Origin of the sequence: Vibrio sp. 10N.261.55.F4 (assembly GCF_041470465.1) — a bacterium.
Lineage (GTDB): Bacteria > Pseudomonadota > Gammaproteobacteria > Enterobacterales > Vibrionaceae > Vibrio > Vibrio crassostreae_C.
This window is the reverse complement of sequence record NZ_JBFRMM010000025.1, coordinates 1-57671: the sequence shown is the minus strand read 5'-3', so window position 1 is coordinate 57671 and position 57671 is coordinate 1. Positions and strand designations below refer to the sequence as shown.

The 57671-nt window shown below is 44.1% G+C and carries 47 protein-coding genes, 1 pseudogene and 1 riboswitch; of the genes and pseudogenes, 25 read left to right on the top strand and 23 right to left on the bottom strand.

The annotated features are described in order from the left end of the window. Nucleotides 1-324: 324 nt before the first annotated feature. Entirely contained in the window at nt 325-603 is a 279-nt protein-coding gene (locus tag AB4249_RS14225) for a hypothetical protein (protein ID WP_017063787.1), read from the top strand. A 529-nt stretch (nt 604-1132) separates the two neighbouring features. On the opposite strand, the gene AB4249_RS14220 is transcribed toward AB4249_RS14225, so the two are convergent. Further along, complete coding sequence (locus tag AB4249_RS14220; RefSeq protein WP_229648235.1) at nt 1133-2044, bottom strand: LysR family transcriptional regulator; 912 nt, start codon at nt 2042-2044, stop codon at nt 1133-1135. 330 nt (nt 2045-2374) lie between these two features. Next, a complete protein-coding gene (locus AB4249_RS14215) occupies nt 2375-3847 on the bottom strand; it encodes a carboxypeptidase M32 (protein ID WP_017066275.1) in 1473 nt (490 codons plus the stop codon). A gap of 296 nt (nt 3848-4143) precedes the next feature. Between AB4249_RS14215 and AB4249_RS14210 the strand changes: the two genes are divergently transcribed. Continuing rightward, complete coding sequence (locus tag AB4249_RS14210) at nt 4144-4779, top strand: LysE family translocator (protein WP_017058961.1); 636 nt, start codon at nt 4144-4146, stop codon at nt 4777-4779. A gap of 106 nt (nt 4780-4885) precedes the next feature. Here AB4249_RS14210 and AB4249_RS14205 read toward each other — a convergent pair whose 3' ends face one another. The 4 genes from AB4249_RS14205 to AB4249_RS14190 form a co-directional block, all read right to left on the bottom strand. Beyond that, a complete protein-coding gene (locus AB4249_RS14205; RefSeq protein ID WP_017063796.1) occupies nt 4886-6361 on the bottom strand; it encodes an aerolysin family beta-barrel pore-forming toxin in 1476 nt (491 codons plus the stop codon). Between the two features lie 560 nt (nt 6362-6921). Further along, nucleotides 6922-7383: a hypothetical protein gene (locus AB4249_RS14200; RefSeq protein ID WP_017059728.1), complete on the bottom strand. Its 462-nt coding sequence runs from the start codon at nt 7381-7383 to the stop codon at nt 6922-6924. After that, nucleotides 7380-8192, bottom strand: coding sequence for a transcriptional regulator (locus AB4249_RS14195; RefSeq protein WP_372103685.1), 813 nt, complete (start codon nt 8190-8192; stop codon nt 7380-7382). The genes AB4249_RS14200 and AB4249_RS14195 overlap by 4 nt, the downstream gene beginning before the upstream one ends. Nucleotides 8193-8576: 384 nt before the next feature. Further along, nucleotides 8577-9947, bottom strand: coding sequence for a sodium:alanine symporter family protein (locus AB4249_RS14190; RefSeq protein ID WP_017059726.1), 1371 nt, complete (start codon nt 9945-9947; stop codon nt 8577-8579). Between the two features lie 128 nt (nt 9948-10075). Then, nucleotides 10076-10210, bottom strand: a riboswitch (glycine riboswitch). A gap of 301 nt (nt 10211-10511) precedes the next feature. Here AB4249_RS14190 and AB4249_RS14185 point away from each other — a divergent pair. The 3 genes from AB4249_RS14185 to AB4249_RS14175 all read left to right on the top strand — a co-directional run bounded on the left by AB4249_RS14185 (nt 10512) and on the right by AB4249_RS14175 (nt 12104). Continuing rightward, a complete protein-coding gene (locus AB4249_RS14185; protein ID WP_004733573.1) occupies nt 10512-10670 on the top strand; it encodes a hypothetical protein in 159 nt (52 codons plus the stop codon). Nucleotides 10671-10819: 149 nt separating this feature from the next. After that, on the top strand, nt 10820-11554 hold the full coding sequence (locus AB4249_RS14180; protein ID WP_372103682.1) for a chromosome partitioning protein ParA: 735 nt from the start codon (nt 10820-10822) through the stop codon (nt 11552-11554). A gap of 322 nt (nt 11555-11876) precedes the next feature. Next, nucleotides 11877-12104 (top strand): hypothetical protein, encoded by a 228-nt coding sequence (locus AB4249_RS14175; RefSeq protein WP_065584878.1) that lies wholly within the window; start codon nt 11877-11879, stop codon nt 12102-12104. A gap of 143 nt (nt 12105-12247) precedes the next feature. Here AB4249_RS14175 and AB4249_RS14170 read toward each other — a convergent pair whose 3' ends face one another. The 6 genes from AB4249_RS14170 to AB4249_RS14145 all read right to left on the bottom strand — a co-directional run bounded on the left by AB4249_RS14170 (nt 12248) and on the right by AB4249_RS14145 (nt 19696). After that, the gene (locus AB4249_RS14170; protein ID WP_372103680.1) at nt 12248-13789 is read right to left on the bottom strand and encodes an alanine/glycine:cation symporter family protein; all 1542 of its coding nucleotides are present in this window, start codon (nt 13787-13789) and stop codon (nt 12248-12250) included. Nucleotides 13790-14357: 568 nt separating this feature from the next. Further along, nucleotides 14358-15530, bottom strand: coding sequence for an ABC transporter permease (locus tag AB4249_RS14165; protein ID WP_372057962.1), 1173 nt, complete (start codon nt 15528-15530; stop codon nt 14358-14360). Next, nucleotides 15527-16828 carry an ABC transporter permease gene (locus tag AB4249_RS14160; RefSeq protein WP_065583586.1) on the bottom strand — a complete coding sequence of 434 codons (1302 nt, stop codon included), beginning with the start codon at nt 16826-16828 and terminating at the stop codon, nt 15527-15529. The genes AB4249_RS14165 and AB4249_RS14160 overlap by 4 nt, the downstream gene beginning before the upstream one ends. 7 nt (nt 16829-16835) lie before the next feature. Continuing rightward, complete coding sequence (locus tag AB4249_RS14155; RefSeq protein ID WP_102333372.1) at nt 16836-17810, bottom strand: HlyD family secretion protein; 975 nt, start codon at nt 17808-17810, stop codon at nt 16836-16838. Between the two features lie 3 nt (nt 17811-17813). After that, on the bottom strand, nt 17814-19253 hold the full coding sequence (locus tag AB4249_RS14150; protein WP_372103677.1) for a TolC family protein: 1440 nt from the start codon (nt 19251-19253) through the stop codon (nt 17814-17816). 215 nt (nt 19254-19468) lie between these two features. After that, on the bottom strand, nt 19469-19696 hold the full coding sequence (locus AB4249_RS14145) for a hypothetical protein (RefSeq protein WP_009846577.1): 228 nt from the start codon (nt 19694-19696) through the stop codon (nt 19469-19471). Nucleotides 19697-20320: 624 nt separating this feature from the next. Here AB4249_RS14145 and AB4249_RS14140 point away from each other — a divergent pair. The 5 genes from AB4249_RS14140 to gnd all read left to right on the top strand — a co-directional run bounded on the left by AB4249_RS14140 (nt 20321) and on the right by gnd (nt 26856). Next, entirely contained in the window at nt 20321-21973 is a 1653-nt protein-coding gene (locus AB4249_RS14140) for a sensor histidine kinase (protein WP_032545674.1), read from the top strand. A 66-nt stretch (nt 21974-22039) separates the two neighbouring features. Continuing rightward, on the top strand, nt 22040-22735 hold the full coding sequence (locus AB4249_RS14135; RefSeq protein WP_017059715.1) for a response regulator: 696 nt from the start codon (nt 22040-22042) through the stop codon (nt 22733-22735). Nucleotides 22736-23145: 410 nt separating this feature from the next. Beyond that, complete coding sequence (gene zwf / locus AB4249_RS14130) at nt 23146-24648, top strand: glucose-6-phosphate dehydrogenase (protein WP_017059714.1); 1503 nt, start codon at nt 23146-23148, stop codon at nt 24646-24648. Then, nucleotides 24645-25379 carry a 6-phosphogluconolactonase gene (gene pgl / locus AB4249_RS14125; protein WP_017066266.1) on the top strand — a complete coding sequence of 245 codons (735 nt, stop codon included), beginning with the start codon at nt 24645-24647 and terminating at the stop codon, nt 25377-25379. The genes zwf and pgl overlap by 4 nt, the downstream gene beginning before the upstream one ends. Before the next feature lie 28 nt (nt 25380-25407). Next, entirely contained in the window at nt 25408-26856 is a 1449-nt protein-coding gene (gene gnd, locus AB4249_RS14120; protein WP_017059712.1) for a decarboxylating NADP(+)-dependent phosphogluconate dehydrogenase, read from the top strand. A 138-nt stretch (nt 26857-26994) separates the two neighbouring features. Here gnd and AB4249_RS14115 read toward each other — a convergent pair. Beyond that, a pseudogene (locus tag AB4249_RS14115) lies at nt 26995-27201 on the bottom strand (metal-dependent phosphohydrolase); the annotation flags it as partial. Between the two features lie 239 nt (nt 27202-27440). On the opposite strand from AB4249_RS14115, the gene AB4249_RS14110 reads away from it, so the two are divergent. Next, nucleotides 27441-27854, top strand: a complete 414-nt coding sequence (locus AB4249_RS14110; RefSeq protein WP_010438513.1) for a VF530 family DNA-binding protein — start codon at nt 27441-27443, stop codon at nt 27852-27854. Between the two features lie 132 nt (nt 27855-27986). Here AB4249_RS14110 and AB4249_RS14105 read toward each other — a convergent pair whose 3' ends face one another. The 5 genes from AB4249_RS14105 to AB4249_RS14085 all read right to left on the bottom strand — a co-directional run bounded on the left by AB4249_RS14105 (nt 27987) and on the right by AB4249_RS14085 (nt 32603). Next, nucleotides 27987-28178 (bottom strand): hypothetical protein, encoded by a 192-nt coding sequence (locus AB4249_RS14105; RefSeq protein ID WP_102333370.1) that lies wholly within the window; start codon nt 28176-28178, stop codon nt 27987-27989. 226 nt (nt 28179-28404) lie between these two features. Then, a complete protein-coding gene (locus tag AB4249_RS14100) occupies nt 28405-29163 on the bottom strand; it encodes a sulfite exporter TauE/SafE family protein (protein WP_102333369.1) in 759 nt (252 codons plus the stop codon). 192 nt (nt 29164-29355) lie between these two features. Beyond that, the gene (locus AB4249_RS14095) at nt 29356-30876 is read right to left on the bottom strand and encodes a tripartite tricarboxylate transporter permease (protein ID WP_012603793.1); all 1521 of its coding nucleotides are present in this window, start codon (nt 30874-30876) and stop codon (nt 29356-29358) included. Nucleotides 30877-30886: 10 nt separating this feature from the next. After that, entirely contained in the window at nt 30887-31387 is a 501-nt protein-coding gene (locus tag AB4249_RS14090; RefSeq protein WP_004733594.1) for a tripartite tricarboxylate transporter TctB family protein, read from the bottom strand. Nucleotides 31388-31631: 244 nt separating this feature from the next. Then, entirely contained in the window at nt 31632-32603 is a 972-nt protein-coding gene (locus tag AB4249_RS14085) for a tripartite tricarboxylate transporter substrate binding protein (protein ID WP_017055247.1), read from the bottom strand. Nucleotides 32604-33100: 497 nt separating this feature from the next. On the opposite strand from AB4249_RS14085, the gene AB4249_RS14080 reads away from it, so the two are divergent. The 11 genes from AB4249_RS14080 to AB4249_RS14030 all read left to right on the top strand — a co-directional run bounded on the left by AB4249_RS14080 (nt 33101) and on the right by AB4249_RS14030 (nt 49070). Further along, on the top strand, nt 33101-36274 hold the full coding sequence (locus tag AB4249_RS14080) for an HD domain-containing phosphohydrolase (RefSeq protein ID WP_102333368.1): 3174 nt from the start codon (nt 33101-33103) through the stop codon (nt 36272-36274). A 391-nt stretch (nt 36275-36665) separates the two neighbouring features. Continuing rightward, a complete protein-coding gene (locus AB4249_RS14075) occupies nt 36666-37385 on the top strand; it encodes a GntR family transcriptional regulator (protein ID WP_017065771.1) in 720 nt (239 codons plus the stop codon). Nucleotides 37386-37481: 96 nt separating this feature from the next. Continuing rightward, nucleotides 37482-38378: a methylisocitrate lyase gene (gene prpB / locus AB4249_RS14070; protein ID WP_102344103.1), complete on the top strand. Its 897-nt coding sequence runs from the start codon at nt 37482-37484 to the stop codon at nt 38376-38378. Nucleotides 38379-38525: 147 nt separating this feature from the next. Next, on the top strand, nt 38526-39725 hold the full coding sequence (gene prpC, locus AB4249_RS14065) for a 2-methylcitrate synthase (RefSeq protein ID WP_372103674.1): 1200 nt from the start codon (nt 38526-38528) through the stop codon (nt 39723-39725). Nucleotides 39726-39826: 101 nt separating this feature from the next. Then, a complete protein-coding gene (gene acnD, locus AB4249_RS14060) occupies nt 39827-42463 on the top strand; it encodes a Fe/S-dependent 2-methylisocitrate dehydratase AcnD (protein ID WP_372103671.1) in 2637 nt (878 codons plus the stop codon). A gap of 9 nt (nt 42464-42472) precedes the next feature. Next, nucleotides 42473-43645, top strand: a complete 1173-nt coding sequence (gene prpF / locus AB4249_RS14055) for a 2-methylaconitate cis-trans isomerase PrpF (RefSeq protein WP_372103669.1) — start codon at nt 42473-42475, stop codon at nt 43643-43645. Nucleotides 43646-43763: 118 nt separating this feature from the next. Next, nucleotides 43764-45668, top strand: a complete 1905-nt coding sequence (locus AB4249_RS14050) for a propionyl-CoA synthetase (RefSeq protein ID WP_372103666.1) — start codon at nt 43764-43766, stop codon at nt 45666-45668. A gap of 147 nt (nt 45669-45815) precedes the next feature. Continuing rightward, nucleotides 45816-46262: a hypothetical protein gene (locus AB4249_RS14045; RefSeq protein WP_009846621.1), complete on the top strand. Its 447-nt coding sequence runs from the start codon at nt 45816-45818 to the stop codon at nt 46260-46262. A gap of 238 nt (nt 46263-46500) precedes the next feature. After that, the gene (locus AB4249_RS14040) at nt 46501-46902 is read left to right on the top strand and encodes a glycine zipper domain-containing protein (RefSeq protein WP_004733606.1); all 402 of its coding nucleotides are present in this window, start codon (nt 46501-46503) and stop codon (nt 46900-46902) included. Nucleotides 46903-47105: 203 nt separating this feature from the next. After that, a complete protein-coding gene (locus AB4249_RS14035; RefSeq protein ID WP_372103663.1) occupies nt 47106-47585 on the top strand; it encodes an N-acetyltransferase family protein in 480 nt (159 codons plus the stop codon). 72 nt (nt 47586-47657) lie between these two features. Next, nucleotides 47658-49070 (top strand): NUDIX domain-containing protein, encoded by a 1413-nt coding sequence (locus AB4249_RS14030; protein WP_372103660.1) that lies wholly within the window; start codon nt 47658-47660, stop codon nt 49068-49070. Nucleotides 49071-49170: 100 nt separating this feature from the next. On the opposite strand, the gene AB4249_RS14025 is transcribed toward AB4249_RS14030, so the two are convergent. Continuing rightward, entirely contained in the window at nt 49171-49980 is an 810-nt protein-coding gene (locus AB4249_RS14025; RefSeq protein WP_017062301.1) for a Cof-type HAD-IIB family hydrolase, read from the bottom strand. A 184-nt stretch (nt 49981-50164) separates the two neighbouring features. On the opposite strand from AB4249_RS14025, the gene queE reads away from it, so the two are divergent. Both queE and queC read left to right on the top strand, forming a co-directional pair. Then, complete coding sequence (queE, locus tag AB4249_RS14020) at nt 50165-50833, top strand: 7-carboxy-7-deazaguanine synthase QueE (protein ID WP_372103657.1); 669 nt, start codon at nt 50165-50167, stop codon at nt 50831-50833. Between the two features lie 58 nt (nt 50834-50891). Continuing rightward, on the top strand, nt 50892-51587 hold the full coding sequence (gene queC / locus AB4249_RS14015) for a 7-cyano-7-deazaguanine synthase QueC (protein WP_372103655.1): 696 nt from the start codon (nt 50892-50894) through the stop codon (nt 51585-51587). Nucleotides 51588-51594: 7 nt separating this feature from the next. On the opposite strand, the gene AB4249_RS14010 is transcribed toward queC, so the two are convergent. From AB4249_RS14010 to AB4249_RS13995, 4 genes are all read right to left on the bottom strand, one after another. Further along, a complete protein-coding gene (locus tag AB4249_RS14010) occupies nt 51595-53574 on the bottom strand; it encodes a diguanylate cyclase (RefSeq protein ID WP_372103652.1) in 1980 nt (659 codons plus the stop codon). 162 nt (nt 53575-53736) lie between these two features. Next, the gene (locus AB4249_RS14005; RefSeq protein WP_017062305.1) at nt 53737-54087 is read right to left on the bottom strand and encodes a DUF2750 domain-containing protein; all 351 of its coding nucleotides are present in this window, start codon (nt 54085-54087) and stop codon (nt 53737-53739) included. A 136-nt stretch (nt 54088-54223) separates the two neighbouring features. Beyond that, nucleotides 54224-54841, bottom strand: a complete 618-nt coding sequence (locus AB4249_RS14000) for an OmpA family protein (RefSeq protein WP_372103649.1) — start codon at nt 54839-54841, stop codon at nt 54224-54226. Continuing rightward, nucleotides 54841-56148: a TolC family outer membrane protein gene (locus AB4249_RS13995; protein ID WP_017062307.1), complete on the bottom strand. Its 1308-nt coding sequence runs from the start codon at nt 56146-56148 to the stop codon at nt 54841-54843. Before AB4249_RS13995 ends, AB4249_RS14000 begins: the two co-directional genes overlap by 1 nt. A 402-nt stretch (nt 56149-56550) precedes the next feature. On the opposite strand from AB4249_RS13995, the gene AB4249_RS13990 reads away from it, so the two are divergent. Further along, a partial coding sequence (locus tag AB4249_RS13990; RefSeq protein ID WP_372103646.1) for an Ig-like domain-containing protein occupies nt 56551-57671 on the top strand: 1121 nt, incomplete at its 3' end.

Genomic DNA, 57671 nt, shown 5'->3' with positions numbered 1-57671 from the left:
AAAGTACGAAAAGTGGGGGCAGAGTACAGTTCTTGACTCAAACGAATTCGCTAGTTTTTGCTCTGTAAATCGCACTGAAAGAGTCACACACATACAAGGTAGTATGAGCATAGCCTTGAACAAGCCCAAAATCCTCGCTGAGAGCGTTTGAGGCGGTCTGAGGGTTGTTTTTGGTAGCTAATTTACCCATTTACCATAATAAGAATGATGAACTCCGACTTTAATTGCATGAAACGAGAGCTATCTATTTAGTTTCACTGCTGCGACAATCTTAATTTCTTACTAAACTGGAATTAGTATTGAACTAATAAAAAAGGAATAGTTATGCGAATTGTTTTTTTTGTTTTTGCTCTTTTTTTTTCTTCCCTTTCATTTGGAGGTTTTAAACCAATTCACGATAAAGCCTTAGAAGAAAAAGCACTCGATGCATTAGAAGTTCACTTAGTAGCTGAAGGTTTGATAAGAGATGATGCTGAGCTAGCTCTCGCGTATGAGGAGGGAGGGAAGAGTATTTTTTTCTTTCGAGTAAGAGAGCATGAAGGTGGGGATGAGTTATATAGGGTTTTTTGCTCAAAGGCTAGGTGCCGTTTTAGTTATAACTGACAATTGAAGTTGTAGTGGTCTAATGATCCCTGACAATCACGTAAGCGACTTTTTCTATCCTTTTAATTCATGCTTTGCTTAATTGGCAATCTTGCTAAAACGGAAATGTCCAGAGGCTTCATAAGCCTGAAGTTTTACTCGTGGCGCTTTTCTTGCAAAGTGCCTGCTAGCTCAGATCTGCCCCAAAATCACTTAGATTGAATACTCTACATCGTTTAGGATGCGAACATTTTCCCTACTAAAAGTCATCCATCCTTATGAACTTTAGTTGTGAACAATTGCTATGTATCACATCAACCATTTAGTCACTTTATCTTCACGGGCTGGGGGTAAAATCACAACAAACTGTATGATATCTTTTATATTATTTAAAGGTACAGGGAAAGTGACATGACTGAAGAGATAGTCAGCTTGATACCTCACACTCCTATATAAAGGGTGTAATCCATTAAAACTCGAACTTAAAGTTAACTGAAACGAAAACAAGGCTCTAATTGAACCTTGTTAAAAAATTGGATGAGTCTATGAGTTAACGACGGAGACCATCTTCAAATCGCTTGCGATAATTGTTTATCACGGTGATTAACGACTTTTTAATATCAACAATTTGTTTGGAATGTGGACACCAAAGCGCGAAGCCAAACTTGAAGCCCTCTAGCATCTCATCGGCTTCAACTGGCTCAATGGCATGATTGGCAAACTCAGTATTAGCGAAGGTTTTAGGCAGTAACGCCCAACCCAACCCCGCTTCGACCATCTTTATCACTAGGGCAAGTTGATCGATTGCTTCATTGTCTGAGCTGTAAATAATCTTCTCTGACATACCTTCTTCAATAAAAGATCGTAAGACAAATTGTTTGCTGTTTTTCAGAGCTACCAAGACTGCACTTTTCTCCAACCTAGATAGATCTCCACCTTTTTGAACAAAAGGGATAAATTCGAAATGCCCAAGGAAAGTAGCATCAAAGCTATACATCGCCTGACGGTCATGCACATTGACGATACCAAAATGGTATTCGCCACTATCTATGCCTCTTTTGATGTCCTGTTTATTCCTAACAAAAAAGTTCACGCGCATTAGCGGAAAATCGCGAAGAAATTGCTGGCGGATTTCAACCAAAGCGCGATGAGGAATCACACTAGAATAAGCGATGTTGACGCTTTCTAATCCACCATAAGAGAGGCTTAGCGCCAATTTATCGAAAGTACGCGCTTGCTCGATGGTTAATTTAGCATTGTGATAAAGAAGGTGACCATCTTCAGTTGGCTCTACCGAACGCCCCACTCGTTCAAACAAACTGACCGCTAGTTGGTCTTCAAGGTTGGTAATCACCTGCCCTATCGTAGTTCGGTGCTTATTGAGTTTGACCGCGGCTTTGCTAAACGAGAGTTGTTCATAAACGGTCACGAACGCGAGAAGTTGTTCAAAACTAAAATTCATAGGTTTCGCTTCCTTTCTAGAGTGATTTACTTAAAATATGATAACTGATCTGCACCAGTGATACTGGACACTCGACTAAGCGAGTTGCCCTAATTCTGTTAATTCATGACTTACTAAATTAGATAAAACGCAACTCGGAAATGTCCAGAACCTTCACAGATGGCACTTCGTAACTCAGAAGTGCCCCTTTTCTAGTTAGAACCAAAGCTACCCTTCAGCCATAATTGTGACTTTTGACTTACAATACTTGTACTATGCTTTTTTCAGCTTGGTTCTACTTACACAGCAAGCTTTGCAAGTAGAAACCTTTAATGTAGTTGGGCGTTTTATCTACAGATAACGACTTCTCAAATGGTCTTTGAAGTATTGCGCATTCAAGGTTTCGCCCGTTGCACCTTTCACCAAGTCATCAGTGGTCAGCAGGCTGCCTTTGCTCCAAATGTTTGATTCTAACCAAGTGAAGATAGGGGATAGGTCACCGCTTTCAATCACAGAGTTTATATCTACCGTTTTCTTCATTGAAGCCATGAACTGCGCCGCGTACATCGCACCTAATGTGTACGATGGGAAGTAACCAAATGCGCCGTCTGTCCAGTGGATGTCTTGCATACAGCCGTTAGTGAAGTTGCCTTGAGTGCTTAAACCAAGGTAAGACTGCATCTTGGTATTCCATAACTCTGGCACGTCAGTGTGTTTGATCTTGCCGTTGATCAAGTCACGCTCAATCTCGTAACGCAGGATAACGTGTGCAGGGTAGGTCAGTTCATCGGCATCAACACGGATGAAGTCTTTCTTCACGCGCGTGTAGATCTTCTGGAAGTTTTCTTTCTCAAATTCTGAGCCTGAGAATTGCTGACCAGCCAAGTTCGCTAAGTGTCCAATGAACGGGTCGCTGCGGCCGACTTGCATCTCGAAGAATAAAGATTGAGATTCATGAATGCCCATAGAACGAGCTTCCCCCGCTGGTTGTCCTGCTAGGTGTTTTGGTAAGCCTTGTTCGTAACGTGCGTGGCCTGTTTCATGCACAATACCCATTAAGCTTTGAACGAATTCCGCTTCGTCATAGCGTGTTGTGATACGCACGTCTGAAGGCACGCCGCCACAGAATGGGTGAACACTTTCATCCAATCGGCCGTGTTCAAAATCGAACTGAAGCAGCTTCATGACTTCTAAACCCAGTGCTTTCTGTTTCTCGGTCGAATAGATACCTGATGGTGCGTTAAATTGCTCGCTCGATTGTTTTTCGATCACTTCATCAATTAAACCTGGAAGCCAAGTTTTAACGTCTGCAAATAGGGTATCAAGTGAAGTAGAGCTGGTGCCCGGTTCATAAATATCCAGCATCGCATCATAAGGCGTTAGATTGGCTGCGTCTGCGCGAATCTGCGCTTCTTCACGAGAAAGCTCAACCACTTCACGCCAGTTCTTTTCGAATCCAACCCAGTCGTTGTTACCGCGTTGGCTACGCCACGCATGTTCACATTTTGAACCCGATAGAGATTTCGCTTCAACCAGTTTTTCTGGAAGTAGGTTTGCTTGTTGCCACTGGCGTTTTATTTCACGAAGTGACGATTGTTGCTCAGTGTTCAGCGCTTCATTTTCAGCGTCTGCAATCCAATCGCCAAGCTGTGGTTGAGTCATTAAGCCGTGAATATGAACAGAAAGCTCGGCCATCGCTTCACTACGAGCTTGGTTACCACCTGCTGGCATCATTGAAGCTTGGTCCCAACCACAAATAGAAGCTAGGTGTTGAAAGCGTGAACATTTTTGAGAGTGTTCGACTAGTTTTTTGAATGCGCTCATTTGACTACTCTTAATTTGGTTTCTTTAAATGATCCTTAGGGCTGCGTCAGCGTTAAGGTTCATCTCGTGTACTTTGATTATGGCTTTGCTTTTTAATGACGCCGACCTTCGCAGTCGAAGATATAGCGAGAAAAGCATGAGGCGGTACGATGCCTTGAATTTACTATTTCTTAACAAATCAAACTGTTCTATTGTGCACAAAATCAGTGAGTTGTATAGCTGGTGGCAATTGTTGCTTGCGAATTGTTCAGATACACGGTATTGATGATAGATCGCTGAACAAAAATGACAATGATATGGATATTTTGAACTTTGAGGCATTTCTAATTGCCATCACTATTTTAACGCTAACGCCGGGCTTAGATACGGCTTTGGTGATTCGCAATACTAGCCGCTCTGGCTTAGCTGACGGTTGTATGACGAGCTTTGGTATTTGTAGCGGCTTGTATGTACACGCGTTTTTCTCTGCTGTGGGTATATCTGCAATCCTCGCCCAATCCGCTGAACTCTTTCAAGCCGTTAAGATGGTAGGTGCGGTTTACCTCATCTGGCTTGGCTTAAGCAGTTTGCGAGCGTTGATGAAAAACGGTGGCGGTTTGAAGGTCGGAGAACAAGCTCAGCAGGCTTACAGTGCAAAGCGTTCTTTGCGTGAAGGCTTTCTGTCTAACGTTCTTAACCCAAAAACAGCCGTTTTCTATCTGGCCTTTTTACCTCAATTTGTAAACCCTGAAGGTTCGCCTTTATTGCAATCTATGTTGATGGCTTCGGTACACTTTATGATTGCGATGGTATGGCAATGTGGTTTGGCTGGCGCGCTTAACTCGGCTAAAAATTTGCTCAAAAACGCGAGTTTTATGAAGTGGATGGAAGGCGTGACGGGCATGGTGCTGGTTGGGCTGGGTGTTAAGCTTCTGATGGAAGAGCCTGTGTAGTTCACCGTTTTCAGTTGAACATGAATATATGAAAGCCCACGATGTGTCGTGGGCTTTGTGCTTTATTACTGGTAGATCTTTGTACCGATCTTATTCTACAGCGCAGTTATTCAACGACGCTAATGTTCATCTCAGCACCTTCGAAACCTAAGTCACTCAACTCATCGGCGTTAAAGTTGGTGGTAACTTCGATGTCGCCAATGCGCTCAGTAGATTCGTTGACGGAATCAGTACTTCTTTTGCTGCGTAGATTGTTAGTAATTGGTGTTGCTTGTCCAATTTCGATAGTACCTGCAAATTGAGATTCAGCGTAGAAATCTCCAGACACGTAAGAGTGGAAGGGGCGTAAGCTTCCGCCAGTCGCGTATTGCATGCTTGATAAGCCAGCTTCTTTAATCGCCCAGCCCCAATCCCACCATTTAGTTTCACCTGGGATGTAACGGTGATCCCATTGGTAGCGAATGTCGGCAGATTCACTGCTGCCACGGCCCATGGTGAAGGTATGAGCCTTGTACGGGCGGTTATCTGGATGAGAGTGCCACGCGTTGCCACCCCAACGAAGGAAGCCGTTGAATTCAACATCGTAGCTAATATCGGCGTTGAATCGGTACGGGTAAGAGATGCTTGAACGATACAGCTCAACTCGAATCGGTAGCTCCGAATTCGCAGGAACCATAGGACGAGCTTGAAGTGTTACTTGTTCGCTAGTGGAGTTGCCATTTGTTTCAGCGAAGCTTTGGTTAGCCTCGAACTTAACGGTGAGCTTAGTTTCGCCAACCAAAGGCCACTTGAAGGTGTTCTCTGTTTGAACGCTCTGTGAGAATCCGTAGCTGTTCGTTTTCGACCAGTTTGTTGATTCGTCTACTTTTAGGTCTACCACCACTTGTTGCGCGATGTTGCTGTTGTTTCTTGCCGTCGCGTAAACCGTTTTCACTAGTTCACGATCCGACTCGACAACATCACCATGCCAAAAGTTGTCGTCGTTAACGGTGTAGGCAAAATTGTCGACGGTGATTTTGGTTTTTTCATCACAGCGATAGCCGCTACAAGAGCCATTGTTATTTCCTTGTATTACCCAACTGTTGCCAGAGCGCTTTATCGTCATGTCTTCGCCCACGTACTGACTGTTATTACCGCCAACCCAAGCGTAACCTAGGTTGTGGGCTAAGTAGCTTAATGGGCGTACAAAGTCGTTACGGTTGTTCACTAATTCATACTGAACATCGATTTCGCTGCCTTCCTGAACCGATTTGGCGGAATAGTTAGGGATTTCAGATTGGTCGTTGTTTGGGTAACAGAACGTTGACCCACTGCTTGATTGCTTAATTTCGCCATGATAACCCGGCCCCATGATTACCCAGTTTCCTTTTAACCCGGTGATCTGCCAAGTGCCCATGCGAGCGACCAAAGTACTCTTCTGCTCTTCTGCTTCATAACGGTCTATAGGACGATAACCAGAGCGACAGACATCTTCACCAAGTTGGTCAAACACTATTTGGTCTGGGTAAATCTTCGCATTTACACCGGTTGATAGAACAGACAACACTGCGGTTGCTAGGAGACTTCTGTTTACTGTGATCATTAACAATTCCCTCATTTGTAATTTTTCTATTTTGATAATGTTTTGTGTGCCGTGCAGTTAACAAGACAAGTTCACTTTTTCATGTTGATAAATAGATAGATACTGAAAAGGGTTGAATTAAATTACCCAGTTAATTCAATGGCTTGTATTGTCATTAGTGTTTTTACGGTGAAAGAGTATGCAACTGAACGTAAATTGTTTGATGGGGCTCAAACCGTTTTTAGAAAAATGAAGGCCCATTATTCGGGCTTAGACGTCAAAATTATTTGACGTTATTTTTGGCGTTTGTATGAATGGTTAATTAGAAGAACAGGTATAACCATTCACAATACTCGTAGTTTTAAGGTGGGCAGGTAGTGAGTGACAAAGAGTAAAAATCTAACTTGAATATTTTGCTTTGCTATCGGTTTTAAAATGCAAACACTTAAAGTAAGGAAGACTGTAATAATTGTATTACTAATAAAATAATGAAAATAACCATCCGTTTTTTATGTGTAATATCGGAAAAGCTTGCTACTTGATAATAGGGCACTTTTTGCTAGTGGTTAAACTATCTCTAATTATCGTTTGGCCAGAAGTTGCGTTCGGCCTGTATTACACGTTTTAATGATGGCAAATAAATCATTCGAACTTAAGATATCAATCTTTACCGTTAATGGGTCATTGTTGATTAACAGGTAAGGCGCCAATCGGCTGTCATTCATTGTTTTATTTATTTTTTGCACAGAGACTAAGTCAATGGTGCCAGAAATAGAAAAGAAAAGTGATTGAGAAGGACGGGCTGTTCCTCTGAATCGCAGAACAAGTGGGTCGGGCATGTTGTCGTCTTGAACGGACATCAGGTGCAGCACCTTGTTGTTACTTATTTTCGTTAATCCGTCGGTACGTAATACATTGTCATTCACTATCAGGTCCACCACGCTATGTTGGTAGCGATGCTCTTCTTTTGGTTGGGGCGAAGGGATACTCCATATGCCAACCAATAAAACGAATGCAGAAATGAGCGCAACGATTGGCATCATAATTGACCTCTTTCTAGGAATAGGGCCAGTTCGGTACTGGCTTGATCTAGTTGGGTTGACGTGTAAAAGATGTTGACGGACTGGCGTGTGGCTTTGTTCAGAATAGAGAGCTCAGAATATTCCGCTTCTTCGCTAATGTACGCCACGCAATCACATTGATACTGATAGAGAATGCTTTCTAGCTCTGGCGTCATCGCCATTTCAGGGGCTTGGAAAACTTGTATTTGACCTATCCATTGCTCGCTGAGCCGGTTAACGGGGTTGATATCGCTGAGGTTTCTCTCATTAACCTTAGCAAAAGCCAATAACGCTGATGCCAACAGTAAGCAGCCAGTGGTGAAGTAGCACAACTTGTTTCGGTTTTCAGCAGTGGGAAAGTAAGCCGACGAACTTTGTTTAGGGTTAGGCTTAGGTTCGACTGCAACAGCTGCACCGATAGCAATACCGTTATTGCCGACGGGTATCAGGTTGCTCGCATCAGCAAGGGGAGTTGTGGCTGCATTATTGATGGGGGAGTCGATTACCACGCACTCATCGATAAGGCGATAGCCCACCTTAGGAACGGTGACGATTGGGGTTTCTTTGATGCCTAATCTAACGAACCCTTGGCGCAGTAAACTTATACTTTTCGCTAGTGACGTATCCCCTATGAACTCGTTTCCCCAAGCGAAGCTAATAATATCTTGTTTGTTAACAATATCGGGTGAGTTTTTATGTAATAACTCCAGGACCCGAGTTTCACGGTATCCTACTTTAATAGAACGTTCATCGTTATAAATACGGTTTTTAATCGGGTCGAATCTGATCATATAGCCAACGTTTTATTTTTATTATAATTCTCTCTACAATGTAGATGACTATAAACTGACTAATATATGAATTAAAGTCACATGTTTTATTCTTCTGGTTTTTTGTGTCGTTGAAACGAAAAGAAATTTAATATGTTTGTTACAAAATGCCTGACACCTACGCACAATCTGTTAAATATAAGTAATATCTAATTAAGTGTTGGTTTTATTAGTGTTCTTTTTAGTAGTCTTCTATCTTCTTTATTAAATCGCATAGTGGTCGATTTAATATTCTTGTTATTTATAAGGGCATATGTGCTGCATAATAATTTAAGACGTTTCGCTATGTGATGAAAATAAAAAAGCCCGCAGTTGAATGCGGGCTTGGTATTCAATCACTTCAGTTTACGCTTTAACTGCTTCACAATCATTTGAAGACGTCAACGGTTTGAAGAATAGCTTGGTTTCTTCGATAACAACGTGGCGCAGCAAGATAAGCCCGATTAGGTTCGGAATTGCCATTAGGCCGTTCACGATATCAGCCATTATCCAGATCATGTCGAGCTTTAAGAATGCACCAGAAGCCACCAACGCAATGAAGATGATCTTGTAAGGCAATACAGCTTTGGTACCTAGCAAGAACACAACACAGCGCTCACCGTAGTAGTTCCAACCTAAAATTGTTGTAAACGCAAAGAAGATTAAGCCAACAGAAACCAACATAGGGCCAAGGGTATCTGCATTCAGACCAACAGCGAATGCGTGAGTGGTCATCGCAGCGCCTGAAAGATCAGTCTGCCAAGCACCCGTTAAGATAAGCGCCAAACCTGTCATCGTACAGATGATGATGGTGTCGAAGAAGGTACCTGTCATAGAGACAAGTCCTTGTTTCACACATGAGTCTGTTTTAGCCGCTGCTGCAGCCATTGGTGCGCTACCTAGGCCAGATTCGTTCGAGAACACACCACGAGCGATACCTGATTGGATAGCAAGCATGATGCTCGCGCCAAAGAAACCACCGGTTGCTGCTGTGTTGGTAAACGCAGAAGTCACAACAAGGGTAATGGCATTCAGTAGTTGGTCGGCATTTGAAATCAGAACGCTTAAACACGCGACGACGTACATAACCGCCATAGTAGGAACAACTTTCCCTGCCACTTTAGCGATAGATTGGATACCACCAAGGGTAACCACTGCCACTAATATCGTAAGAACGACAGCAGACATCTCACGCGAAGCGCCAAATGAGATTTGAGTTGCGTCCAAGATAGCGTTGACTTGTGGGAAGGTACCGATACCGAAGCAAGCAACGCCGAGCGCGAAGACAGCGAACATTACCGCTAAGATTCGTGAGCCGACACCGTATTGCAGGTAGTACATTGGGCCGCCAACCATTTCGCCATTGCTATCGGTTCTGCGGTATTTAACGGCGAGTAGACATTCTGCGTACTTGGTCGCCATACCAAATACAGCGGCAAGCCACATCCAGAATAGGGCACCAGGGCCACCAATCTTGATTGCGGTCGCTACACCAACGATGTTACCTGTACCAATGGTTGCTGAAAGTGCAGTACACAAAGCCGCGAAACTCGATACGTCACCCGTACCAGATTTGTCTTTGCTGAACACCATTTTCAGTGCAGTTGGGAGGTGTCTAAACTGGAGTAAGCCTAAGCGAAAAGTAAAGTAGATACCTGTACCCACTAGCAGAATAAGCAGTGGTGGTCCCCAAACGAATTGGTTGATGGTTTGTAGTGTAGCTTGTAGGTGGTTCATAGATTCCCCTTAATAAATTAAAAATTTAAGGAGAAGAGGGAAGGCAGTACAGATCTCAGGGATCGGGCGCACTACTTAATACATACGGATTTCTAGATAGAATTCTTGTGTTAATTAAGGCTGTTGCTTTCCACTCCTCTGTCCTTTTGCCTGAGAGTTTCACTTAGCGAATCACTTATAGATAAGTAACGGGCACTAAGCTTGCTCCTTCGGCGACCGCTTGCTACAAAAAAAGTAGTACGGTTCTCTCCAGAGGTTCCTCCAACGACAGTCCTCACTTTTCTGGATTTCTCCAGCACAAAGCGCCTGAAAGATTTACTTCTTCGGCGGGTTTATCTAACTAAATGTTAATATTTAGTTAAAAACCACTCTCCTGCAGTCTTCATCGGAACAATTACCTAAATAATTAGGTAATCTGTAGGCGTATCCTAGATCATATAAAATGTGATGTCAGCTACAAAATATCTGTTTGCTCAAATGTTGTTCAACTAAATGATCAAACAACGAGTCTCTGACGTAACTTGCTTATTTAAATGGTATAAAATAGAGAAACAAGGAGGAGTTATGACTCGATTAATAGCGATTGTTTTTTTATTGGCTTTGGCATTTGTGCTGTTTCGTTACCGGACAAACGAAAAACTGCAAAAATGGGTAGTGATTGTTATCGTTAGCAGCTTCCTTTTGTATACTGCCAGCTTGATGATTTCGGAGTTAACTCGTTAAGCCTGCCTGTAAACAGGTGGGATGAATGTGTTAGTAAAGCTTAAGTGCTTCTGGCTTGAGCGATAGGTTTAACTGAGCCTTCACAATCAGTATTGGCATTCGTGTCAGTGACCGCGTAACGTTAAATAAATTTTTGGGAGTACCCGCTAGTGAACCAGCAATCTGGACAAAGCGAACAAGATGAAGTGGTTGTTATTGAAGAACGCGATAAGCGCAGTCAGCTTTATATCGGCATTGCTGTGGTTATAGGTTTGGCGTTAGGTGGCTTGATCGGTTCTACAATCACGGCTTCGAAGTGGGAGTCCACTTATCAGGTACTCGAAACTCGTTATCAAGAACTGCATGACAGCAAAACACAGTTGATGACATCCGTTGAAACTAAAGTGGCAAAAGTTGATACCGAAATCGATGCGAAAGTAGAAGCCGCTCTAGTGAAACAAACGGAAGAGCATCAAAAAGAGCTCCAGGAATTAGCGAAGCAGTCTTCGGTTTTAGAGAAGGCGAACTACTCGTTAGAGCAACAGCTAAATGAACAGAAGCAAACGTTAGAGCAAACTCAGCAAGACAACCAGAAACTTAATCGTCAGGCTGACATGCAATCGACTTTGTTTGAGCGTGCGCGTGAAGTTTTCCGAAAAGAATTACAGATTTCTCAAGAACTTGAAAAACTTGAGAAAGAAAGAGATCAACTCGAGCAGAATCTTGGTTCTCTTAAGAAAGCGTGTGATGTTTACTTAGATGGCACATCATGGGATGCGAAATCTGACGCGTGTGAGAAGCAAGATAACGCTAACTCTCGACTGAGCGATATCAGACAAATGATTGAAGTCCACACCATGGATCTCAAGCAGATCAAAACGCTCACTGAAGAGATGGGTTTATAAGCCGAAGGCTTTACCAACCTAACGTTAGTTTTGCATTAAATATTGAAACGCCCACATCACACACGTGATGTGGGCGTTTTGCGTTTGTCGAGAGCATAGATCCGGTGCGTTCTCATTATTGATTATTTAAGTGTTTTCATTGTTTGCTTAGATATTTGTGAATAGTTACGTATATCCACAATGATATGTTACTTGTTGTCTATTAAATGACTTTGCATACATATTTTCAGCTCAGAGTCGCTGCATAATAGTGTTGTTCAGGATGAACACGCAGTCGATTGCTAGCTCGCATTTGGCTGCTTTGACGACAAGGGATGGAGTGATGCCAGAGTATCTTTGTGAGAACTGCACCATAGCTTATTGTTTCGATGATTGTCGCTCGCCATTAGCGCAAAAAGAGATGATCAAAGTAGAAGAGTTGGTTCGTCGTGTCGATGTTGAACACGATGATGAACAGAGTGAAAAGGGTGAAAAGAGTGAGCAGGGCATTGAAGGTAGTTATTCGCCTAATCGTTCAGACATAAAAAATCCCCACAAGCCAAGCTGGTAGGGATTTTGGATAAGTTGCAGTCCTGTTCTCGCTTTCTCAAGCAAAGGGTCTTACAAAAATTTTTAGAACAGTTTCGTTTTTAGAGCTGTGTCGTTTCTTAGAATGCAGTTAGCTACTAGAGCAAAACCTCATTCCACTAAACGTTATTTCTCATACGTTTTGATTTCGCCTGATTTCACACGAGCAACAAACGATTGCAGTTCTTTCTTCACAACTGGCATCAAGAAGTACAGACCAAGAATGTTGAAGATAGACATCGCAAAGATAGCCGCATCAGAGAAGTCGATTACCGCACCAAATTGAATCGTGGCACCAATAACAACAAACACACAGAACATCACTTTGAAAATCAGCTCCGTTGTTTTGCCTTCACCAAATAGGTAAGTCCAAGCTTTTAGACCGTAGTACGACCAAGAAATCATCGTCGAGAACGCAAACATGATTACTGCGAGAGCGAGTGTGTATTTGAATACTTCTGCCGTTTCAGTAAACGATGCAGCAGTCAGCGTTACACCCGTTAAACCAGAGCCATCGAATGGACCTACGTTTAAACCAGCGATAGTGATAACCAATGCGGTCATTGTACAAATGATTACCGTATCAACGAACGGTTCTAATAGTGATACTAGACCTTCGGTGATTGGTTCTTTTGTTTTAACCGCTGAGTGAGCGATAGCTGCTGAACCTACACCTGCTTCGTTCGAGAATGTTGCACGTTTCAAGCCTTGAATTAGCGCACCAATAAATCCACCAACAACACCTTCACCAGTAAATGCACCTGTAAAGATTGCGCTGAACGCAGGGCCAACTTGATCAAGGTTAGAACCGATGACAATCAGAGCCATACCGATATACAGAGCAGCCATCCAAGGAACAACTTTTTCTGTTACCGATGCGATAGAAGGCATACCACCAACAATCACAGAGAAAACTAAAGAGGCAAGTACAAGGCCAGTGATCACACCGTATTCACTTGGTACATCAAATGCGTAAGTTAACATGGCGTGTGCTTGGTTAGCTTGGAACATGTTACCGCCGCCTAATGCGCCTAAAATACACATTAATGCGAAACCAATAGCGAGCGCTTTACCTAGTCCGCCTAAACCTCTTTCACCCAGACCTTGGCTTAGGTAGTACATTGGACCACCCGAAACAACACCTGAAGGTAGGATAGTTCGGTATTTCACACCTAAGGTACACTCACAGAACTTAGAAGCCATACCCAGAAGGCCACACAAGATCATCCAGAATGTCGCGCCAGGGCCACCAATCGCAAGTGCAGCACCTACACCGGCAATGTTACCAAGCCCGACGGTTCCAGAAAGGGCAGTAGCTAAAGCTTGAAAATGGGAAACTTCGCCGTCTTCTATTGAGTTAGGGTCTGTGTACTTGCCTCTAATGATATCTACAGCCATACCGACTCGCTTAAATTGAACGAAGCCAAAGTAAACAGTAAAGATCAACGCAGCGAGTAATAACCAGCCAACAATAATAGGGAAGTTGGCTTCGCCAACCGGTACACTTTTAAATATGAGTCCAACGAACCATCCTGTGTAGTCGTTGAAAAACCCATCAACACTTTGACTTAAGTTGCTGATAGCTTGGTTAAATGATCCTTCTTCTGCAAATGCACTGGAACTAAACAATAATATAAACCCAAAAAATAATTCACGTATGTTTTTCATGGTTTTCCCTGTCTTTTTAATAAATTATGTTTGTTGCTGTTGTGTTTGTTTTCTATTTGATTTGTATATCTCAGTGGTTTATCTACTTCATTCGACGGCAACATAAACGGCTGTAGCTAGGTCGAAAAACGAAATAAATATAAGTACTGATCTTGCTTTGTATGGATATCCTTTTGGTATGTGCACCAATAAGACTATGGTATTCGGGCTACCAAGTCCTACTGATAATCCTATACATAAAAATAATGCCAACAAAGAAATTTTTACAATAAATTTACAATTGTTCGGGTTTTGTCATCATTTGGGAATAAGTCGGTGCTTTGTAGGCTGAGAAAAGTATATGCAGTAGTTGTTTTAGGGACGGGTGAAGGAGAATTCAGAGTGATGGGCTGTAGGGGCATAGGGGGGACATAGAGGGAACGTAGGAGAGTTCGAGTATTCGATATGTTTTCGAGGTGTTTAAACATACGAAGGCTAAAGGTGTGTTCGGATCTGAGGATATTAAAAGCCCTTTATCAGAGCTTTTTGATGAGCGGGAAGCATGAATACTTTCCGCTAGCACATAAAACTAAACGGTTCGATGACTATTGCTATTGCCAACTGTGCTTTTGCTGGATTTGTGGTAGAGCTTAAGTGCCAATAACGAACCCCACAATAAAACCTGTCCCCATAGTAATGTCCATTGAGACGCCACTTCTTGCCAAGATGCACCCATCTGATTAAGTGCTAAGAAACCTTGGATAGCCGGTGTGCTTGGGAATAGCTGTGATAACAGAACTAACCATTCAGGCATCATTTCAACTGGCCAGATAAAACCTGAAGAGAAGATCAGTGGCATTGAACTGATTAACACTACAACCGTGACTAGCTCTCTTCGTGGCACTAACTCACCAATAAAAATCCCGATCAAACAACTGGCCAGTAAGAAGGGCAGAAGTAAGGTTAAGATCTGTGTTGTTGAGGCGAGCTGGTTTATCCCATACATCGAAAAGCTAGCGCCGAAATAGTACATCGACAACAGGTAATAAATGCCGACTAAGGTACAACAGCGGGCAAGCATCAGTTTCGCTGGAGAGGTCTTACTCCAGTAGCCAAATGTCGATTGAGCGTTTTGGGTTGCACCCACTAAACCAGAAGCCATGGCTAAGGTTTGTTGCAGGATCAACACAAAGACGGCTGGAACTACGTAATCGATGTATCCCATGCGACTATTAAACGTTGGTTTCAGGTTCAAGCTGAATGCACTGTAGCCTTTGGCTGCCGATTCTAAAGGCACACCTTCGACTAACAAATGGCTGACCTTAACTTGCGCAGCTAACGTACCACCGGCCTTGGCAAGCCCTTCAACAATGGTTCCGTAGACCAAAAAGTAAGAAGCATCACCAGCGTAAGAAAGTGTCGGGCTCTTACCGAGCAACAAGTCTTTATAGAAATCTTCTGGAATGACAAGGAATCCGCCAATCTCTTGGTTAAGCACGGCTTGTTTCGCATCGGCGATGGTGGAGTCTCGACGGACCAATTCGATCTGAGAGGTGGCATCCACCATACGCTCTAATTGATAGCTGCTTTGACTCTTATCCAAGTTCACAACCGAAGCTTTCAGTTGTTGAGGAACTTGGTTCGCGTAAGGCAATGGATACAAGAAGGAATAGAAGACCACACCACCAAATACCGTAAGAAGCACGACAGGGTTGCGCAATACCGCTAAGAGTTCTTGCTTGAGCAGTTGAGTAAAGCTCATCGTTTTACTCCTTGTTGTGCTGATGCTTCTGGCTGTGTTGACGGCGTTGTTTTTGCAGATATAGCTGCTTTTGTAGATGGATCTGCTTGTGCAGTTAGAGTTGATTGCGCCAAGTGTTTCTTAATTAGCAACATTACCACGAAAGCAGGAACTGCATACCACAACATAGAAGAGAGGCTGATCAAAGACTGTGCTGCGCTCACACCATAACTAGACTGCGCCGTTTGTACTTCGATGTAATGACTCACGGGCAATAAGCTTCTCCAAATTTGAGCAGCTGTATTCATGTCTGTTACTGGAAAGGTAATACCCATGAACGCAAAGCTTGGTGCCGTAAATGCGCCAGCGAAACTCATCGCCCTTGCTGGATCAAGTGTTAAGAAGAAAAACAAACAACCCATAATGATACAACTGATCACGGTTAGCAGTTGGGCAATAGTCAATGCCACAAAGCTGCCGTTAAATGGCCAGTCTAAGAGCACATAGAACCAAAAACTAAACGCGATACCAAACATCAAAAACAAGACAAGGTAGGGCGTTAATGTTGATGCGAGTGACTTCATAGGGGCGTTGGATAACCAAGCGTGAAGCCCACGAGCTCTAACGTTCGCTGTCAAAACCAATATCGTGCCCACCACAATCATGATCTGCCACAGTGCAGGAATAACCGCAGACACCAAGAACTGTGCATAACTGGTGTTCTTGTTGAACAGCGGCGTGATCTGGCTTTGTACCGTTACTGCTTGGCCTAATGCGGATTGCACCGTGGTATCACCGTGTGACAGCTGTTTCACGACTTCAAGTTGCGCGTTAAAAGTCCCTTGAGCCTGCAGCAAGGCAGAGTTCACCAGCTTACCGATTAAGATAAATTGGCTGTTATAGAATACAGACACTTGCGGATTCAAGCCGAGCAGAAGGTCTCGGTCGAAGTGCCTTGGTATCACAACATAACCATAGATATCACGTTCGATCATCGCTTTCGCCGCATCACTCGCAGAGCTGTATTTCTGAGTGACTTGCAGCGTTGGTGACGCATCAACAAGGCGTGTGAACTGTTGCGAGATTTGACTGTGCTCAAGGTCGACAACTGCGACCGGTAAGTCACGAGCGATCCCTTGTGAAAAAATCAGCCAGATACTGGCAGCAAGCAGCAAAGGAATCCAAGTTAGGCAAGACAACAACCATTTGTCTTTGCGGACAATCGCCCACTGCCGAAGCAAGGTATTCTTCGCTCTATGATGCTCAGTTGATTGCGAGCCTCTAGATTGCGATCCAGTATATTGAGAGTTAGCAGACATAAGTCACCTAAAGCTCAACCACTAGGCTCATGCCCATACGCAGTGTTTCGCTCGTATCGACAGGGTGTGCTTCTACTTCAAAAGTACGTAAATCGAAGCCTTGTGCTGCGTCTGTTGAGCGCCAAGTTGCGAAATCACCCATTACGGCGATGTGAGTTACTTGGAAAGTTAATGATTTATCCAGAGCCGGTAGGTACGCCTCAAACTGGCTGCCTTTCTCGAAATGCTTAAGCATGTCTTCACGAACATTGAGCACAGCCCAAGCATCCTTGGTGTCGATAACAGTCACAACAGGGAAGCCTTGTGGTGCAAGTTCTCCACTGCTCAATAGAACCTGAGAGACTTCGCCATTAAACCAGCTGTGGATCTGTGTGTCTTTTGCGTAAGCTTCAACTTCCGCTACCGCACCCGCTGCCATTAACGCTTTTTGAGTGGCGGCCACTTTGGTTTCGTCACGCGCACCTTCTTGCGCTAATTGATACATTTGGAATGCAGCGCTTTCGGTGTACTTCGCCGCTTGCCACTGTGTTTTGGCTTCATCACGCTTCTGCTCGGCAACCACACCATCGTTGTAAAGGTTGTTTACACGTTGGTAGGTTTTGTCCATCAGATCGGCAGCTGCTTTGGCTTTCAACCATTGGTCTTTAGCCGCTTGGATCTGTTGAGTACGCGCGCCATTCTCTGCTTCTTGTGCTAATGCACCAGCGGCTTTCTGACCAGCTTTTGCTTGCTCTAGCTTCGCATCAATCTCAGGGCTTAGTAGAGAGAAGATCAATTCGCCTTTTTCAACCGAATCGCCTTTGCGCACGAATATTTCATCAATTCTGCCAGGTACTTTCGATGAGATGCTGTATTGCTGCGCATCGATTTGACCTTGAAGCTTAACCGGCTGAGGTTGATAAGCTTGATAGAAACTGTATCCGACCCAGCCAATAACGCCGATACCAACTAAAGATAGAAGAAGGGGCTTAATAGGTTTCATGAATTATCCTTTTGACTGGCTAACGGTGTCTGTTTTTGAGTCGAAATCAGACGGAACAGAGGAGGTTAAGTAACTGGAGTAAGCATTCATTTCGCTGGTTAGCGCTAACAGCTTGTTGAGAGAGATTAGGTATTTGAAGCGAGCAGCAGATTGCTGGGTTTTAATGCTCGCAAGATAAAGCTCGGCATCAACCACTTCTAATGAGTTAGATAACCCTTGTGTGAAGGCTTTTTTACGAAGTAATAGGTTTTCCTGAGCTAAAGACAAGCTCGAGTTTAGGCCTTGAACCTCTTCAATGGCTTGGTTTGCTTCAAGGTAAGTCTTTTGTACCAACACGGTTAAGTCTTGCTTAGCTTGTGACTTAAGGAATTGAACCTGTGATACGGCACTGTGAGCCGCAGCGACTTTGTCGGAACGGCCAGAGGTATCAAGCAGTGGCACATTCACACCAATGCCAACCAACCAATCGGGTTTCATTTCACTGGCTAGAGAGTCATCTTCATACAGGCTGTAATCACCATAAAGGTAAACCTCTGGGTAGTATTTACCTTTCTCGGCTTTAATTAAGCTGCTTGCTTGTTTCTCTTTTGCATCAAGAATCTTAAGGCCGGGGTAGGTCATGAGTGTCTGGTCAATGAACACGTCCATATGAGGCAGGTTCTTATTGATAAACAGTTGTTCAGAGGGTTCTACACTTTCATTTTGACCAAGGATTTGGGTCAACGCCAATTGCGCAATTTTAAGATCGTTCTGAGCTTTCGTGCGCTCTACAATCGCTTTATCTAAAGAAGCATCGGCTTGTAGGCGTTCTACTCGGGCGATTTGTCCTTGCTGTTCAAGCTTGATGGCGAAATCACGATGCTGAGTTAAGCCTGCTTCAACGGCTTGACGCGTTCTCACCACGTCTTCCGCTAAGATCACCGAGAAGTAATACTTACTTAAGTCTTCGTAGCGAGCTTGTTTCTCCATCAACAGTTGGCTTTGCGCTTCTTCGCTTTTACCTTCAGCCGCATTTTGCGCAGCGGTTATTCGACCACCAGTGAAGATAGGCCACACAGCACGAATGGAAGAGCTAAAGATGTCTTGTTCGGTAATCGTTGAGGTAACGCCACCAACTAGAGGGCGCAAAATCGCGGATATAGCAGGGTTTACTCCACTCAAGCTATCTGAAAACTGTTCACCATTAATCGTCACATCACTATCAAGGTGCGTGTAGTTAGCCCCTAAGCTAATAGAAGGAAGATTGAGGCTACTTGTTGAGTTCTGAAGGTGTTGATAACGTTCAACGTTGGCTTGTTGAGCCGCAAGAGAGTTGTTGTTCTCTTGGAGAATTTGCCACGCTTCAGAAAAAGTGAGCGGGGCTGCATAGCCTGGCGAAGCCATAGTGCCGAGAAGCATACTGGCGATCGCAAGGTATCGGAATTTTGGTTTGGTCATCTGCATTAAATACCAATTAGAGTATTAACTCTAATGTTAACAGGGCGATAGTCATTTGTCTTGAATAGATTGTCTCATATGAATAGAAATTCTCATAACTCGTTAATCAAGTGTAAATAAGATTGAGTGACGTGAATATCAAAGATAAATGAAACTTAAAAAGCACGCATAAGCATGCTCTTTAAGTTCAGTATAGAAGTGTTTTTACAAAATGAAGTGGCTTATTTAAAGCTAGGACAATGGTGATCGGCGCGCCATACCAATTGTCTTGAACCTTGCATTGTTTGTAATAAATCTCTACCTGACATTTGCGGGAATGCTAACAATACCTTGAGATCGAGTGGGGAGGTGCCATCTTTCTCATAGGCTCTTACGTGAGTAAAAGTCGATTGTAAGTGTTTGAACAGCATAGTCTTAGTAAGACAAATTCCAAAGTTATCGCGTTTCATTGCCTTGTTTCCTTTTCAACAATGTTTATACGTTATGTTTGTTATCCTGTTTCTATTGGACGTTGCCACTGGCCACTGATCGATACTTCCTGCTCATCAATGTTTTATTATTGGGTGATGCTTTTATCAGTCACCTCTTCGTTGTCTGGCTAGCCGAGTTTGAAATAGCGATGGATGAATAGGGGAGAATACTTAATCCGTTTGTTCATCATTCGTAACGGCGAGCGTGCAACTTTTAGTTATAGATACGTCCAGCGAGCGAAGGGTTGTTGCTATTTTGTTAATCGAAGTTTCGATTCAAAGCGCGGTCTGAAAATCATGACCTATGGCTTAGCAACAATAAACTTCTTCATATGCAACCATTATAATTGTATTTATTTTAAACAACCTAAAAAACACCTAAAAGCTTAGTGATCTAGCTCAATATTTATTCGTTTATTTTGGTTTTTAAGCTAATCAGTCCTAAAAATGAACGATTAATCGAGATGAACAACGTAAAGGATTATCAATTAACAATCTGCTCAATTATTTAGTTGAGTAGCAGTCACAAATTCACGCCCCTAGAAAGGTCATGCGATTAACTTGGTGTTAACATTGATCGTCTAACACTAGGGACGGTGGAATATGAAATGGAGCAGTATCAGTTTCCGTAAAAGGTTACTGATTATCATGACGGTCACTGGCCTCGTTGAACTTTTGATTCTTGCAGCTGCTGGTTTTTACTACATCAAACAATCTCAAGAACAAGAGATGGGTTTGAAAGCGTTAGGTGTTGCTGAATTTCTATCTGAATCGCCGCTTGTCACCAGCATTATTCAAGAAAATGGAACGTTGGACCCTAATGGCGTTCCCTACGTTTTGTCTGAAGAAACCCAAGTTAAATTTCGTAACCTTACTCAGCTCATTGGCGCGGCGTTTATCGTTGTTGGAGATGATAAAGGTATCCGCCTGATTCACCCTTATGATGACAGGCTCGGTAAACCCATGCGTGGTGGCGATAACCAAAAAGCATTGGTATTGGGCGAGTCTTATGTGTCGACAGCCAAAGGATCGCTGGGTTTTTCAGTTCGTGGTAAATCCGCGGTAAAAGACACCCAAGGTACCGTTATTGGTGTGGTGTCAGTTGGTTACTTATTGGATTCGTTGCAAGATCGAATCGAACCTTACTTAGCCTTTTTGATTGTGATGGCGTTGCTGGTGGTTGCGGTCAACGCTTTGATTTCGAGTTATGTATCTCGCCGTTTTCAACGCGCTATTTTGGGCTTTGAGCCTGAAGAGATAGGCCGGTTGTATGTTGAGCTAGATGTAACCATGAGTACCGTGAAAGAGGGCATTCTGAGCATCGATAAGCACGGCATTTTACGTTCAATTAATAAGAGTGCCTGCGATATTTTATCGATAGACAGGGATAAAGCACTCAATCAACAGCGCCTTTCTGATGTATTGCCAGGCAGTGATTTAGAACAACTGCTATCAACCGGCGACACCGACCACGATGTTGAGTTGTATTTAAACAATAAGCGAATCATTGCTAACCGAAGCCCGATTATAGTGGCAGGTGAGGTGGTCGGGGCGGTATCGAGTTTCCGATTACGAGATGAAATCAACGATTTAACAGACCAGCTCTCACAAACCAAAGAATATGCTGATCTACTGCGTTCACAAACCCACGAGCATCAAAACAAGCTTAACACTATTAGTGGCTTGATTCAGATGGGCGAGTTGGATTCTGTTCAACAATTGATTGGTCAAGAAACCGCTCATTACCAGAGCTTAATTGAGTTCTTAAGAGAGACGGTGAAAGACCCTCTTATTGCAGGCATGCTTTTAGGCAAAACAGAGCGAGCTCGAGAGATTGGGTTAGAGCTTAAAGTGGAAGAGGGATCAAGGCTTGAAGCTCTGCCTAGCTGGTTAAACGCGGATGACGTTGTCACAATTCTTGGCAACCTGATTGATAACGCCTTTGACGCCACCATGACGGCGATTAAGCAAGAGGGTCAAATTGCGCCAGCGCGTCGGGTTATTGAAGTTTCAATCAGTGATTTTGGTAATGAAATTATCGTAGAAGTAGAAGACAAAGGGTGCGGTTTGCCGAAAGAGTTGGCGACCAAAGCACTCACCGAAAAAGGCGTATCGAGCAAAGCGAAGCAAAATCGTGGTGTGGGTTTGTATCTGATAAAGCAGCTGGCAGACCGATATCAAGGGCAGCTTGAAATGGTCGACAACCACGATTTTGGCACGCGAATGACGGTTTATCTGCCAAAAGAAGAACAATAATTAAGCACGAAACGATCTTGCGAAGATCATCGTGACGGAAAAAGCATGGTTAAAGGAAGAACATAAATGAACGCAATCACGAGAGTCATGGTCATTGAAGATGATATTGCGATTGCAGAGCTACACCATCGTTATTTAGAACAGATGGGTGGCTTTGACGTGGTCGGCATTGCCACCACACAGTCTGAAGCGCTCATGCAACTGGACATCTTAAAACCTGATTTGGTGTTATTGGACGTGTACCTGCCGGACGGGTGTGGGCTCGATATTCTTAATCACGTAAGAGGGAGCAATCAAGGCTGCGACGTTATCTTGATTACTGCTGCTCGGGATGTGGATACGCTGCAGCAGGCAATGCGCGGGGGAGTGGTGGATTACCTATTAAAACCAGTCATGTTTCCTCGTTTGGAAGCAGCACTGAAGAAGTATCAGTCACAGTTACAAGAGTTCGAAAGCGTGTCTGATTTGAACCAAGGTTTGGTTGATAAGATGCTGCAAGCCAATGCCAAAGCGGACTCAGGAAAAGTATCAACCTTGCCCAAAGGAATTGATGGCGTAACGTTGGATAAGATCAGAGCCATTTTTCAGCAAGCTGATGCCGTTAATATTACCGCCGATGAAGCCGGAGAACGAATTGGTGCTAGCCGAACCACCGCCAGACGCTATTTAGAATTTTTGATTACCACTGGTGAGTTAGTCGCAGACTTAAATTACGGTACCGTAGGTCGCCCGGAGCGCTGCTACAACAAAGCGCAAAGATAAACACGACACCATCAAAATAAATATAAAGCCAGTTGAATAAGCTGGTTTTACCTTTTTCTCCCTTTCCTATTGCTCACTCCACCGACCAGATACCGTTCTTTCTTGACTACACTGTTTGAGAATGCCGATTTGCTTCACCCGTGGGTTAAATGAACGGAACTATCGATTAGAATTTGTTCGAAATGAGTCAATATTTAATCGATTGCTTTCACAGTGGTTGATGTAAATCAAATAGTCATAGACAATACTGTCCCGAATAGAGGTGATAGCTTTCACCCTCGTTTACCAAACGCATTCTCAAATTTAATAGGCGCTTACTATTGATGTAATAGTTAAGACCTATTATCTATTTTCGTATGTCGCTGATACCTTTGGCGAATACTAAAAACCTTGTTTTTATAGGAAAGATGATGGTAATACCTGAAAACAGCAGCATCGTTATTTTTGGTGCGTCGGGAGATCTAACTTACCGCAAGTTAATTCCTGCTCTATACCACCTGTATGCTAGCAATCAACTACCAGAATCCTTTGCGATTCTTGGAGTGAGCCGTACTGAGTACAGCGATGAGTCTTACCGTGAGAAGCTGAAGAAGTCTCTTCAGGAAATGGAAAAAACTGAACCAGAGACGCTGAATGCATTTATTGAACATCTGCATTACCAAGCGATCAATACTTCAGATGTAGACGACTATGCTCGTTTAGCACAACGTCTAGACAAGCTTGAGCAAGACTACCAATTCGAAAACCATAACACATTGTTCTACTTGGCAACCCCGCCAAGCCTATACGGTGTGATTCCAGCAAACCTTGCTGCGCATGGCCTTAACGATGAATCGAACGGCTGGCGTCGTCTGATCATCGAAAAACCATTTGGTTACGACTTAGCATCAGCTCAAGCGTTGGATGAAGAGATCCATCATCACTTCCAAGAACACCAGATCTACCGTATCGACCATTACCTTGGTAAAGAGACGGTTCAAAACCTTCTAGTGCTTCGTTTCTCAAACGCGATGTTTGAACCACTGTGGAACCGTAACTTCATTGAATACGTTGAAATCACAGGTGCTGAGTTCCTTGGCGTTGAAGAGCGTGGCGGATACTACGACGGTTCTGGCGCAGTTCGCGACATGTTCCAAAACCACCTGCTGCAAGTGCTAGCGATGGTAGGTATGGAGCCGCCTGCACAAATTAACGCTGATTCTATTCGTGATGAAGTGGTTAAAGTGCTTCAGTGTCTGAAACCATTAGAAGAAGATGATCTGCGTAAAGACTTAGTATTAGGTCAGTACACAGCATCAGATGTTCGTGGTCAGCACCTACTAGGTTACCGTGAAGAGCATGGTGTAGCGGATGATTCTCGTACCGAGACTTACATCGGCTTGAAAGCTCACATCAATAACTGGCGTTGGAATGGTGTTCCTTTCTACGTACGTACAGGTAAACGCTTACCAACACGTGTGACTGAAATCGTGATTCACTTTAAGAACACGCCACACCCAGTATTTGGTCAAGATGCACCAGAGAACAAGCTGATTATCCGCATCCAACCGGATGAAGGTATTCAGATGAGCTTTGGTTTGAAAGAGCCAGGCGCAGGCTTCAAAGCAAAAGAAGTGAAAATGAACTTCTCTTACTCTGACTTGCCTGAAACTCAGATGCTGACGGCTTATGAGCGTCTTCTTCTTGATGCACTGAACGGTGATGCGACTCTGTTTGCACGTACCGATGCGGTAGAAGCATGTTGGAAGTACGTTCAACCAATCTTAGACTTCAAGCAAGATCCTCAAGCACTGTTTGGCTATGCTTGTGGTACTTGGGGCCCACAGGAAGCAGATGAACTTCTGCAACGTGATGGCCGCGCATGGCGTTTCCCATGCAAAAACTTAACAGACACGGATTACTGCGAACTATGATCAATCACAAGATCTTTGCAACGCCTGAACTGGTTGTTGAAAACCTAGCAAATGAAATGAAAGCATACAGCGAGCAGGGCAAACCTGTTCACATTTCACTGTCTGGTGGCAGCACGCCAAAAATGCTTTTCAAACTTTTAGCACAGGCGCCATACGCGGAAGGTATTCAATGGAATAACCTTCACTTCTGGTGGGGCGACGAACGTTGCGTTGTACCAGACGACGCTGAAAGCAATTTCGGTGAAGCAAACGCGCTCTTATTTTCAAAACTAAAAGAGTTTACTCAAGTAAACCTTCCTGCTGAAAACATCCACCGCATCCGTGGTGAAGATGAACCAAAAGCAGAAGCAGAGCGTTTCGCAAAAGAGATGGCAGACGTAATCCCAACAGAAAACGGCACGCCTGTATTCGATTGGATTCTGCTTGGTGTTGGCGCAGACGGCCACACAGCTTCACTATTCCCAGGTGCAACCAACTACCAAGATGAGAACCTATCTGTATTAGCTTCTCACCCTGAGTCTGGTCAAATCCGTGTTTCTAAAACAGCGAAAGTTTTAGAAGCAGCAAAACGAATCAGCTACCTAGTACTGGGTGCAGGTAAAGTTGAGATCGTTAAAGAAATTCATACAACTCCTGCTTCAGAACTGCCTTACCCGGCAGCGAAAATCCAGTCTAAAACTGGCGAAACAGAGTGGTTCCTAGATTCAAATGCAGCAAGTGCTATCGCATAAGTGCGAATAGCCGCAAGGAGATAAAATAATGAAAGGTGATATCGGTGTAATTGGCCTAGCAGTAATGGGTCAGAACCTTATCCTAAACATGAACGACCACGGCTTCAAAGTTGTGGCTCATAACCGTACTGCTGCTAAAGTAGACGAGTTCCTAGAAGGCCCAGCTAAAGGTACTAACATTGTTGGTGCTTACTCTCTAGAAGAGCTAGTTGAGAAGCTAGAAGCGCCACGTAAAGTGATGCTTATGGTTCGTGCTGGTGACGTTGTAGACACGTTCATCGAAAATCTAATCCCACTTCTAGACGAAGGCGACATCATCATTGATGGTGGTAACACTAACTACCCAGACACTAACCGTCGAGTAGCGCATTGTCGTGAGAAAGGCATCCACTTCATCGGTACTGGTGTATCTGGTGGTGAAGAAGGTGCTCGTTTCGGTCCTTCAATCATGCCAGGTGGTGCGGCTGAAGCTTGGGAAGCGGTTAAGCCAATCTTCCAAGGTATCTCGGCAAAAACTGACGCTGGTGAGCCTTGCTGTGACTGGGTTGGTAACGACGGTGCTGGTCACTTCGTTAAGATGGTACACAACGGCATCGAATACGGTGACATGCAGCTTATCACTGAAGCATACCAGTTCATGAAAGATGGCCTAGGTATGTCTGCTGACGAGATGCAAGCAGTATTCGCTGACTGGAACAAGACTGAGCTAGACAGCTACCTAGTTGAAATCACTGCTGACATCCTTGGCTACAAAGATGAAGACGGTGAAGCGCTAGTTGAGAAGATCCTAGACACTGCAGGCCAAAAAGGTACGGGTAAGTGGACGGGTATCAACGCACTAGACCTAGGTATCCCACTAACACTGATCTCTGAGTCTGTATTCTCTCGTTGCCTGTCTGCTCTTAAAGACCAACGTGTTGAAGCTGAAGCTTTGTTTGAGAAGACAATCACTCCAGTTGAAGGCGACAAGCAAGAGTGGGTTGATGCACTACGTCAAGCTCTACTGGCTTCTAAGATCATCTCTTACGCTCAAGGTTTCATGCTAATGCGTGAAGCGTCGAACGAAAACGGCTGGGACCTAAACTACGGTAACGTAGCGCTAATGTGGCGTGGTGGTTGTATCATCCGTTCTGCATTCCTAGGCAACATACGTGATGCGTACGAAGCAAACCCAGACATCGCGTTCCTAGGTTCTGACGAGTACTTCAAAAACATCCTACAAGGCAGCCTAGTGGCATGGCGTAAAGTAGCAGCGAAATCTCTAGAGTCTGGTATCCCAATGCCATGTACGATTTCTGCGCTATCTTTCCTAGACGGTTACACAACTGCACGTCTACCAGCGAACCTGCTTCAAGCTCAACGTGACTACTTCGGTGCTCACACTTACGAGCGTACTGACCGTCCACGTGGTGAATTCTTCCACACAAACTGGACTGGTACAGGCGGCGATACTGCTTCTACAACTTACGACGTATAATCGTTAGTTAGAATCAGTAGAGAACAAATTTGTTCTTTCAGCTGCAAACTAGAAAACAAAAGGATGCCTCAGTGGCATCCTTTTTTGTTGGTTTGCGTATTTTTAGATGGTCACTTCAAACACACAACTAATTATCGCTTAGGCGGTCATGATATGTGGTTGTACATCGTCGTTGTATTGATCTCGAATGGCCATAAAGCTGTCTAGGTTTTGTTTAGGCGCTTCAACCCACTCTGGGTCAAACATTGAACCAGTGTTTGCTTCTATATAGGCCATCACCTCATTCAGTGACCAAGCGTGTTTATAGGCTCTTTTACTCATTAACGCATCGAATACGTCTGCCAGTTAATAGCGTATGCGCTATTGCTTAACTAAAGTGCTGTTAATGATGATCTGGACGTTAAATAACCATTTTAAAATTAAATGAAAAGATAAATAGGATAACGCACATGCTTTATGCCATCATAAAGACATAAACAAGGGCAATGGAAATAATGCCCAAATGATTGAGCTAGAAATGGTCAGTGATGACGGTGTTCTAGAGTAAATTCAAGGCCTTTAGTTGCCTTGAAAAAGGTAATGTTATGACTGAAGAAGAAAGAATCGAACTGCAACAAAATAACCCGCTACACGGCTTAAAGCTTGAAACCATGATCACTGAATTAGTGGATCATTATGGTTGGGAAATTTTAGATGCGGCAATGCGTATGAACTGCTTTAACACTAAGCCTACAGTGGCAAGCGCAGTTAAATACCTGAAGAAAACCGAATGGGCTCGTGAGAAGGTTGAAAACTTCTACCTTTACCGTTTCAAGCGCATGCCTAAAGCATCGGACATCGAATACCAGATGCCTCCGCGTTCACGTACATTCCGCCATGGGCTAGAGCCTCGTGAGCCGATGGAACTAACGGTTGAGTCTATCCATGCCTCTCAAGCTAAAGCTGCGTCTGCATTTAAAGAGCGCCGCGGCGGTAACGGTCGTAACTTCCGTCGTTAATAAGAAGGGGTCGCTAGAAAGAACCGTCGCTAAATAAGGCGTCGGCGATTAGCACGGCTAATTAGATAAGCGAAAAACACAAAAGGAGCCTATGAGCTCCTTTTTTAATTCGTTCGATTAAACCGTAATTGGCTAAGCTTCGCGGTTCTTTCTTTGATTCTTCCAAAGATCGGTGACATAAACGATCGCACTGACCAGTAAGAATAGCGCTGACACAGAAAACAGAGCGGGCATTTTTAAGATCCACGCGAATGTGACAGCAAGAAAAGCGACAAAGCAAATGAGTCGACTTGATGACATGACATGACCGAGTTTAGTGTTCATAACGCCTCCTAATGAAGTCTCACTTTCGACAGGAGAATTATCCTACCTTTGGCAAAATAAAGGCTAAAAAACAGTCTAAATTGTTATCAAATTTGCTAATTGAAGGACTCGTCTCACACATTTTGGCTTGGCTATTTTATAAGTAATAAAATAGCCAAATCGGTATGAGCAGGGTGGAGTCTTTTGGCTTTATCTTTTCAGTTGCAAGTCTTATTAAACCGAACGTCTAATTAGCATAGAAAAAGTAAGCGGTGATCAAAAAGCTCGCGATGATCACTGTGGTTCGAACATAGTGTTGAGGGATGCGGCGAGAGATTTTTGCTGAATAATAACCACCAACCAATGTACCCAATAATACAGCCATGCCAGACGGCCAATCAATCGAACCATTGACGATAAAAAATACGATCGCTGCGAGGGAAGCACACGCGGACACGAGCAGTTTGATGCCATTCATCACGTTGATGTTGGTGTAACCAGCCAGCGCCAAGTAGCTCAATGTCACAATGCCTAAGCCTGCATTAAAATAACCACCATAAACACACACGATCAAAAGCAATACAGCGGAAAAGAACGCCCCTGCGCTGGTGGCGTGCTTATGTTTAGCGGTTACTTTCTTTAGCCATTTGTTGAGAGTGCCACCAAAGGTAAAAAGCAGAGCGGCGAACAGTAATAACCAAGGTACGGATTGGGTAAATAGCGCTTCTGGCGTGTGTAGTAGTAAAAATGCACCAATGCCGCCGCCAATTACGCATAGCCCAACAACGAGCTTGAGTTGTTTGGTACCAGATTGAATTTCGTGGCGCAGTGCGTAAGCACCACTGATGTAACCAGCGCATGAAGCAAAGGTGTTGGTCGCGTTGGCTGCTATTGGTGGAACGCCAGCAAATAACAAAGCAGGGAAAGTGATGAAGCTGCCGCCACCCGCAATGGAGTTAAGCACACCGCCAACCACCCCTGATAAGAATAGAATCAACCAATCCATAGTTTTAGAATCCAATACGTTAACTAACTGGTTACCTTACTTGAATTTGTTATGAATATCAGCGCCATGTGTGTTGTAAAGATAGGTTTGTGAGTTTGCTACCATCTTTAACCGCTGGTTTTAATTGAGGCTTTAAATGAAAAAAGGAGCCAATGGCTCCTTTCGTTGAGGTTTAGTTGATTCGATAAAGCTTTACACTTCTACTGGCTTCGCTCTAAAACTCTTAAATAGTTTCACTAGAATCGGGCTAGACAGCACCAATACCGCCAGAATAGTGAAGGTCATCGTAATAGGGCGTTCCCATAAGAAGTTCAACTCACCATCGCTGATCATCAATGCTCGTCTTAAGTTCTCTTCCATCAAGCCGCCCAATATGAAGCCTAACAGTAATGGTGCCAATGGGAAGTTGGCTAGCCTTAATGCTATCGCAGCCATCGCTACCAGTAGCATCACAAATACGTCCATCGTGTTGAATGACACCAAGTACACGCCAGTGATTGAGAAGAAGATAATCATTGGCAGTAGAACCGTTCTAGGTACCGCTAGCAGTTTAGAAATATAAGGGATTAAAGGCAGGTTTAAGATAACCAGCACGATGTTGCCAAAGTACATCGAGATAATCACCGACCAAAATACGTCTGGGTGCTCAACGAACAAGCGAGGACCCGGCTGAATACCGTAGGCAATCAATGCACCAAGCATAATCGCAGTTGTACCAGAGCCCGGAATACCCAGCGTTAGTAGCGGAACGAATGAACCACTTGAAGCGGCGTTGTTTGCTGATTCAGGAGCAACAAGACCACGGATACTGCCTTTACCGAACTCTTTCTGCTTGTCTTTTGGCGCGAGGCTACGCTCCATACCGTAGCTTAGGAATGCCGCAATAGTGGCACCTGCGCCCGGTAGAACACCGGTAAAGAAACCGAGAATAGAAGATCGAATTGAAACTGGTGCCACTTCTTTGAACTCTTCTTTGGTGACCTTCATGCTACCAATATCCGACATCTTTTGGCTTTCTTCCGCGCTGGTGTCTTGCTCTGGTTTTAGAATACCCATCAAGGTTTCACCCAGTGCGAATGTTGCCATCGCTAATAATAGGAAGCTAAAGCCATCCATCAGATCCGTAAGGCCAAAAGTGAACCGTTCAACGCCAACACCTTTGTCGATACCTACAGTTGATAGCATCAAACCAAGAATAGTCATCATCCACGCTTTGATTACCTGACCTGGGCCTGCAAACGCCGCTACAGCGGACAAACCTAATAGCATCAACGCAAAGTAGTCTGAAGACTGGAAGCTCAGTGACACGCTTGCTAGAGCCGGTGCGGCAATCAAAAGCATGATTGCTGAAAGCGTACCGCCTGTGAAAGAAGAGTAAGCCGCGAGAGCAAGTGCTTTACCTGCTTGGCCTTTTTGAGCCATCGGGTAGCCGTCAAACGCGGTTACTACCGTTGAAGAACAACCCGGAGCATTGATTAAGATGGATGACGTCGAGCCACCAAATACAGCGCCGTAGTACACACCAGCCATCAAGATTAGGCCAGAAGAAGGATCTAGGCCGTATGTAATCGGGATCATCAACGCGATTGCTGAAATTGGACCGAGTCCCGGTAGCATTCCAATAAAGGTACCAACAAAACAGCCAACAATTACCATCATGATGTTCATTGGCATCACGGCGGTAGAAAGTCCTTGTAAAATTCCGTCTAACATAATGTTATCCCTACCAAAGAGTGAAGATTAAACCAGGCTCTAGGTAGATATCTAAGCCTTGAGTTAATAAAAGAAAGAACGCGATAACAAAAGGAAACGACGCGCCAAATAAGACAGCTTTGCGGCGCTCACCCAGTAGGTAAAAGCCTGCAAGTAAGAAGAAGCTGGTTGCTAAAACAAAGCCAAGATAAGTCAGTCCAACACCGTACAGAGCCATTAACACCAAGAAGCCAATAAGCAGTTTCCAGTTCAGCGGCGTAGTGTCGCATGTAACTTTTTTATCCGGCTGTCCGGTTATAAGCAGGATCAACGAAAGGCCAATGCCGATAAACGTTAGCAGGATAGGTAAGGTTCTTGCTGTGAAGGGTTCGTACTCGTCACCGGGGAACAAAGGAATCAGCGTGGTTTGGTAGCCATAGCATAAACATGCAAGCATAAAGAGCATGGCTCCGATGCGATCCTTCGAAAGCAAAGATTCCTTACTCAGAAATTTGGTTGGTAAGTCCGACATATCCAACTCCATTTGGGGTGGTATAAAAAGTAAAAAAGCCGTACATGAGCGAGTCAATGAAATGTCTGGGATCACTAACCAAAGGTAAGCGAATTACGGTACTGGTTTATCAGCCACTTGCGTTTACAACGAATCGGCAAGCGTTAGTAATACGTCTACGAATAAACAAAGGAGTTTGAAGTTAACTCATGCACGGCGAAACAGGAAAGAGTAAGAGGGCACATAAGCCCTCTATGGTTGTTGGTTACTTCAAGAAACCAAGCTCACGCATTAGATCGCCCATCTGTTTTTCTTGGTCTTCTAGGAAGGCGTAAAAATCTTTGTCAGCTTTGTAGTTGTCGATCCAACCGTTACGGTCACGAACCACTTGCCACTCATCGGTTTTGTACATTTTGCCAAGAGCTTCGTTCCACTCGTCGATTTTTGCTTGGCTTGTACCCGGTGCCGCAAAGAAACCACGCCAGTTAGCAAATACTGTCTCGTTGCCGTATTCAGTCAGTGTTGGGATGTTAGGCGCAGCGTCAAGACGCTTTGGAGCCGTCACAGCAAGCACTTTTACTTGGCCAGATTTAGACATCTCTAGTACTTCACCAAGGCCCGTTGAAAGCAGCTGTGTTTCGCCAGAAAGCAGTGCCGCCATCGCTTTACCGCCAGCATCGTAGGCAATGTAACGTACTTTTTTAGCATCAAAACCTTCGCCTTTGAACGCTGCCGCAACCACAAGGTGGTCCATGCTGCCACGAGCTGAGCCACCAGCAATTTTCACTTTACGTGGGTTGGTTTCGAATTCTTTAACGACGTCTTCCCAAGTGTTGTACTTAGAATCTGCAGACGCGACAATTGCACCGTAATCGGCAATGGTTGCTGCTACAGGAGTTAGGTCACGGAAAGATTGTGGGAAGATCCCCGTTAGTGAACGAACAACGATAGGCGTTGAGTTCACCATTAGCGTGTCTTCTTGGCGTTGAGCCGTTTCGATTAGGTGAGCAATCGCTTTACCGCCACCGCCACCAGATAGGTTTTGGAAAGAGACATTTTCTACGATGTCTGATTTCACCAATACATCACCCGTACCACGAGCTGTCATATCCCAACCACCACCAGCGCCGCCAGGGATTAGGAAGTGGATTTTTTCTACGTCAGCAGCAAAAGTGTTGAAAGAAAAGGTTGCTGCGATGATAGAAGCCGCAAGAGTAGGTTTCAGTGCCTTGAACATGGTTCACGTTCCTTATGTAGGGGATCTCTTCAATGGAGAGAAACTTATGTTTTATTTCCAGCTACTAAACAGATGAGTAGGATATTGCTTAGCAGATGAAGCTAAAGTTAACGGTGTGTTAATGAAATGTCTGTAATGCGGCGATATTGAGAATAAAGAACATTGGATTAATATTGTTCATAAAGTTCACGGTAACGTGTTTTTGTCCATTTACTGTTGAATGATATCTGGATTCTAAAATCGTAGTTATTGTCTCAGAATGATTGAATTCATTGACAAAGGTTGGATTTAACTAGCGTTTTCTACTCGAGTGCATTGGTTGTTGGTCTATATTGTTAGATGTGACTACGATAACTATTTCTGCAAAAGAGTCAGGTGTATAGAGGTGTTAGATTTTAGATGTGGAATAGAGTTACTATAGTTGATATGCAACTTAAGCGGTATTGATTGCGCTAGGCTGTTAACTTTGGAGTTGGCGATTATTCAAGGATGAAATAATGGCATTAAAAAAAATTTCGTTACGATTTACTGTTGGAGGAATGTTTTTACTCGCGACATTTCTTACCGCTGTTGTTGCGGTTTCACTGCAATATTACTTCAGTAAAAAAATGGCGACTGAGAATACCCTATCAAAGTTGACGATGGTGTCCCAAGAGCTGAGTAACTATATCGGCGCGGTTGATTCTGACGCAGCCAATACGGCGCGTTTACTTTCTTCAGTGAAACGTTCTATAAGTAACAAAATATCGAAAGAAGAGTCGCGTAGTATTCTTTCAGAAGCAATTAAAGATAACCCTCTCTTTTATAGTATTTACATTGGCTCATCTAATGAAAACTTCTTCCAAATTATTAATCTAGAATCTGCCCCTGTCGTTAGAGAAAAAATCGGTGCACAACAAAAAGACCGTTGGGTTGTGGTTGAGATTCATAATATAGGGGAGGAGCGCGTCCGTACGACGAAATATTTTGACCAAGAGTTTACGCTAAGAAACTCAACTACGGAGCAGAGCAACTACCTTCCAACAACCAGGCCTTGGTATGTTTCTGCCAATGTTCAGTCGGTCGAAAAAACTCAGCCATATCTTTTCCAGCATTTACAAATTACCGGGCAAACTTATTCTTTAGCGTTTGATTCGAAAATCGAATCTGAAGTTCAACATGTGATTGGTATTGATATTGTGTTGTCTTCTTTAGCTAGCAAACTATCAGGTACGGCGCTTGGCTTAGCAGAAGACAGTAAGGTTGAGTCTTTCTTATATTCGAAATCGGGTAATATTATTGCGTCTAACCTCAAGGTTAACAATCAGGAATCGGAGTTTGATGTATCAACATTGATGCTATCGTCTGAGCAGCAAGCCTTGATTAACGATACCCCTCCGCTGTTAGTGTCTAATCAAAATGATTGGGGGCCGATGGACTTTTCAGTGGCGGGAAAACCAAACGGCTATGCGATAGACCTTCTTAAAATGATTGGTGAGATGACAGGGATCAGGTTTGAATTTGTTAATGGTTTCTCTTGGGGCGAACTTGTCAGTAAGTTTCAAGAAGGAAGTATTGATGGCCTGCAATCGGTTCAACATTATAAAAATAATGGCATAGATGGCCTATACACGACTCCAATTTATGAATTGCCATTTTCTATCGTGACAAGGGTCGGCGCGAAGGTTGTCACTAATTATGCCGAGCTTGAGGGTAAAAAAGTTGCCATTTTATCTGGGTGGTCAATTATTCCTAAGTTGAGAGAGGATTTTCCGAACATTGATTTAGTTGAATTTGAAAACCTAGAGTCTGCATTTAATTCAATTGAAAGCGAAGAGAACTTTGCTTTCTTAGAAGCAGAACCCGTACTCTCGTTTGCATTAGATAGGTTTTTCCAGCCAGGCCTTGTTGTCAATGGGACTCTAGAAGATCTAAAACAGAACTACTCAAACCAATTCCATTTGGTGCTGCAGAGCAAGCATAAACAATTGCTCCCAATCATTGATCAAGCTATCAGTAAGTTAAGTGGTGAACAACTTGATGCCTTAGCGAAAAAGTGGCTGCATGATACCGGCTTTAATACGAATACGACGGTTCCTTATACTGAACTTTATGATTTGACTAAGGAAGCAACGGTTGAAGGCAGTATGGTAAGGGTAGAGTTGAATGGCGAGATCAAGCATCTCTATTTAAAGAAAATAGACACGGGCGAACACTACTCTGAGTATTTTGCGGTATTGATTCCCGAATCTGAAGTCTTCAGTACAGTCAATAAGCGTCTAGCAACCTCTGTTGGTGTAACGATTTTACTGATGAGTTTAACCTTGCCTGTGGCTTGGGTCTTTGGTACACCGATAGTACGTCCTATTCGCCAATTAGAGAAAGAGACTCACAAGGTTAAGTTGCGTGACTATGACAACGTAGCTGTGCTTAATACTCGTATTAAAGAAGTGTGGGAGTTATCTGTTGCTGTAAAAGAAATGGCAATGGAGCTTAAACGACATGAACAGAGGCAAGAGGCGTTTGTAGAGTCGTTTATCAAGCTTATCGCCCAAGCTATCGATGACAAGTCCCCTTATACGGCTGGGCACTGTAACCGTGTACCAGAGCTAGGTTTGATGCTAGCTGACGTGGCTGAGAAATCACAATCTGATCATTTTAAAAATTTTGAGTTTAAAAATGATGATGAGCGCCGTGAGTTTAGAATTGCGGCTTGGTTGCATGACTGCGGAAAAATAACAACGCCGGAACACATCGTCGATAAAGGTACGAAGCTTGAGGCCAACTACAACCGAATTCACGAGGTGAGAACTCGATTTGAGGTATTGTGGCGTGATGCTGAAATAATAGCATTAACGAAACAGCTTGAAGGCAAGCTAGCGAGCGAACAAATCCAAACAGAGTTGGCTGAAGCGCAACAGAAGCTACAAGATGATTTTGAGTTTATCGCGACGTCTAATGTTGGTGGTGAATTCATGAGTGATGACAAAGTTGCTCGTATTCGCTTGATAGCTGAAACGACTTGGACGCGTAACTTTGATGATCAACTTGGTCTATCACCGATAGAGGCAATGAATCGAGAGCCGAGTTCAAGTTTACCAGCCACAGAACCACTTTTGAGTGATAAGCCAGAGCACATAGTGAAAAGAGATAGGCCGTTAGAATTTGACCCGAAACATCAAATTAAAATGGATGTGCCTGAGCACTTATACAACCTAGGCGAAGTCTACAATCTGAGTATTGCACGCGGTACATTGACTGCTGAAGATAGATTTAAGATAAACGAGCACATGCTTGGCACGATTAAGATGCTTGAGAACCTGCCATTCCCGAAAGAGCTAAGTCGTGTTCCTCGCTACGCTTCAACTCACCATGAAACACTTAAAGGTACAGGGTATCCAAGGAAGCTGACTGGTGATGACCTTTCAATCCCAGAACGTATTCTGGTGATCTCCGATATTTTTGAGGCGTTAACTGCTGCGGATAGGCCTTATAAGAAGGCGAAGCCAATCAGTGTTGCTGTCGACATCATGTACAAAATGGCGTTGGACGAGCATCTCGATATCGAACTGTTTAGATTGTTCTTAACCAGCGGCACTCACCTGCGTTATGCAGAAGAGTATCTGAAGCCGGAACAAATTGATTTCGTTGATATCAGCAAATACCTAGATGTTACTCGTCAGATTGCTTGAGTAAAGGTGGCTTGTTAGAACGGGGTCTATGAATGAAAGGCGCACATGAGTGCGCCTTTTTTATATCTGTTTATCGGTGAGCTGGTGGATAGATACGAAGGGGGCTGCTTTTGACAAGTTTCGGTTATAAGTTGTCGACATATCGATTTCAAATGATTTTAGGGTAGATAGGGGGTTAGTGACTCTTACTCTGATTAAATCGATAAATAACAGATGGTTGAGTTGTTTGTAGTGTCCTTTTGGATTAGTTTTAATCGTCTATGAAAAATACTACCTTAGTCTAAATTGTCGACAATTGGCTTGATTGTCGACAATTCAATCGTGTATTTTATGTTCATGTTATGAAATTGTTGACAGTTAGGGTCGGCAATCAGAAGTGAGCAGCGTGAATATGAATACTGCGATAAAAGATCTCAGCTTAAATGCAAACACGAAGACACGTGTGAACGATAAAGAGAACACTAAATCAGAAAACCTCACTGAGTACCTCGTTGAGGCGATTGTTAACGGTGAATTAGCACCGGGCAGTAAGATCTCGGAGCCTGAACTGGCTAAACGCTTTGAGGTAAGCCGAGGCCCATTACGTGAAGCGATAATGCGTGTTGAAGGGCTTGGCTTGATTGAACGCATTCCTCATGTAGGGGCTCGAGTTATTACTTTTTCGGCAGACAAACTACTCGAGTTGTACGCGGTGCGAGAGGCATTGGAAGGCATGGCGGCTCGCTTAGCAGCAAGACATATCACACAAGAAGAGCTTGTCGGGCTTGAAGGATTATTGTCGACACACTCAAAATACATCGATGAAGTCGAAGGTTCTTCTTACTTTCATCAACATGGGGATTTCGATTTCCATTACCGCATTATTAAAGCGAGTCGTAACAGCAAACTCATTTCGCTGCTGTGTGATGAGCTTTATCACCTATTACGCATGTACCGCTATCAATCGCCTAGGGCTCAGTCTCGGCCCAAAGAGGCGCTCGATGAACACAAATACATCCTACAAGCGATTCGCAACCGTGATGAAGAGCTAGCAGAAATGCTAATGCGAAGACACATCTCGGGAAGCCGATTACTTATAGAGCAACAAATTCAATCCAAAGATCTTGATTAATTGGCGACTGGTATTTGCTAGCGGTTCTTCGCTGGCGAGAGCTAAACATCAGTAGTCATAAAGATTAGAAATTAACAATTAACAGGGAGCGTCATTATGAAGTTATCAGCAGGAGCTAAGTTCCGACAAGCTGTGAAAGACAACGATCCATTGCAGATCGTCGGCACTGTGAATCCATATTGCGCGATGATGGCAAAGAACTTGGGTCATCAGGCGATTTATTTGTCTGGTGGAGGCATCGCCAATGCGTCTTATGGCTTGCCTGATTTAGGTATTACGACATTGAACGATGTATTGGTCGATGTTGAACGTATTACCAATGCGTGTGATTTGCCCTTGCTGGTGGATATCGACACGGGCTTCGGTGGCGCGTTCAATATTGCGCGTACGATTCGCGCGATGGAGAAGGCGGGCGCGGCTGCTATTCATATGGAAGACCAAGTCGCTCAGAAGCGCTGTGGTCATCGACCAAATAAAGCAATTGTTAGTCAGCAAGAGATGGTCGATAGAGTCAAAGCGGCAACCGATGCTAGAACCGATGACAGCTTTGTGATTATGGCGCGTACGGATGCATTGGCGGTTGAAGGAATTGACAGTGCGATTGAACGAGCGATTGCGTGTGTTGAAGCGGGCGCAGACATGATTTTCCCTGAGGCGATGAATCAACTCGATCAATATGTGAAGTTCTCGGCAGCGCTGAAATCAGCAACGGGTAAACACGTACCTATCTTGGCCAACATTACTGAGTTTGGCCAAACACCACTCTACAACTGTCACGAGTTAGCCCAATCAAGTGTCGACATGGTGCTTTACCCATTGAGCGCGTTCCGTGCGATGAACAAAGCGGCAGAGAATGTTTATAAGCACTTGTTAGTTGAAGGCAATCAAGAAGCCCTGTTGGATTCAATGCAAACCCGTAAAGAGCTTTACGAGCACCTTAATTACCACGACTACGAGAACAAGCTTGACCAGTTGTTTTCAAGCGAAGGGTAAAATCAGTTTCAAATAATCAAAAATCAACTTAATCCAATAACGTGAAATGGTTAGTCGCCATATCCAATACCGAAGATAAAGATCATCGGACACATAAATAGGCAGCACCAAAGAGTGCAGGCGGCTAACACAGAAAAGGAGTTCACCATGTCTGTATCTTTGAGTGATAAAGCAGCTGTCGAAAATGCTTCAAAAATAGAACAACAAAGCACAAAAACAACAAGCACACCTGCAATCGGTGGTGCTGGTCTACGTGGCCAAAGTGCGGGAACCACTGCGCTATGTACGGTAGGAAAATCAGGAACGGGTTTAACTTACCGTGGCTATGACATTACCGATCTTGCTAACCACGCTCAGTTTGAAGAAGTGGCACATCTGCTATTAAGAGGCCATTTGCCCAATGAAAAAGAGCTAGACGATTACAAAACATTGTTGGTTGGTTTACGTGGTTTACCTCAACCTTTGAAAGCATTGTTGGAGCTTATTCCTGCAGACGCTCACCCAATGGATGTGATGAGAACGGGTTGTTCGATGCTAGGTAATCTAGAGCAAGAATCTGATTTTTCAGAACAATTGCCTGCGACTGAACGAATGCTCGCGCTTTTCCCTGCGATTATTTGTTACTGGTATCGCTTTAGCCATGATGGCGTGCGCATTGATACGGAAGATCAAAGTGAAGCCTGTCTGGGTGGCTACTTCTTGAAAATGCTAACAGATAAAGCGCCGAGTGAACTGCATAAGCAGGTAATGCACTGTTCGCTAACGCTTTACGCAGAGCATGAGTTTAACGCATCTACTTTTGCTGCCCGTGTCTGTGCATCAACACTGTCAGATATTCATTCGTGCGTTACAGCAGCAATTGGCACACTAAGAGGTCCTTTACATGGCGGTGCGAATGAAGCGGCAATGGAAATGATCCAAGATTGGCAAACCGCTGATGAAGCAGAAACTAACATCATGCAGATGCTTGCTAACAAAGACAAAATCATGGGCTTCGGTCATGCCATTTATCGTGAAAGCGATCCACGAAACGCTCTAATCAAGCGTTGGTCAAAAGAGTTAGCTCAAGAGGTGGGTGATGAACAGCTTTATGCCGTGTCTGAGCGTGTTGAAGCGGTTATGAAGCGAGAGAAAGGCTTGTTCTGTAATGCTGACTTCTTCCATGCATCGGCATATCACTTCATGGACATCCCAACCAAATTGTTTACTCCGATCTTTGTGATGAGCCGCCTTACAGGTTGGACGGCGCATGTGTTCGAACAAAGAGAAAACAATCGCATCATTCGTCCAAGTGCAGACTACACCGGGCCAGAGCATCAAGACTGGCTACCTATTCATCTACGTTAGCCCTCTATAACGAGCCGACTTATGTCTTGAGGTTACTTCCGTCTTAATACGACAAGGCCTCAAGAAACAACGAATAGAATCTAACAGATAATGGTGGATGTATGTCTGATGTGAAACTTGAACAAGCTCAGTACCTTGATAAAAACCAGTACCGAAAACTTTTACCCGGTACCCATTTAGAATATTTCGATGCCCGTGAAGCGGTAGAAGCACTATCCCCGGGCGCTTACAAAATCTTGCCTTATACGTCGAGAGTATTGGCAGAGCAATTAGTAAGACGCTGTGATCCTGAAACCCTTGAAGACAGCTTAAAACAGATCATTGAACGTAAGAGCGACCTAGATTTCCCTTGGTATCCTGCGCGCGTAGTGTGTCATGACATTCTAGGTCAAACAGCCCTAGTAGATTTGGCTGGATTAAGAGACGCGATTGCCGACCAAGGCGGAGACCCTGCCAAGGTGAACCCCGTTGTTGAAACCCAACTGATTGTTGATCACTCTCTGGCAGTGGAACACGCAGGCTTTGATAGCGAAGCCTTTGATAAAAACCGCGCGATTGAAGAGCGCAGAAACGAAGACCGTTTTCACTTTATCGAATGGTGTAAAACCGCGTTTAAAAACGTGAGTGTGATTCCTGCGGGGAACGGGATCATGCACCAGATTAACTTGGAGAAAATGTCTCCGGTTATTCAATCCAAAGAAGGTATCGCTTTCCCTGATACCTGTGTTGGTACCGATAGCCATACACCGCACGTTGATGCTCTGGGCGTTATTGCGATTGGTGTAGGTGGTTTGGAAGCTGAGACAGTGATGCTTGGTCGTCCGTCGATGATGCGATTGCCTGATATTGTCGGCGTTAAACTGACGGGTCAACGACAAGAAGGGATAACTGCAACGGATATTGTGCTTGCGATTACTGAGTTCCTTCGCAATGAGAAAGTGGTCTCAAGCTATTTGGAATTCTTCGGTGAAGGGGCACGTGCGCTGACCATTGGTGACCGCGCAACCATCTCCAACATGACGCCAGAGTATGGCGCAACAGCCGGTATGTTTTACATCGATGAGCAGACCATTCAATACCTGAAACTCACTGGTCGAGAGCCTGAGCAGGTTGAACTAGTCGAACGCTACGCCAAGCAAACTGGGTTATGGGCTGACGATCTAGACTCTGCTCAATACGAACGTGTATTAGAGTTTGATTTATCGAAAGTTGAGCGCAATCTAGCAGGGCCATCCAATCCACATCGTCGTTTACCAACCAGCGAACTTGCCAAACAAGGCATCAGCCAAGCTTCTTGGAAAGAGCAACACGCTGAACAATATTCTGATGAACAAATGCCAGATGGTGCGGTGATCATCGCAGCAATTACCTCTTGTACTAACACCAGTAATCCGAGAAACGTGGTCGCCGCAGCATTGGTGGCTAAGAAAGCCAATCAGCTTGGATTAGTTCGTAAACCGTGGGTGAAAACGTCATTTGCTCCAGGTTCTAAAGTTGCCAAGCTCTATCTTGAGTCGGCAGGTTTGCTACCTGAGCTGGAACAATTAGGCTTCGGTATCGTGGGTTATGCGTGTACTACCTGTAACGGAATGAGTGGGGCGTTGGATCCTACAATCCAACAAGAGATCATCGACCGCGACCTGTACTCAACCGCTGTGTTGTCAGGAAATCGAAACTTTGATGGTCGAATCCATCCCTATGCAAAACAAGCGTTTTTAGCCTCACCGCCATTGGTGGTTGCTTACGCGTTGGCTGGCACGATTCGCTTTGATATCGAGAAAGACAGCTTAGGCACCGACAACAATGGTAAGCCAATCTACTTAAGTGATTTATGGCCGAGTGATGCCGAGATCGATGCCGTTGTCGGTGAGCACGTTAAGCCTCAGCAATTCCAACAAATCTACGTGAAAATGTTCCAGCCAGACGAGGAACAGGTGACGACTGAACCGCTTTATGACTGGCGACCTCAAAGTACCTATATTCGCAGACCACCTTATTGGGAAGGGGCTCTTGCGGGAGAACGAAGCCTATCTGGTATGAGACCTTTAGCGATTCTGGGGGACAACATCACCACAGATCACTTATCCCCTTCAAATGCGATTCTCGCTTCGAGCGCGGCGGGGGAATACCTCACCAAAATGGAAGTGCCGGAAGAGGACTTTAACTCTTATGCGACCCATCGAGGTGATCACTTAACCGCGCAACGAGCAACATTCGCCAACCCTAAGCTGTATAACGAAATGGTGAAGGACGTTGGAGAAGTCGTGCAAGGTTCATTGGCAAGAGTTGAACCTGAAGGTCAAGTTACGCGAATGTGGGAAGCGATTGAAACCTACATGAATCGTAAACAACCCTTGATTGTCGTGGCGGGTGCCGATTATGGACAAGGTTCATCACGTGACTGGGCAGCCAAAGGTGTGCGTCTAGCGGGTGTTGAAGTGATTGTTGCTGAAGGGTTTGAACGAATTCACAGAACCAACTTGGTTGGCATGGGCGTGCTGCCTTTGCAATTCAAAGCGGGGACCAATCGCAACACCTTAGAACTGGACGGCACCGAACTTTACGACGTGTACGGTGACATTGAAGCAGGTTCTGATTTGGCTCTAGTCATCACTCGTAAAAACGGTGAAAAGCTTGATGTGCCAGTAACCTGCCGACTAGACACCGCTGACGAAGTGAATGTGTACAGCGCTGGTGGCGTATTGCAACGTTTCGCTAAAGACTTTCTCGCCCAGTAGGAGCTTGTGATGAACACTAAACAGATAAAAGTGCGTGCGACCTATATGCGAGGCGGGACGAGCAAAGGCGTTTTCTTCAACCTAAGTGATTTACCTGAATCAGCTCAAGTTGCTGGAGAGTCGAGAGATAAGTTGTTGCTGAGAGTAATTGGCAGTCCAGATCCTTATGGTAAACAAACCGATGGCATGGGTGGCGCAACATCTAGTACCAGTAAAACTGTTATTGTTTCGAAAAGCAGTAAAGCCGATCACGATGTTGATTACCTATTCGGCCAAGTAGCAATAGACAAGCCGTTCGTTGATTGGAGCGGTAACTGCGGCAATCTGTCTGCTGCAGTGGGCCCATTTGCTATTTATAGTGGCCTAGTCGACTCGAATCGTATTCCAGAAAACGGTGTGGTCGAGGTGCGAGTATGGCAAGTGAACATAGAGAAAACCATTATTGTTCATGTACCTATCGCTGGTGGCGAAGTTCAAGAGTTAGGTGATTTTGAACTCGACGGTGTGACTTTCCCCGCCGCTGAGATCCAAGTTGATTTCCTAGACCCCGCCGATGCGAGCGGCTCTATGTTCCCAACAGGGAATATTGTCGATTTTTTAGATGTTCCAGATCTGGGTTGCATCAAAGCAACATACATTAATGCAGGGATACCCACCATTTTTGTTGATGCTGAATCGGTTGGTTACCAAGGCACTGAACTTCAATCAGATATCAATAGTGATACCAAAGCCTTGGCTCTGTTTGAATCCATACGAGCACATGGTGCAGTAGCGATGGGTCTTATTGATTCTTTAGAACAAGCTGAATCACGTCAACATACACCTAAAGTCGCGTTTGTTGCTAAGCCTCAAGCGTACCAAGCCTCCAGTGGCAAATCGGTTGCTGTCGAAGGTACTGACCTTCTGGTGCGTGCTTTGTCTATGGGACAACTGCATCACGCCATGATGGGTACGGCAGCGGTCGCCATTGCTTCAGCGGCGAGTGTGCCAGGTACGTTAGTGAACTTGGCAGTCGGTGAGGGTTCCCGAGATTTTGTGACCTTTGGTCATCCATCAGGAACCTTAAAAGTGGGTGCTAAAGCTATTCAAACGGAAAGCGGTTGGAAAATAGAACGGGCGATTATGAGTCGTAGTGCCCGAGTGATCATGGAAGGTGCCATTCGTGTGCCTTTTCCCAAGTAAAGCGATTGTCGTGAACGGTTAAATGTTCACGAATACAACGCTGAGAAAAGAGTGCACCCAAGTGACACTGCTAAAAGCTAGTTGCTTGGACAAATGGATAAATCATGGAGGATGCACTATGTCTGCTACGAATCGAATGACTAGAAAAACAGATTACATCACCGAGTATCAATGGGCGAGGGAAGACCCAAATTCGTTTTGGGAAACACAATCACAAGCAATTGATTGGTTTGAGTCACCTAAAACGATATTACAAACTGACGATAACGGAATTGAGCGTTGGTTTCCTGATGGGGTGATGAACACCTGCTGGCTCGCGCTGGATTATCATTGTGAAAATGGGCGAGGTGACAATACCGCACTGATTTACGACTCTCCAGTTACAGGAACTCAATCCTCGTACACTTACAATCAATTGCGTAACCAAGTGGCTAAAGTCGCTGGTATGTTAGCCACGCAAGGCGTTACCAAAGGTGATCGTGTGGTGATCTACATGCCAATGATTCCTGAAGCGGCGATGGCAATGTTGGCCTGTGCACGACTAGGTGCGGTGCATTCGGTGGTGTTTGGTGGTTTTGCCCCTCATGAGCTTGCCGTTCGAATTGAAGATGCCGAGCCCAAGGTGTTGATTACTGCATCCTGCGGTGTCGAGATAAATAAAGTCCTGCCATATAAGCCGATGGTCGATCGCGCGATCATGGACAGCCGATGGAAGCCTGAGAAAGTGGTGGTATTCCAAAGAGAGCAGTCTCTAGCCGAATTGAACAACGAACGTGATGTACTTTGGCAGCAAGCTGTTGAGGATGCTTTGCCTCACGTATGTGTGCCTGTTCTAGCGACTGACCCACTATATATCTTGTATACATCAGGGACGACGGGTAAGCCAAAAGGCGTGGTGCGCGATAATGGCGGCCATGCGGTCGCCATGAAGTATTCGATGAGCACTATTTATGATATGCCACAAGACGGCGTGTTTTGGGCTGCTTCCGACGTTGGCTGGGTGGTTGGGCATTCCTATATTGTTTATGCGCCACTGATTCATGGTTGTACTACGATTCTGTTTGAAGGTAAGCCAGTCAGAACGCCAGACCCAGGCGCATTCTGGCGTGTGTGTGAAGAGTACAAGGTTGATGTGTTGTTTTCCGCGCCAACAGCGTTTAGAGCCATCAAGAAAGAAGATCCCGAAGGCGAGTTACTCACCAAATATGACTTATCATCGCTCAAGTCGATTTTTATGGCGGGAGAGCGCTTAGATCCGCCAACATTAGACTGGGTTGAATCTCATACGAGCAAACCGGTTATCGACCACTGGTGGCAAACGGAAACGGGTTGGGCTATCTCTGCGAATCCTACAGGACTTGAATCTTTGCCTGTAAAAGCGGGTTCTTCAACCAAACCTGTACCGGGTTACCAAGTAGAGATTCTCAATGAGCTAGGTGAAATCGCACAAACGAATCAACAAGGTTTTGTCGCACTCAAACGACCATTGCCACCTGGTTGTTTACCCACGGTATGGCGCAATCATGATCGGTTTGAATCTGGCTATTTGAGTCAGTTCCCGGGCTATTATGTTTCTGGTGACGGTGGTTATCTCGATGAAGACGGTTATCTGTTTATCATGGGGCGTATTGATGATGTGATTAACGTTGCTGGGCATCGATTGTCTACTGGTGAAATGGAAGAGATCGTGGGTGGTCACCCCGCGATTGCTGAATGTGCCGTTGTTGGTATTCACGATGACTTGAAAGGACAACTTCCTTTAGGTCTAGTTGTGTTAAAAGATGGCGTAAAAGTCGATGGCATTGAGTTGCAAAGGGAATTGGTTGGCAAGGTTCGTAATGAGATCGGCGCGGTAGCTTGTTTTAAGCAAGCCTTGGTTGTTGAGAGGTTACCTAAGACACGCTCAGGTAAGATCTTACGTAGAACGATCCGGCAGATCGCAGAAGGTGAACAATATGTGGTGCCTTCAACTATTGACGACCCTACCAGCTTAACTGAAATTGCTGAAAAGCTCGGCAAATAGACGTCGCAGTTTAGGTAATCTCACCTTCGGCTTGTTGATTTATACATAATCCAGCGTGATAGTTTACCTAAACTCTAATTTATTCATCCGCTTATCCATTGCGTTTACTATGACCTCATTATGAATCCCACATATTGAGGTCTTTTTATGCGAGCTTACTTTTTGTTGATTGCTTTACTGGTCAGTGGTGCTGCTAGTGCCAGTATTTCAAAGGATGAAGCGAGTAGGGCGTTGCTAGAGCCATTGAGTCATCCCAAGATATTTAAATGTGTGTCCAAGACTGGCGTCGATCTCTATCAAGCGGTTTTTGATATGGGCGTGGGGTATGAAGCCGACCCGATTAACTCGAAGATGATCGTTAATTCAAGGAAAGGCCGCTACGAATATCAAATCTTAGGCGCGGTAAGATCTGAAAGAGCCGGTGAAATTGTTGTGTTAACTCGTCATGTGGGAGACGGTGTTAAAGTTGCCGCAATGATTGATGACGAAAATGGCAAGATACTGGGGATCGGCGATAAAAATCATTATCGAGATTGCGGTGTTAGGCCACCACCTAGTGCAGAAAATATGCAAAACTTTTGGTCCAAAGGCTAAGAGCGGCATCTGAAAGAGAAGAATTATAGAGAAAGTTCGATTGAGGCGACCTTATTGGTCGCCTTTTTTGTTTGTCAGGCTAAGGCGAGCTCAAAGATATATATCAATAAGCACTTATGCGATGGTTGAATGATACATAACTGAACATGATGTATCGTCTAAACGTGGCTTTATTTATCCCATTAACGGTTCTGCTTAAGATGGCTTTACTCCAAACGAAGAACTAAGCGAGACTCCTATGAAATTCACTAAACCTTTTCTTTTAGCGACACTGATTGTGACTCTTTCTGGTTGCGCATCACCAGCAATGGATAACGAAAATGAGAATGCTGCACGTAATCGTGGTGCTGTGGGTGGTGCTTTATTAGGAGCGACAGCAGGCGCTCTAACTGGAGATGCGAGCTTAGCCGCGAAGGGTGCTGCATTGGGTGGTGTGACCGGTGGTGTTGCTGGTTCAATGAAAGATACGGATGATGCAAGAAACGCACAACGAACCCAAGTTACTGCTGATGGTCTGGCGCAAGACAATCGCACCGATGCAGAAAAGCGAGTTGCTGAAGTAGAGGCTGAAATCAAGCTTATTGAACTAGAACAACAGCTTGCTGATCTCAAAGAAGAGAAAGAGGACAACGGCGCATAAAGCTGAAGCTACAACTAAAGCTAAAGCCTAGATATTCGTTCAATTGAAAATCATTCAAACAGAATGGCCACGTAATGTGGCCGTTTTTGTATCTAAAATACGCACTTCAAACAATGAATTAATTCAATAACTTGTATAGATACTCACGCCAAGTAAACTAGACTCAGTTTAGATATTAATTTGGTTTGAGAAGCGCAATAGTCATGAATGTCACTTTAAGGGCTGCAAAACACACGGATTTGGAACAACTTAACGAGTTAATGTTCGAGCTCCACCATCATCACCACCTTGCTAGCCCAGAGCACTTTAAAACGGCAGAAGAGATTGAGCAGGAAAAAAGCATTGCACGTTACTTGGATGATCCTGAATGCTTGGTTTATGTGGCATTAAAAGGTGAGCTCATTGTTGGCTTTATCTCCGGACATTTTTGTGAGCTTATCTCAACGGTGAGTAAATCGGTGCCGATGGGGAGTGTCGATGAACTGTTTGTCTTGCCTGATTATCGAAAAGAATCGATTGCTGAAAAGTTGTTTAGCAAAGTTGAAGCGACTTTTGATGATTATGGGGTTGAACAAGTCTTTGTAGAGGTTTGGGACTTTAATTCACCTGCCAAGGACTTCTATCAAAAAATGGGGTTCACACCTCACATTCAATGGATGAGGAAGGCTTTGCACAAAACGTAGACAGCGATTTTGTGCGTGTTTGATTACACTAGAGCAGTCTTTAACTTTTTCTCTTATTTTTAGGTAAACTCGTTGGCTATTCGATATTTATTAGTTTTCATATTATCTCTTTTGAGTACTACTTCCGCTTGGGCAAGCAACACTTTGCCCGATCATATTGCGGGCGCCTTGTGTGTAGTACGTGCTGATAACCAAATCGTGTTGGTTGATGAGTTGATTACAGGTCAATTGTCTCTACCGGGAGGCACTGTGGTTTCTGGTGAACCGCCATCGGTCGCGGCGCAACGAGAAACTTGGGAAGAGGCGGGTTTGTCGGTAACGGTCGGTGATGTGCTAGGTTATACCGACAGTGCCGTCGTGTTTGATTGTATTTCTGACTCTGAAGTGATCAGTTACAAGGCTCGAAATGAGTTAGGTGGCTTTGAGCTGCCGATTTGGTTTGCTCCTCATTATGGCGTGGAAGTCAGCCGAGCGATGTTACTTCCTCCTACTGAATTGCAAGATCACCAATACCGCTACCCAGAACAGTGGTCTGAGATTAACGAGCTGTTTTTATCTGCGACAGATCAACCGGTGACGTATGTGACTGAGCTGGTGGGCGCGGCACCCAAAGTCCATCAAGTTGAATTAAATTGGATTGTGTCACTTCAAAACACGTTCGATAAGATGCCAAGCGTATTTGCGAATACTGTGCTTTTGACTGACTTGTTGGCCAAGCCATGGGTCTTCATTGTGATATTGCCGTTAATTGCTTGGTACTTTGGCCGTAACTTCGCGTTGAAGTTTGGCTTCACTTTGATCTCGGTGACACTACTTACTTTAATCGCGCACCAAGGTTTTGGTTTTCCACGTCCACACGCTTACTTGCCAACATTGAAACTGGTGATAAGCAGTGGGTATAGTTTTCCAAGTCTGTTGGCTGCCTTGTGGGTCAGTTTAACCTTGTTAGTCTTTTGGAAACTAAAGCGCCTCTTGGAGCAAAAAGCCATTCTGGTAGTGCTCGCTGGCCTGCTGTGGATCATGCTATTTAAGTCTTATTCAGGTAGTGCGTTTTTTAGTGATGTATTAATGGGTGGCGTATTAGGCGCTTTAACGACGTGGCATATCGTGAGATTAGACGCGAAACCGGATGTTGATATTAGCGCCTTATTGAGTTCTAAAGGTGTTTGGTGGGCATTGTGCTTACTGTCGATTGTTCTGACGGTGATATGGCCACTGCCAACATTCTCATTCTGGGTGGCGATTTTGATGACGATTGCATGCCTAGTGACGTTAACAGACTCGAAACCTTTGGTTGGTCAGTTCTCATTCAAGATCGTTCTTGGAGTGATGGCGATGTTGTTAGCGGGAAATCTGCTGATTAGCTGGGCTGGAAGCTTTGTCTCTTTCAGCGGTATTGCTTCATTTATTGTTGAAACGTTACGTTTCCCAATCTTGATTCTGTTTGGTGTGGTGGCATTTCGTCTGCCATGGAAAAGAGAGTAAGCGACTCGACTAACACAAAATCAAAAAGGCTGTGCAGTGCACAGCCTTTGTCATTTCTGAAACAAGCAAAAAGTAATTCTTATTAGAACCTGTTGAGCGTTTATGAGTTGAAGATAAACTTCTCAATCGCGACCGCTACACCATGGTCGTCGTTGCTAGCTGTGATGTGATCCGCCAGTTTCTTGGTTTCTTCCATTGCGTTTTCCATTGCAATGCCAAGGCCTGCGTATTCAAGCATATGGTGATCGTTTTCAGCATCACCCATGCAGATGACTTCTTCCGCTTTAATGCCTAAGTGTTTCGCTATCGCTTCAATACCGACACCCTTGTTTGATTTCGGGTTTAGGAACTCTAAGAAGAATGGTGCACTTTGTACGATAGTAAACTGAGTCTTAAGCTCTTGTGGCAACTTACCGATGATTTCAGTCAGCTTGCTTGGTTCAGCGACAATCATAGTTTTGATGATTTCGTGGTCATCTTCTAGTTGAGAAAAGTCGAACTCGGTTATATCTAAGCAATTAATACGCGCTTCAATACCAGTGTACTCATTGTTCTCAGGTGTGATTAAGCCGTGGATCTTGCTGAAAGCATGGACATAACCACCAAGCTGTTCAGCGAGGGCAGCAATCTCTTTTGCGGCTTTACCGTTGCTGATCTCACTGTGAATGATCTCTTTTGTCGATACGTTCTGAACCATAGAGCCGTTGTAGAAGAGTACAAAGTCATCTTCGCCGTCAATCGAAAGCTCATCTAATTTGCTTTGCATGCCTTCTAAAGGGCGACCAGAAGCGAGAACTACTTTCACACCTGCAGCTCGTGCTTTGGCGATTGCGTCTTTGTTCTCTTGAGAAATCACTTTTTCACTGTTGAGTAGTGTGCCATCCATATCAAGAGCAATCAGTTTGTACATGTTGTTCCTTACTAAAAAATTAAAAGCTAACGAAATCTATGGGCGAAAGGATAAGGGAACTTGAAAGTTCAGGCTAGGGCTTTGATCAACTCATTTATCAGTACTCATTTGTTTGACCAAAAGGGGGAAGTGCTTTAAGGTCTGCGGTTGATTAATTTCATCAAATGATTGAGCTGAGGGAAAGTTGTACAAGATTAATGAAATGTTTGAAACCATTCAGGGTGAGGGCGTGTTTACTGGCGTTCCCGCTGTTTTTGTTCGTCTGCAAATTTGCCCAGTGGGCTGTTCTTGGTGTGATACCAAGCAGACCTGGGAAGCGTTGCCAGAAGAGGAAACCAGCCTTGGCGATATTATGGTTAAGACAGAAGATTCACCTACTTGGTCAGCAATCGATGCTCAAGGAATCGTGAATGAATATATCAAGCAAGGTTACACTGCTAAGCACATTGTGATTACTGGTGGTGAGCCATGCATTTATGATCTTGTTCCTCTTACTGAAGCGTTTGAGCAGCACGGTTGTCGCTGTCAGATTGAGACTAGCGGAACATCAGAAGTTAAAGCCACACCGGACACTTGGGTTACGGTGTCACCGAAAGTGGCGATGAAAGCGAAACTGGAAATCTTAGATAGCGCCTTGCAACGTGCTAACGAAATTAAGCATCCAGTAGGTACAAGCAAAGACATCGAACAACTTGACGGTTTAGTGGAGCGAGCAGCAGTTCCTAACGACACTGTTATCGCTCTGCAACCAATCAGCCAAAAAGACCGCGCTACTCAGCTTTGTATTGATACCTGCATTGAGCGCAATTGGCGCTTATCAATACAAACTCACAAATATTTGAGCATCGCATAGGTTGTATTTTTACTGGGCAAGATAAGTCGCTAGTAGAAGGTTCTCGTAAGGATTTAAGATGAAAAAAGCAGTGGTAGTATTCAGTGGTGGTCAAGACTCAACAACGTGTCTTGTTCAAGCATTAAAAAAGTATGATGAAGTTCATGCGATTACGTTTGATTATGGTCAGCGCCATAGACTCGAGATTGAAGTTGCTGAGTCATTGTCGAAAGAGCTTGGTGTGAAAGCGCACAAAGTGATGGATGTGACTCTGTTGAATGAACTGGCTATCAGCTCTTTGACTCGTGACGATATTCCTGTGTCTCATGAGCTGCAAGAGAATGGGCTGCCGAATTCATTCGTTCCTGGTCGTAATATTCTATTTCTGACTCTAGCGGGTATTTACGCTTACCAAATCGGTGCTGAAACCGTGATTACAGGTGTGTGTGAAACAGACTTTTCTGGTTACCCTGATTGTCGTAATGACTTTGTGAAGGCGATGAACTCTGCGCTTGTACAAGGTATGGACAAGCCGCTTGATATTAAAACACCGTTAATGTGGCTCAACAAAGCTGAAACATGGGCGTTGGCCGACCAGTACTCAGCACTTGAGCTTGTTCGAAATAAAACACTGACTTGTTACAATGGCATTGTCGGGGATGGTTGTGGCGATTGCCCAGCGTGTGAACTGCGTAAAGTTGGCCTTAACGATTACCTAGGTGATCGTGAAGGTATTATGGCTGAGTTGGTTCGCAAACAGACTGAGAATAAATAACCTCAGGTCAATCAATTGGTTCGTTGTAAGCATCAATGATGCAGTTTCGGCCGTTGCTTTTGGCTTGATAGAGTGCTTGGTCAAGCACTGAATACAAGTCATCAAAGTCACTTAATGCGTTTGAGGTTGCTAGATAAGCAAAACTCGCGGTCACATTAAGTGACTTTTTGCTTTCTGATAAAAAGACAGTGCTTGAAATGGCGTAGTGCAACTCTTCAACGCGTTCTCGTACCTCTGCTGGTGGGGTATCGGTTAACATGATGACAAATTCTTCACCCCCTAAGCGACCAAACAATTCACCATTCACTAAGTGTTTTCTAATTTGATCACTAATATGGACCAGTGCCCGATCACCAGTAGGGTGCCCATGCTCATCATTAATCTTCTTAAACTTATCGAGATCGAGCAGCACGAGCACATGCTGTTTGTCCGTCCCTTTACAGCGTTTCACTCTTTTGATTCTTCGAATTATCTCAGTTCGGCTATATGCTTTCGTTAAGCCATCAATTGCTGCTTTTGCGCGAACCGTTTTGTTTATCAATACCGTGAAGCTTGCAGCGCAAAGCAACAGAATAACAACGATGTTGTACATCCATCTTTGATGTTCCATTTTTTCAATTTGAACACGGTCGAGTTTCGTCTGATGTGTCAGGAAAGAGCTTTCTAGTTCTTGTTCATATTTGGCGTGCGTCAGGCCGAGCGCTTCGAGTGCGAGTCGATTGTCGATATCTCTAGCTTCCATTTGTATTGACGAGTATCGCTGGTAGAAATAGAAAGCTTGTTGGTAATCGCTGAGTGATTGATGAATATCAGAAAGCTGAAGAAGTGACTGCGCGATGTATTTATGCCTTGTGACTTGTTCAGCTAATTCTAGCGCTTGTTGAGCATAGTTGAGTGCTTCCGTTGGCAGTTTCTGTTCTTCGAACATATCGCTGATCGCCAAGTAAGCATTGATGCGAATGACATCATTGCTCAGTTCGCTCGAAGCTGAAAGAGACTCAATTAGGTAGGTTCTCGCCACATCATAGTTTTTCGTTTGAGTGTACGCTTTTCCTAAGCCAAGACTTGTGAGTGCAATACCGTAGCTATGCGACGTTGAGCTCAGCAGTGTTCTTGCTGTCTGAAAGTGGTGAATTGCTAGTTCACTTTGCTCTTGGTTAAGGTAGAGATCCGCAAGGCTGTGATGCACTTGTGCTTTCATTAAATCTGAAGCGTTTACTCTGAGAATGAGAGCTTGCTCTAGATACTCCGCCGATTTTTCATATTGCTTTAATTCTTTGAGCAAGTTACCCACATCGTTGTAAACCCCTGAAATATCATGCCCTTGTGGAAACACGTTTATTAGTGATAGGTAGGTGTCTAGTGCAGCTTGATAGTCACTGCGGAAATGATGATTGTTCGCGATGACTCGATAAGTCCCGAATTTTGGTAATACAGGGTCAGCGATGTCATGTAAATCTGACTGAAGGGCAGAGCAGTAATAGTTCGCTTGATGGTATTTAGCTTGCTCGTTAAGCGATCGGCATAGCTGGTACTTTAGTAAGGCTTTACCAGTTAAATCACTGCGAGATTGCATTTTCGCCAAAAGTGTTAGAAAGCCTTGTTGTGCTTGTTCATATTGGCCTTTGCCGTCTTTCCTCAGAGCAGAAATAAACGCTGTTTCTATCGCTTGGTAGTCATTGTCGTTTGAAGCGATTCCGTAGAACGGCTGATCTCGGTGGCTCATGTATTGATACAGAAGAGACGCAAGGTAAAGCTTATCTCCATAAACCGTTGAGCCGATGTAGCGTGTTTGCAGCATGTTTAATGCGCGCTCAGGAGAGTGGTTTAAAGTAGAGAGATAAAGCGCGTTCCAATCAGCATTTGGAGTAGAGCTTAGATTGGGGGTATAGACTGGTGAATTGTGGTCACGATCTGATGTTGATACTTGGCTATAAGAACAAAAGCTAATGAATAGTAGAAAGGTAACAAAAACGAAGTGATTCACAAGAGACGATCAATCAGATAAAGAACGATATTCTATTATTAGTTTGATGTTGCTTCAAATTTTGAATGGTGCGACTACGTGGTTATGCGAGGTAGGTCTCTAATTTATTGATACTAATCAGAGGTATATCGGTCGCGCGAATCGTGCGACCGATATCGGAAATTAGATGTATAATTTCGCTAGGTCAGAAGGCTCAAGTTCTTTGCCTTCTAATGTTGCATTCCAGTTAGTACCAACAAGAACGCCGTCTTCAGCAAGAGTCAGTAACCAATCTTCTACAAAGATATCTAGTGGAATTTCTAATACTTCGAAGTCAGCCCACTCTTCAACGTTGTGAGTTTGAGCATCTTCTTTTGAAGACCAGAATGGCATCACTTCGCTGTTTTCGAATTCACTTGAGTCACATGCTAGCCAACCTTCTTCGTTGCGAAGGCCCCATACCAGTTTAGTTTCTTGTGTTTCAGAAACGAAAAGTTCTAGATTTGCTTGAGTATCAGCTGTTAGTTTGCTCATGGATTAATTCTCTATGTTGATAACGTGGCAAGATTAACATTATAGACGGCTTAGGTATATGCTATTCAAGGAATTATCACCATACTGAAACGTTAACTTAAGATAACGTTTCAGTATGGAAAAAGCAGAGTAACACCTACTTTTTGATTTTGGTGAAGATGTGCCATTCTTCTTTGATATTACCCTTAAATCCAACAACCGAAGCAATAACTTTTCGATGCAGTGCGTGATTGATTTGAGTGTCATCGCTGCTGAATTCAGAATCGCCATGACCGACGATGTTGACTCTAGATGGCTGAATACCGTTGCTGATTAGCGCACGTCTTACATGCGATGCACGTTCTTTCGAAAGCTTTAGGTTGTGTGCCGCGTTACCAACTTTACTGGCATAACCTTGCAATTCAATGCTGGTGCTCTCGTAGCGCTTCAAAAACGCAGCCATTTGGCGTATCTGCCCTAGAAAGACAGGGTTTATTTCCGTGGAATTATTAGCGAAGAGTATATGCAGCTCTTTCTTTTCCGATGACTCGAAATATGAGCCACAACCGTCATTATCGATCTCGGCACCAATTTGCGTATCGGGACATAAATCTCGCGCGTTGATTACACCGTCATTGTCATCATCTTGAAGATCGTAAATTTGAGTGACAGGCGGAAGAGCGCGATATTCAAATTCGTCCTCGTTGTTTTCAGCTAGAGCATTGGTAGATACAACCATGAAGCAAAGCGATAATACTGTGTTGGTAAGCTTCATTAATATTCCACCTTTTCATTCCATTCTTCTGGGATCTCAACTCGTAAACCGATGAGTAGGTTACCAGTTGCGTTCATTACGCGATATTTTGCGTATTGCTCGTCATACTTAGCATCTAAATAGCCTTTACGAGCTTCGAATAATTCATTCTCGGTGTTGAGCAAGTCGAGAAGGGTACGTTTACCGATGCGGTATTGTTTCTCATATGAGATAACCGTGTCTGATGCCGAGTCTACGTGGTCAGATAGGAATTCTTTTTGCTGAACCGTTAAATCAAGTGCGCTCCATGAAAGACGTAGACTCTCTTCTACATTGCGGTAAGTGCTTTCGCGAAGGTCCTTGGCTTTGTTGAGTTGGTAGGCTGCACTTTCTGTGCGGTCTTGATCCGAACCACCATTGTAAAGGTTGTATCTTAAACGAACCATGGCAGAAAACTCATCGCTGCTGCCTTCTGTACCACCGGCGTCATCACGCCAAGTTTGAGCGGCTTCAAAAGAAACAGTCGGGTAGTTGGTACTCTTAGATTGTTTGTATTGGAACTTCGCTGAGTCAACATCGGCTTGTGCAATCTTAATGACTGGATGCTGGTTAAACGCTTTTGCCAACGCACCATCAACGGTATAAGGAATTGCACCCGCATCTGCGCGAGGGAAAGTTAACCCTAAAGGAGATTGACCAACAAGTCTTTTAAACTGAGTATGCGTATCAAAAAGGTTGTTTTGAGCAGCAAGCAAATTCCCGTGCGCTTTCGCAATACGAGCTTCAACTTGTGACATATCTGCGGTTGAACCAATACCTGATTCCACGCGCTTACGAATATCGTTATATATCTCTTTGTGCGTCGCTAAGTTACTTTCCGAAAGAGAAAGCACTTCATAGGCTTTCACTGCATCAAGATAAACCTTTGTTACTTCTAAAGCGATGTCTTGCGCGTTAGATAGTAGTTGATAGCGCACGGACTCTGCATCAGCCGCAGTACGGTCAATATCATTGGATGTATTAGCGCCATCCCATATTAACTGGGTCAAGGTGATCGTTGCTTCTTTTCTAGTCAGATCGGTAGTGTCTTGGTTGGTTGCTAGATCAGTATGTTCATAACCAATCCCACCATCTAAGTCTATACTTGGTCGATAAGCACCACCAGAAGCGTCGTTAAGATAACGCTTACTGATATATTCGTTATAAGCACTTTTGATTTCAGGGTTGCTTTCTAATGTAAACGCAACGGCTTGCTCTAAGGTTTGTGCTGTTGTCGGCAAACTTAGCGCTATAGCTAACCCTAATGTTGTCGTTTGAATGTAATTCAATTTCCATCTCTCCAAATTGGACTGCATCTAAACCTACGCTTTTTAATGTGCTAGATACGAAATTTAGATGAACCGCCAAAAAAATAACGTTCGCTCGAGAAGCTACCGTAAATGGTTGTAAAGTTGTTAACAGTTTGCTGTGCGTTTTATGATGATTTTGAGAACGTCAATTTTACGTTTTTAGCTCTGTTATTTTTCGCAAACACAATAACTTATATTGATAGTGTGAGCACTTTCATTATTGTGTGATGTGATCAGCGTCATTACCTTGTCACTCGGTATGTTAAATGCACGATTCATAACTAGGAATTATGTGATGTTAAATGTTATATTTCGGCTAATATTATAAATAAGATGTCACAAAGTTGACGTGACAAGCGAAAATGGTTTTTAGGGGTTGATATGGACATTACAGCATTGAATTTGACCGGTGCTCTTGCATTGGGTCAGCGCATTGTTATTTCAGTTGATGGCACGGTTAGAGTACTCGAAGAGGGAGAGCCTCTACAGGCTGGAGATGTAACTCTTGAATCTCAAAATGGACCTAATGAACCTCAGGTATCAGTTAAGCGTTTTTCACCTGAAGACGGTGAAGTTGAACTAGACCAGGATATCGCAAATATTTTTGCCGCATTAGAAGAAGGTGAAGACCCTACTGAGTTAGGAGATGAGTTCGCTACCGCTGCTGGTCAAAATGGTTCAAGCTTGGCAACTAGTGGGACTGTAGAGCGAGACGGTGAAGAAACGATCCCAGCAACCGAATTTATAACAACGGGATTTGAAGCGCTGGGCATGTCGCGAACTCAAAGCCTGAGCCTTCTAGAGCAATTCCGTTTCGCACAACAAGAGCCAATCTTTGTAGACCTTTCTTTTAGCGCGCTTGAAGATGCACTAAGTGCATCTGTTCCAGAAGATACTTTGTTAAGCGGCCAGTTAACTGCGACCGATGCAAATAATGACCTTCTTACCTTCTCAGTTGAATCGGGCCCTTCTAACGGTAGCCTTACCCTAAATGAAGATGGCTCTTGGCAATACACTCCAGATACAAACTATAACGGCCCAGATAGCTTCCAAGTTATCGTGACGGATGAAACTGGTCTGACAGACACGTTAACTGTCACAATTGATGTTACGCCAGTGAATGATGCGCCAGTAGCAGAGCCTAAGGACCGTTCCTTATTAGAGGACCAGGTTATTAGCGGTAGCATCAATGCTACGGATGTAGATCAACCTGTAGGTGAACCACTAGTGTTTACTACGGACACCTTAGTTGAAGGTCTAACTTTAAACGAAGATGGTAGTTATGAATTCGATGCGTCTTCTTATGGTTATCTATCCGAAGGTGAAGAACTAAAGATTGAAGTACCAGTCACAGTAACTGATGACCAAGGTGCAACTGATACAACAACGTTAATTATCACAGTCACCGGCACTAATGACCTTCCAATCGCAAACGCCGACACTAGTGCAGTGGAAGAAAACAGCACAGTAACCGTTGATGTATTGGCTAACGACACCGATTT

Bases quoted from the DNA above. Each gene is read 5' to 3' on its own strand.
- AB4249_RS14225 (WP_017063787.1), top strand. From the start codon at position 325: ATGCGAATTGTTTTTTTTGTTTTTGCTCTTTTTTTTTCTTCCCTTTCA.
- AB4249_RS14220 (WP_229648235.1), bottom strand. From the start codon at position 2,044: ATGAATTTTAGTTTTGAACAACTTCTCGCGTTCGTGACCGTTTATGAA.
- AB4249_RS14215 (WP_017066275.1), bottom strand. From the start codon at position 3,847: ATGAGCGCATTCAAAAAACTAGTCGAACACTCTCAAAAATGTTCACGC.
- AB4249_RS14210 (WP_017058961.1), top strand. From the start codon at position 4,144: ATGGATATTTTGAACTTTGAGGCATTTCTAATTGCCATCACTATTTTA.
- AB4249_RS14205 (WP_017063796.1), bottom strand. From the start codon at position 6,361: ATGATCACAGTAAACAGAAGTCTCCTAGCAACCGCAGTGTTGTCTGTT.
- AB4249_RS14200 (WP_017059728.1), bottom strand. From the start codon at position 7,383: ATGATGCCAATCGTTGCGCTCATTTCTGCATTCGTTTTATTGGTTGGC.
- AB4249_RS14195 (WP_372103685.1), bottom strand. From the start codon at position 8,192: ATGATCAGATTCGACCCGATTAAAAACCGTATTTATAACGATGAACGT.
- AB4249_RS14190 (WP_017059726.1), bottom strand. From the start codon at position 9,947: ATGAACCACCTACAAGCTACACTACAAACCATCAACCAATTCGTTTGG.
- AB4249_RS14185 (WP_004733573.1), top strand. From the start codon at position 10,512: ATGACTCGATTAATAGCGATTGTTTTTTTATTGGCTTTGGCATTTGTG.
- AB4249_RS14175 (WP_065584878.1), top strand. From the start codon at position 11,877: ATGCCAGAGTATCTTTGTGAGAACTGCACCATAGCTTATTGTTTCGAT.
- AB4249_RS14170 (WP_372103680.1), bottom strand. From the start codon at position 13,789: ATGAAAAACATACGTGAATTATTTTTTGGGTTTATATTATTGTTTAGT.
- AB4249_RS14165 (WP_372057962.1), bottom strand. From the start codon at position 15,530: ATGAGCTTTACTCAACTGCTCAAGCAAGAACTCTTAGCGGTATTGCGC.
- AB4249_RS14160 (WP_065583586.1), bottom strand. From the start codon at position 16,828: ATGTCTGCTAACTCTCAATATACTGGATCGCAATCTAGAGGCTCGCAA.
- AB4249_RS14155 (WP_102333372.1), bottom strand. From the start codon at position 17,810: ATGAAACCTATTAAGCCCCTTCTTCTATCTTTAGTTGGTATCGGCGTT.
- AB4249_RS14150 (WP_372103677.1), bottom strand. From the start codon at position 19,253: ATGCAGATGACCAAACCAAAATTCCGATACCTTGCGATCGCCAGTATG.
- AB4249_RS14145 (WP_009846577.1), bottom strand. From the start codon at position 19,696: ATGAAACGCGATAACTTTGGAATTTGTCTTACTAAGACTATGCTGTTC.
- AB4249_RS14140 (WP_032545674.1), top strand. From the start codon at position 20,321: ATGAAATGGAGCAGTATCAGTTTCCGTAAAAGGTTACTGATTATCATG.
- AB4249_RS14135 (WP_017059715.1), top strand. From the start codon at position 22,040: ATGAACGCAATCACGAGAGTCATGGTCATTGAAGATGATATTGCGATT.
- zwf (WP_017059714.1), top strand. From the start codon at position 23,146: ATGGTAATACCTGAAAACAGCAGCATCGTTATTTTTGGTGCGTCGGGA.
- pgl (WP_017066266.1), top strand. From the start codon at position 24,645: ATGATCAATCACAAGATCTTTGCAACGCCTGAACTGGTTGTTGAAAAC.
- gnd (WP_017059712.1), top strand. From the start codon at position 25,408: ATGAAAGGTGATATCGGTGTAATTGGCCTAGCAGTAATGGGTCAGAAC.
- AB4249_RS14110 (WP_010438513.1), top strand. From the start codon at position 27,441: ATGACTGAAGAAGAAAGAATCGAACTGCAACAAAATAACCCGCTACAC.
- AB4249_RS14105 (WP_102333370.1), bottom strand. From the start codon at position 28,178: ATGAACACTAAACTCGGTCATGTCATGTCATCAAGTCGACTCATTTGC.
- AB4249_RS14100 (WP_102333369.1), bottom strand. From the start codon at position 29,163: ATGGATTGGTTGATTCTATTCTTATCAGGGGTGGTTGGCGGTGTGCTT.
- AB4249_RS14095 (WP_012603793.1), bottom strand. From the start codon at position 30,876: ATGTTAGACGGAATTTTACAAGGACTTTCTACCGCCGTGATGCCAATG.
- AB4249_RS14090 (WP_004733594.1), bottom strand. From the start codon at position 31,387: ATGTCGGACTTACCAACCAAATTTCTGAGTAAGGAATCTTTGCTTTCG.
- AB4249_RS14085 (WP_017055247.1), bottom strand. From the start codon at position 32,603: ATGTTCAAGGCACTGAAACCTACTCTTGCGGCTTCTATCATCGCAGCA.
- AB4249_RS14080 (WP_102333368.1), top strand. From the start codon at position 33,101: ATGGCATTAAAAAAAATTTCGTTACGATTTACTGTTGGAGGAATGTTT.
- AB4249_RS14075 (WP_017065771.1), top strand. From the start codon at position 36,666: ATGAATACTGCGATAAAAGATCTCAGCTTAAATGCAAACACGAAGACA.
- prpB (WP_102344103.1), top strand. From the start codon at position 37,482: ATGAAGTTATCAGCAGGAGCTAAGTTCCGACAAGCTGTGAAAGACAAC.
- prpC (WP_372103674.1), top strand. From the start codon at position 38,526: ATGTCTGTATCTTTGAGTGATAAAGCAGCTGTCGAAAATGCTTCAAAA.
- acnD (WP_372103671.1), top strand. From the start codon at position 39,827: ATGTCTGATGTGAAACTTGAACAAGCTCAGTACCTTGATAAAAACCAG.
- prpF (WP_372103669.1), top strand. From the start codon at position 42,473: ATGAACACTAAACAGATAAAAGTGCGTGCGACCTATATGCGAGGCGGG.
- AB4249_RS14050 (WP_372103666.1), top strand. From the start codon at position 43,764: ATGTCTGCTACGAATCGAATGACTAGAAAAACAGATTACATCACCGAG.
- AB4249_RS14045 (WP_009846621.1), top strand. From the start codon at position 45,816: ATGCGAGCTTACTTTTTGTTGATTGCTTTACTGGTCAGTGGTGCTGCT.
- AB4249_RS14040 (WP_004733606.1), top strand. From the start codon at position 46,501: ATGAAATTCACTAAACCTTTTCTTTTAGCGACACTGATTGTGACTCTT.
- AB4249_RS14035 (WP_372103663.1), top strand. From the start codon at position 47,106: ATGAATGTCACTTTAAGGGCTGCAAAACACACGGATTTGGAACAACTT.
- AB4249_RS14025 (WP_017062301.1), bottom strand. From the start codon at position 49,980: ATGTACAAACTGATTGCTCTTGATATGGATGGCACACTACTCAACAGT.
- queC (WP_372103655.1), top strand. From the start codon at position 50,892: ATGAAAAAAGCAGTGGTAGTATTCAGTGGTGGTCAAGACTCAACAACG.
- AB4249_RS14005 (WP_017062305.1), bottom strand. From the start codon at position 54,087: ATGAGCAAACTAACAGCTGATACTCAAGCAAATCTAGAACTTTTCGTT.
- AB4249_RS14000 (WP_372103649.1), bottom strand. From the start codon at position 54,841: ATGAAGCTTACCAACACAGTATTATCGCTTTGCTTCATGGTTGTATCT.